Source organism: Isoptericola sp. S6320L, from assembly GCF_023015685.1.
In the GTDB taxonomy this organism is placed as follows: Bacteria; Actinomycetota; Actinomycetes; order Actinomycetales; family Cellulomonadaceae; genus Isoptericola; species Isoptericola halotolerans_A.
Window position 1 is genome coordinate 1 of sequence record NZ_JALKAT010000035.1, and the last position, 42,321, is coordinate 42,321.

At 73.6% G+C, this 42,321-nt stretch carries 33 protein-coding genes, 1 tRNA gene and 1 pseudogene; 21 read left to right on the forward strand and 14 right to left on the reverse strand.

Features of this window, described 5'->3' with window-relative positions; all coding sequences use genetic code 11:
- Positions 1-54: 54 nt before the first annotated feature.
- Positions 55-651, reverse strand: a complete 597-nt coding sequence (locus MWU57_RS15220) for a TetR/AcrR family transcriptional regulator (protein ID WP_106267830.1) — start codon at positions 649-651, stop codon at positions 55-57.
- A gap of 240 nt (positions 652-891) precedes the next feature.
- On the opposite strand from MWU57_RS15220, the gene MWU57_RS15225 reads away from it, so the two are divergent.
- The 8 genes from MWU57_RS15225 to MWU57_RS15260 all read left to right on the forward strand — a co-directional run bounded on the left by MWU57_RS15225 (position 892) and on the right by MWU57_RS15260 (position 9,642).
- Positions 892-963: transfer RNA gene (locus MWU57_RS15225), tRNA-Gln, on the forward strand.
- Positions 964-1,059: 96 nt separating this feature from the next.
- Positions 1,060-2,691 carry a bifunctional UDP-N-acetylglucosamine diphosphorylase/glucosamine-1-phosphate N-acetyltransferase GlmU gene (glmU, locus tag MWU57_RS15230; protein WP_246910343.1) on the forward strand — a complete coding sequence of 544 codons (1,632 nt, stop codon included), beginning with the start codon at positions 1,060-1,062 and terminating at the stop codon, positions 2,689-2,691.
- Between the two features lie 44 nt (positions 2,692-2,735).
- The gene (locus tag MWU57_RS15235) at positions 2,736-3,719 is read left to right on the forward strand and encodes a ribose-phosphate diphosphokinase (protein ID WP_106267550.1); all 984 of its coding nucleotides are present in this window, start codon (positions 2,736-2,738) and stop codon (positions 3,717-3,719) included.
- Positions 3,720-4,048: 329 nt separating this feature from the next.
- A complete protein-coding gene (locus MWU57_RS15240) occupies positions 4,049-4,651 on the forward strand; it encodes a 50S ribosomal protein L25/general stress protein Ctc (RefSeq protein ID WP_106267552.1) in 603 nt (200 codons plus the stop codon).
- Between the two features lie 181 nt (positions 4,652-4,832).
- A complete protein-coding gene (pth, locus tag MWU57_RS15245) occupies positions 4,833-5,435 on the forward strand; it encodes an aminoacyl-tRNA hydrolase (RefSeq protein ID WP_246910284.1) in 603 nt (200 codons plus the stop codon).
- Between the two features lie 115 nt (positions 5,436-5,550).
- Positions 5,551-6,696, forward strand: coding sequence for a glycosyltransferase (locus MWU57_RS15250; protein ID WP_246910286.1), 1,146 nt, complete (start codon positions 5,551-5,553; stop codon positions 6,694-6,696).
- 16 nt (positions 6,697-6,712) lie between these two features.
- Positions 6,713-8,443, forward strand: coding sequence for a CpsD/CapB family tyrosine-protein kinase (locus MWU57_RS15255; RefSeq protein ID WP_106267558.1), 1,731 nt, complete (start codon positions 6,713-6,715; stop codon positions 8,441-8,443).
- Positions 8,440-9,642, forward strand: a complete 1,203-nt coding sequence (locus MWU57_RS15260; RefSeq protein WP_246910288.1) for a glycosyltransferase — start codon at positions 8,440-8,442, stop codon at positions 9,640-9,642. Before MWU57_RS15255 ends, MWU57_RS15260 begins: the two co-directional genes overlap by 4 nt.
- On the opposite strand, the gene MWU57_RS15265 is transcribed toward MWU57_RS15260, so the two are convergent.
- Genes MWU57_RS15265 through MWU57_RS15280 form a run of 4 tightly spaced genes read right to left on the reverse strand, consistent with a single transcriptional unit; the run spans position 9,602 to position 16,315 of the window.
- On the reverse strand, positions 9,602-11,836 hold the full coding sequence (locus MWU57_RS15265; protein WP_246910290.1) for a glycosyltransferase: 2,235 nt from the start codon (positions 11,834-11,836) through the stop codon (positions 9,602-9,604). The two genes, MWU57_RS15260 and MWU57_RS15265, sit on opposite strands and share 41 nt — an antisense overlap.
- Positions 11,836-12,972 carry a glycosyltransferase family 4 protein gene (locus MWU57_RS15270; RefSeq protein WP_246910292.1) on the reverse strand — a complete coding sequence of 379 codons (1,137 nt, stop codon included), beginning with the start codon at positions 12,970-12,972 and terminating at the stop codon, positions 11,836-11,838. Before MWU57_RS15270 ends, MWU57_RS15265 begins: the two co-directional genes overlap by 1 nt.
- Positions 12,969-14,300, reverse strand: a complete 1,332-nt coding sequence (locus tag MWU57_RS18495) for an O-antigen ligase (protein ID WP_246910294.1) — start codon at positions 14,298-14,300, stop codon at positions 12,969-12,971. Before MWU57_RS18495 ends, MWU57_RS15270 begins: the two co-directional genes overlap by 4 nt.
- Positions 14,297-16,315, reverse strand: a complete 2,019-nt coding sequence (locus tag MWU57_RS15280; protein ID WP_246910296.1) for a glycosyltransferase — start codon at positions 16,313-16,315, stop codon at positions 14,297-14,299. Before MWU57_RS15280 ends, MWU57_RS18495 begins: the two co-directional genes overlap by 4 nt.
- A 201-nt stretch (positions 16,316-16,516) precedes the next feature.
- On the opposite strand from MWU57_RS15280, the gene MWU57_RS15285 reads away from it, so the two are divergent.
- The 3 genes from MWU57_RS15285 to MWU57_RS15295 are packed head-to-tail and all read left to right on the forward strand — an operon-like array spanning position 16,517 to position 20,048.
- On the forward strand, positions 16,517-17,545 hold the full coding sequence (locus MWU57_RS15285) for an NAD(P)-dependent oxidoreductase (RefSeq protein ID WP_106267568.1): 1,029 nt from the start codon (positions 16,517-16,519) through the stop codon (positions 17,543-17,545).
- Entirely contained in the window at positions 17,542-18,840 is a 1,299-nt protein-coding gene (locus tag MWU57_RS15290; RefSeq protein ID WP_246910298.1) for a class I SAM-dependent methyltransferase, read from the forward strand. Before MWU57_RS15285 ends, MWU57_RS15290 begins: the two co-directional genes overlap by 4 nt.
- Positions 18,840-20,048 (forward strand): methyltransferase domain-containing protein, encoded by a 1,209-nt coding sequence (locus MWU57_RS15295; RefSeq protein WP_246910300.1) that lies wholly within the window; start codon positions 18,840-18,842, stop codon positions 20,046-20,048. Before MWU57_RS15290 ends, MWU57_RS15295 begins: the two co-directional genes overlap by 1 nt.
- On the opposite strand, the gene MWU57_RS15300 is transcribed toward MWU57_RS15295, so the two are convergent.
- Positions 20,035-20,586, reverse strand: coding sequence for a dTDP-4-dehydrorhamnose 3,5-epimerase family protein (locus tag MWU57_RS15300; protein WP_246910302.1), 552 nt, complete (start codon positions 20,584-20,586; stop codon positions 20,035-20,037). The genes MWU57_RS15295 and MWU57_RS15300 overlap by 14 nt on opposite strands.
- A 149-nt stretch (positions 20,587-20,735) precedes the next feature.
- Between MWU57_RS15300 and MWU57_RS15305 the strand changes: the two genes are divergently transcribed.
- Genes MWU57_RS15305 through MWU57_RS15325 form a run of 5 tightly spaced genes read left to right on the forward strand, consistent with a single transcriptional unit; the run spans position 20,736 to position 25,761 of the window.
- Positions 20,736-22,166, forward strand: coding sequence for a glutamate-1-semialdehyde 2,1-aminomutase (locus MWU57_RS15305; RefSeq protein WP_246910304.1), 1,431 nt, complete (start codon positions 20,736-20,738; stop codon positions 22,164-22,166).
- Positions 22,163-23,014: a sugar phosphate nucleotidyltransferase gene (locus MWU57_RS15310; RefSeq protein ID WP_246910306.1), complete on the forward strand. Its 852-nt coding sequence runs from the start codon at positions 22,163-22,165 to the stop codon at positions 23,012-23,014. The genes MWU57_RS15305 and MWU57_RS15310 overlap by 4 nt, the downstream gene beginning before the upstream one ends.
- Positions 23,001-24,221: a polysaccharide pyruvyl transferase family protein gene (locus tag MWU57_RS15315; RefSeq protein WP_246910308.1), complete on the forward strand. Its 1,221-nt coding sequence runs from the start codon at positions 23,001-23,003 to the stop codon at positions 24,219-24,221. The genes MWU57_RS15310 and MWU57_RS15315 overlap by 14 nt, the downstream gene beginning before the upstream one ends.
- Positions 24,218-24,853 carry a PIG-L deacetylase family protein gene (locus MWU57_RS15320; RefSeq protein WP_246910311.1) on the forward strand — a complete coding sequence of 212 codons (636 nt, stop codon included), beginning with the start codon at positions 24,218-24,220 and terminating at the stop codon, positions 24,851-24,853. The genes MWU57_RS15315 and MWU57_RS15320 overlap by 4 nt, the downstream gene beginning before the upstream one ends.
- Positions 24,850-25,761, forward strand: coding sequence for a glycosyltransferase (locus MWU57_RS15325; protein WP_246910312.1), 912 nt, complete (start codon positions 24,850-24,852; stop codon positions 25,759-25,761). Before MWU57_RS15320 ends, MWU57_RS15325 begins: the two co-directional genes overlap by 4 nt.
- Here the strand turns inward: MWU57_RS15325 and MWU57_RS15330 are convergent.
- Both MWU57_RS15330 and MWU57_RS15335 read right to left on the reverse strand, forming a co-directional pair.
- Positions 25,712-26,647 (reverse strand): glycosyltransferase family A protein, encoded by a 936-nt coding sequence (locus MWU57_RS15330; RefSeq protein WP_246910315.1) that lies wholly within the window; start codon positions 26,645-26,647, stop codon positions 25,712-25,714. The two genes, MWU57_RS15325 and MWU57_RS15330, sit on opposite strands and share 50 nt — an antisense overlap.
- Complete coding sequence (locus MWU57_RS15335) at positions 26,644-27,798, reverse strand: glycosyltransferase family 4 protein (protein WP_246910317.1); 1,155 nt, start codon at positions 27,796-27,798, stop codon at positions 26,644-26,646. Before MWU57_RS15335 ends, MWU57_RS15330 begins: the two co-directional genes overlap by 4 nt.
- 239 nt (positions 27,799-28,037) lie before the next feature.
- Here MWU57_RS15335 and MWU57_RS15340 point away from each other — a divergent pair, with 239 nt between their 5' ends.
- Both MWU57_RS15340 and MWU57_RS15345 read left to right on the forward strand, forming a co-directional pair.
- A complete protein-coding gene (locus MWU57_RS15340; RefSeq protein WP_246910319.1) occupies positions 28,038-29,210 on the forward strand; it encodes a polysaccharide pyruvyl transferase family protein in 1,173 nt (390 codons plus the stop codon).
- A complete protein-coding gene (locus MWU57_RS15345; RefSeq protein WP_246910321.1) occupies positions 29,207-30,640 on the forward strand; it encodes a DUF4038 domain-containing protein in 1,434 nt (477 codons plus the stop codon). Before MWU57_RS15340 ends, MWU57_RS15345 begins: the two co-directional genes overlap by 4 nt.
- A gap of 16 nt (positions 30,641-30,656) precedes the next feature.
- Here MWU57_RS15345 and MWU57_RS15350 read toward each other — a convergent pair whose 3' ends face one another.
- The 5 genes from MWU57_RS15350 to MWU57_RS15370 form a co-directional block, all read right to left on the reverse strand.
- Positions 30,657-31,580: a glycosyltransferase family A protein gene (locus tag MWU57_RS15350; protein ID WP_246910323.1), complete on the reverse strand. Its 924-nt coding sequence runs from the start codon at positions 31,578-31,580 to the stop codon at positions 30,657-30,659.
- Positions 31,580-32,404, reverse strand: a complete 825-nt coding sequence (locus tag MWU57_RS15355) for an ABC transporter permease (RefSeq protein WP_246910325.1) — start codon at positions 32,402-32,404, stop codon at positions 31,580-31,582. The genes MWU57_RS15350 and MWU57_RS15355 overlap by 1 nt, the downstream gene beginning before the upstream one ends.
- 7 nt (positions 32,405-32,411) lie before the next feature.
- On the reverse strand, positions 32,412-33,626 hold the full coding sequence (locus tag MWU57_RS15360; protein WP_246910327.1) for a polysaccharide ABC transporter ATP-binding protein: 1,215 nt from the start codon (positions 33,624-33,626) through the stop codon (positions 32,412-32,414).
- Between the two features lie 115 nt (positions 33,627-33,741).
- Positions 33,742-34,689 carry a glycosyltransferase gene (locus MWU57_RS15365; RefSeq protein WP_246910329.1) on the reverse strand — a complete coding sequence of 316 codons (948 nt, stop codon included), beginning with the start codon at positions 34,687-34,689 and terminating at the stop codon, positions 33,742-33,744.
- Between the two features lies 1 nt (position 34,690).
- Positions 34,691-35,530, reverse strand: a complete 840-nt coding sequence (locus tag MWU57_RS15370; RefSeq protein WP_246910332.1) for a hypothetical protein — start codon at positions 35,528-35,530, stop codon at positions 34,691-34,693.
- Positions 35,531-35,712: 182 nt separating this feature from the next.
- Here MWU57_RS15370 and MWU57_RS15375 point away from each other — a divergent pair, with 182 nt between their 5' ends.
- From MWU57_RS15375 to MWU57_RS15385, 3 genes are all read left to right on the forward strand, one after another.
- Positions 35,713-38,991 carry a hypothetical protein gene (locus MWU57_RS15375; RefSeq protein WP_246910335.1) on the forward strand — a complete coding sequence of 1,093 codons (3,279 nt, stop codon included), beginning with the start codon at positions 35,713-35,715 and terminating at the stop codon, positions 38,989-38,991.
- A gap of 138 nt (positions 38,992-39,129) precedes the next feature.
- Positions 39,130-40,200 (forward strand): glycoside hydrolase family 99-like domain-containing protein, encoded by a 1,071-nt coding sequence (locus tag MWU57_RS15380; protein ID WP_246910338.1) that lies wholly within the window; start codon positions 39,130-39,132, stop codon positions 40,198-40,200.
- Positions 40,197-41,276: a glycosyltransferase family 4 protein gene (locus MWU57_RS15385; protein ID WP_246910341.1), complete on the forward strand. Its 1,080-nt coding sequence runs from the start codon at positions 40,197-40,199 to the stop codon at positions 41,274-41,276. Before MWU57_RS15380 ends, MWU57_RS15385 begins: the two co-directional genes overlap by 4 nt.
- A 2-nt stretch (positions 41,277-41,278) precedes the next feature.
- Here the strand turns inward: MWU57_RS15385 and MWU57_RS15390 are convergent.
- Positions 41,279-42,321: pseudogene (locus tag MWU57_RS15390) on the reverse strand (hypothetical protein); the annotation flags it as partial.

The window sequence follows — 42,321 nt, forward strand, 5'->3', positions numbered from 1 at the left end:
GGGGCGTCGGCCGAGCGGCGTGTCGTCCACCCACAACGGCGAAGAGGGGGCGGGTCAGGGGCCGATGAGGCCGGGCTTGCGCTCCATGCCCGCCAGGCCGTTCCACGCCAGGTTGACCAGATGTGCGGCGACGTCGGCCTTCTTCGGCCGCCGCGCGTCCAACCAGTACTGACCGGTCAGCGCCACCATCCCGACGAGCATCTGGGCGTACAGCGGCGCGATCTTCGGGTCCAGCCCGTTGCCCTTGAACTGGTCCGCGAGGATGTGCTCGACCTGCGCGGCGACGTCACCGATGAGCGACGAGAACGTGCCGGTCGCCTGGGCCACGGGGGAGTCGCGCACCAGGATGCGGAAGCCGTCCTCGGACGCCTCGATGTAGCCGAGCAGGGCCAGGGCGGTCCGTTCCACCATGAGCTTGGGGTGGCCGCCCTCGGCCAGCGCACCGGTGAGGGCCGACGTCAGGCCCTGCACCTCCCGGTCCACGATGACGGCATAGATGCCCTCCTTGCCGCCGAAGTGCTCGTAGACCACCGGCTTGGAGACCTCCGCCGTGGCGGCGATCTCCTCGACGCTGGTGCCGTCGAACCCCTTGGCCGCGAAGAGGCCCCGGCTCACCGCCAGGAGCTGCTCCCGGCGCTGGCTCGCGGTCATCCGGGCACGCGGGGCACGCTTGGACGCGCGGGAGTCGGCAGGCATGGGTCCATCATGCCTGGTCCGTGCCAGCCACCCTGTGGCCCGCACCACGTCGCGCCGGCGTCCGGTTCGCCCGGATGTGCGCGAGCCACCCCCGGCGACCTGGCAGACTGGGGCCCGGACGCGTGACGGCGGTGCGCAGCAGGTGGGCGGTACCGCGTGCTGCGGGGAGGATCCCGGACCGTCGTGGCGCACCGATCCGCCTTGGTGTAATCGGCAGCACACGGGTTTTTGGTGCCCTTGGTCCAGGTTCGAGTCCTGGGGGCGGAGCTCGCGACACCCGACAGAGACGGAGCACCGGTGGTTCCCACGGCCCCCCAGGGCGACCTGCACGCAGCCCACGGTTCGACGCCCGCGACGCACGGCATGCCACGACCGGCCGCCGTCGTCGTCCTCGCGGCGGGGCAGGGGACCCGCATGCGGTCCGCCACCCCCAAGGTGCTCCACGCCCTCGGCGGCCGCTCGATGCTCGGCCACGCGATGACGGCCGCCCGCGAGCTCGACCCGGTCCACGTCGCCGTCGTGGTGCGCCACGAGCGTGAACGCGTCGCCGCCGCGGCGCTCGAGATCGACGAGGCCGCCCTGGTCGTCGACCAGGACGAGATCCCCGGCACCGGCCGGGCCGTGCAGTGCGCGCTGGACGCGCTCGACGCGCGCGCCCACGCCGCCGTGGCCGCGGGCCTGGACACCACCGCGGTCGTGCACGACGGCGGGGAGCACCCGCTCGGCGACGGCCTCGACGGCGCGGTGGTCGTCCTCGCCGGGGACATCCCGCTGCTCGACGGCGCCGCACTGGCCGAGCTGCTCGACGCCCACCACGCCGACGGCAACGCCGTGACCATCCTGACCACCGAGCTCGAGGACGCCACCGGCTACGGCCGCATCGTGCGCGAGCAGGGCACCGGTGACGTCGTCGCGATCGTCGAGCACGCCGACGCCACGGCCGAGCAGCGGGAGATCCGCGAGATCAACTCGTCGGTCTACGTGTTCGACGCCGCGGTGCTGCGCCGCGGGCTCGGCGGGCTGGGCTCCGACAACGCGCAGGGCGAGGTCTACCTCACCGACGTCATCGCCTCCGCCCGGGCCGAGGGCGGGTCCGTGCGCGCGCTGCTCAGCGACGACCCGATGCTCGTCGAGGGCGTCAACGACCGCCTCGCGCTGGCCACGCTCGGTGCCGAGCTCAACCGGCGGATCCTGGCCGACTGGATGCGCGCGGGCGTGACCGTCGTCGATCCGGGCACCACGTGGGTGGACGCGGACGTCGAGCTCGCCCAGGACGTCACCCTGCTGCCCGGTACGCAGCTGCACGGGGCCACGCGGGTCGAGTCCGGCGCCACCATCGGCCCGGACACCACGCTGACCGACGTCGAGGTCGGCCCGGACGCGACCGTCGTGCGGACGCACGGCTCGCTGGCCGTCATCGGCGAGGGCGCGAGCGTGGGGCCCTTCGCCTACCTGCGCCCCGGCACGGTCCTGGGGGCACGGGCCAAGATCGGCACGTTCGTCGAGACGAAGAACGCCGAGATCGGCGCAGGTTCGAAGGTGCCGCACCTGTCGTACATCGGGGACGCGACGATCGGCGAGCAGAGCAACGTCGGTGCGGCCTCCGTGACCGTGAACTACGACGGCGTGCACAAGCACCGCACCGTCATCGGCTCGCACGCGCGGACGGGCGCGGACAACATGTTCGTCGCGCCGGTCGCCGTGGGCGACGGCGCGTACACCGGAGCCGGCAGCATCATCACGCGCGACGTGCCCGCGGGCGCCCTCGGCGTGAGCCGGTCCCAGCAGACGAACGTCGACGGCTGGGTCGAGCGCCGCCGCCCCGGCACGGCTGCTGCCGAGGCGGCCGCGCGGGCGAACGGCGCCGGCGAAGGGTCCGACGTCCTCGGCGCGCAGGCGCAGCGCGAGCTGGCCGAGCACAATGCCCTCACCGGGGCCGTCCCGGTGGTGCCCGACGACGACGCCGGGTCGCCGGAGTCGTCCGAGTCCGCCTGACACCGCCCGCACCTGTGCCCTCGTACGAAGGAAGAGCCCCCCTGATGAACACCTCCATCCCCGGTACCGGAGAGCGCAACCTGGTCCTCGCCGCGGGCCGGGCGCACCCCGAGCTCGCCGACGCCGTCGCCGAGGAGCTGGGCATCGGCCTGCTGCCCCTGTCGGCGTACGACTTCGCGAACAGCGAGACGTACGTGCGCTTCGGCGAGTCGGTCCGTGGCGCGGACATCTTCCTGCTGCAGAGCCACACCGCACCGGTCAACCAGTGGCTGATGGAGCACCTGCTCATGGTGGACGCCGCCAAGCGTGCGTCGGCCCGCACGGTGACCGCCGTGACGCCGTTCTACGGCTACGCGCGCCAGGACAAGAAGTCGCGAGGTCGCGAGCCGATCTCCGCGCGTCTGGTCGCGGACCTGCTGCGGACCGCGGGGGCGGACCGCATCATGAGCGTCGACCTGCACACCGCGCAGATCCAGGGGTTCTTCGACGGTCCGGTCGACCACCTGTGGGCGATGCCGCTGCTCACCGAGTACGTGCGCACCCGCGTCGACACCTCGAACGTGACCGTGGTGTCCCCCGACGCCGGGCGCATCCGGGTCGCGGAGCAGTGGGCGGAGAAGCTGGGCGGCGGGCCGCTGGCGTTCGTCCACAAGACCCGCGACGTCACGCGGCCGAACCAGGCGGTCGCCAACCGCGTCGTCGGCGACGTCGAGGGCCGCGAGTGCGTGCTCGTCGACGACCTCATCGACACCGGTGGCACCATCGCCGAGGCGGTCAAGGTCATCATGGCCGCCGGTGCGAAGTCCGTGGTGGTCGCCGCGACGCACGGCGTGCTCTCCGACCCGGCCGGTCAGCGGCTCAGCGAGTGCGGCGCGTCGGAGGTGGTGGTCACCAACACCCTGCCCATCGCGCCCGAGAAGCGGTTCGACGGCCTGACGGTGCTCTCCATCGCGCCGCTCATCGCCCGGGCGATCCGCGAGGTGTTCGACGACGGATCCGTCACCTCGCTGTTCGACGGCAACAGCTGAGACGAGGACGACAGCGCTGCGGGCGGCAGCCGACTTCCCTCTGTCCCGTCCCTCCGGGTACAGTAGTCAGGTTGCCTCGGCGAGGGACGTCTGACGGGCGCCGGCTTTTCGCAAGAATCGCCCGCAGAGCTGGATCCGTCGGATTTCCGTGATCGACTGGGCGGCTGCCGGTAGGGCGCGCACCGCGCCGACCGTGCGGCGCCCACGATCGCGTCCGTCACGTGTCCCACGCCGACGCAGCCGCCCGTCCGCGCCGGTTCCCCATCGCGGACAGCCGATGGCTCCCTCTGGTCGTCGGCACGCACAGACTCATCGCAGGAGTGATCCACATGGCCGAGATCAAGCTCGCCGCCGAGGCCCGCACCGAGTTCGGCAAGGGGGCCGCCCGTCGCGCCCGCCGTGCCGGCAAGATCCCCGCCGTCCTCTACGGCCACGGCGCCGACCCGGTGCACATCAACCTGCCGGGCCACGAGACGATGCTCGCCGTCCGTCACACGAACGCGCTCATCGGTCTCGACGTCGACGGCGAGAGCTACCTCTCGGTCGTCAAGGACGTCCAGCGGCACCCGGTCCGTCCGGAGATCGAGCACATCGACCTCCTCCTGGTGAACAAGGGCGAGAAGATCGCCGTGGACATCACGGTGCACGTCGTGGGCGAGTCCGCCCCGGGCTCCATCCACCTGGTCGAGGAGCAGACGCTGTCCGTCGAGGCCGACGCCACCAACATCCCGGAGTACGTCGAGGTCTCCATCGAGGGCCGCGAGGCGGGCGACCACATCGTCGCCGGCGACGTCCAGCTGCCCGCGGGCGTCGAGCTCCTCACGGACGCCTCCTACACCGTCGTGACGATCACCGAGCCGCGTGGCGAGGAGTCCGCCGACGAGGAGTCGGCCGCGTCCGCCGCCCCCGAGAGCGGTTCGTCCCCCGAGTGACCCTCGCCTGACGAGGTAGCAGCACCCGAACGCCCGACGGCGGCCACGTGCCGCCGTCGGGCGTTCTGCGTCGTGCCGACTAGGCTCCGACGTTGTGGGCTGAAAATCTGTGCGCCCATAAGTGGATAAAAAGCATGTTTCGGGCCATTTTTCGCGCCCACAACACGAAGGAGCAGGTGGGATGGCCGACAGTCCGTGGCTCGTGATCGGGCTCGGCAACCCCGGGCCGAAGTACGCCGGCAACCGCCACAACGTGGGCCAGATGGTGCTGGACCTGCTCGCCGAGCGCACCGGCAGCCGGTTCGCGAAGCACCCGCGGGCGCAGGCCGCGGTCGCCGAGGCCCGGCTCGGGACGCTGCCCGGCGGCGCCCCCGGACCGCGCGTCGTCCTGGCCAAGCCGACCACCTACATGAACACCTCCGGCGGCCCGGTCTCGGCGCTGGCGCAGTACTACGGGATCGACGCCGACCACGTGCTGGCGGTCCACGACGAGGTGGACATCCCGTTCGACACCCTCAAGCTCAAGGCGAGCGGGGGAGAGGGCGGGCACAACGGCCTGCGCGACATCTCCAAGGCGTTGGGCACGCGCGACTACCTGCGCGTCCGCGTCGGGGTCGGGCGCCCGCCCGGCCGGATGGACACCGCGGACTACGTGCTCCGGGACTTCTCGGCCACGGAGCGCAAGGACCTGCCGATCCTGGTCGACGACGCCGCCGACGCCGTCGAGATGGTCGTCACCGAGGGGCTGCTGGCTGCGCAGGGGAAGTACCACCCGCGGGCCTGACGGATGCCGTAGGCGTCAGTTTCACCCGCTCGTCCTGCCCTGATTCACCCGCCGACGGCGTCCTCGGGCGACCGACACCTGCCTACGCTGGTTGTCGGTCCGCGAGGGAGGGCACATGACGACAGGTGTCGCGCTCGCGCACGACTACGCGACGCAGCGTGGCGGCGCCGAACGGGTCGCGCTGCTGCTCGCGGAGGCGTTCCCCGGTTCGCCCCTGTACACGACGCTGCACGACCCCGACGGGACGTTCCCGGAGTTCGCCCGGCTCGACCTGCGCACCTCCCGCCTCGACCGGTCGGGCGTGCTGCGCCGGAACCACCGTCTCGCCCTGCCCCTGCTCGCCGGCGCCGTCGACGGACAGCGGGTCGACGCCGACGTCCTGGTGGCGTCGTCCACCGGATGGGCGCACGGCTACCGCGGCGCTCGTCGGACGGTCGTGTACTGCCACGCCCCGGCCCGTTGGCTGTACCAGCGGGACCGCTACCTGGGGCCCCCCGGAGGGGGCCTGGCCCGCAGCGCGCGACGCGCCGTCGTCGCGGCCGGCCTCGGAGCCGTCACCCCCGGGCTGCGACGCTGGGACGTCGCGGCCGCGGGCCGGGCGGACGCCTACCTCGTGAACTCCACCGTCACGCAGCGCGCCGTCCGTGAGGCGTACGGCATCGATGCCGAGGTCCTGCCGCCGCCGCCCGCGATGCTGCCCGTCGGGCCCGAGCAGGAGGTGCCGGCCCTCGAGCCCGGATTCCTGCTCTGCGTCGCACGGCTGCTGCCCTACAAGAACGTCGACGTCGTCATCGAGGCGGCACAGGCGGCGGGCCGCGAGCTGGTCGTGGTGGGCGCCGGACCGGACCGCGCTCGCCTCGCCACGCTCGCAGCGCGCAGCGGCGGTACCGGGCGCGTGCACCTGATGGGTCGCGTGGACGACGCGACGCTGCGCTGGCTGTACCGCCACGCCTCCCTGCTCGTGGCGGCCTCGTACGAGGACTACGGGCTGTCTCCGCTCGAGGCCGGGGCGTTCGGCCGTCCGAGCGTCGTCCTGCACGACGGGGGATACCTGGACACGGTCGTCGCCGGGGTCAACGGGGTCTTCTTCGACGCGCCGCGCGCCGACCTCGTCTCCGCCGCGATCGAGCTCGCGGCGTCGTCGCGGTGGGACGAGGCGCGTATCGCCGAGCACGTGGACCGGTTCTCGGCCGCGCGCTTCGAGGACCGGCTCCAGGCCGTCGTCGCTGAACAACGCACGACGGCCGGTGCGGGCCGATGACGGGAAAGGACGCCTCATGACCATCAGAGAGTTCCTGCGCACGGTGTGGACGGCCAAGTACCTGGTGCTGGCCGCCGTCGTGGTGGTCGTGGCCGGCGCGCTGGTCTACCTCGACCGCCAGGAGACGATGTACAGCGCCAGCGCCGAGGTGCAGGTCCTCGGGGTGCAGACGGCTCAGGGCAGCAGCGAGGAGCTCGTCGAGGTCACGGTCGACACCTCTGCCGACGACGCCCTGGCAGCACCGGTCCTGGAAGCGGCGGCCGAGGAGGTGGGGGAGACCTCCGCACCCGATCTCTCGGCGGTCGTGACCGTCGGCGGCGACGACGAGGACGCCTCGGTCGTCACGGTCAGCGCCGAGACGACCGATCCGGCGCGCTCGGTGGCGATCGCGAACGCCGTCGCCGCGGCGTACGTCGCGCACGTGCCGGTCCTCCAGGAGGAGCAGCTCGCCATCCTCGACGAACGCCGCGACGTTCTCTCGGAGCAGCTCGAGGGCGTCACCGAACGGATCGAACGCCGGCCTGAGGACCCGCTCGCCCTCGCCGAGCAGGACACGATCGTGACGGAGTACACGACGCTCACCGAGCGCTTCAACACCCTCGGGTCGATCACCGAGCCGGCCGAGGTGGTCGCGCCGGCCGAGGGAGCGACAGAACTCGGGCCGGCCCCCGCAGTCGTCGTCGCCGTCGCCGCGCTGGTGGGACTGCTCGCGGGCATCGGGCTGGCCTTCGCCCGGCGCGGTCTCGACTTCCGCGTCCGCACGACCAGCGAGGCCGCACGGCTCGCCGACGCGCCGGTGCTCGCCGAGCTCTACTCCGTGCGCGACGCCCGACGCGACTTCGCCGCGTCGCAGATGCTGCCCGTCTCGAGCAAGGTCGCCACGCCGTTCACCGAGTCCATCCGAGAGCTGCGGACCTCCGTGCAGGTCTCGCTGGACTCGTCCGAGCCGATGGTCATCGCCGTCACCGCGGCGGACCCTCATGCGCCACGGTCCTTCATCGCTGCGAACCTCGCGGCGTCCTTCGCGCTGAGCGGCCGGCGGACCATCGCCGTCTCCGCCGACCTGCGCCGCCCACAGCTCGACCGGATGCTGCCGTTCCCGGACGGCTGGCACGGTGGACGGAAGGGCGTGCGGGGCACGAAGGTGCCCAACCTCGGCGTCCTCACGATCACCGAGGACGCGATGGACCCCGCGGACTTCCTCGCGACGGCGCGGGCCACGGCGATGATCGACGGCCTGCGGGAACGGGCGGAGGTCGTGGTCATCGACGCACCGCCGGTGCTCGCCGCCGCGGACGCGACGATCCTCGGGCGGTACGCCGACGGCGTGGTGCTCATCGCGTCCGCGGGCCGGACGGACGCCGCCGTGCTCCGCGAGGCGGCCGAGCGACTCCGGACGACGAACGTCCGGCTCACGGGTGTCGCGCTCGAGGGGGTCAAGAGCGACCGCAGGATGCTCTACGCCTCGACGTACGGCGAGGACGACGGCGCCCCGTCGCGGGTGCGCTCGCTCGTGCGCCGCTCGGACCCCGCGCCGGTACCCGACCAGGAGAGTGCGGCAGCCGAGCCCGCGACGGCGGGGCCGGCGCCGTCGTCGAACCAGGTCCCGGCGTGGGACGCCGTCGTCACGCCGCGTGAAGGGAGCACGAGCAGCAGCGCGGCCGACCGGTCCGCCGACAGCCCGGCCGTCGTCGGGGCAGGCAGCGCTCCCGAGCCGGTGGACGGACCCCGCCCGTCCCGTCGGTGAGCACGGCCCCCGGTCACGGCCCGCCGCCCGCCCCCGTGCGGGTGCTGGTGCTGGACCACACGGCGGCACCCGGCGGTGCGGAGCTCGCGCTGGTGCGGCTCTGCGCGGCGCTCGGCCCGGACGTCAGCGTCCGTGCCGTGCTGTTCGCCGACGGACCCTTGCGCCCCGCTCTGCTGGCCGTCGGTGTGCCGGTCGACGTGCTCGAGCTGGATCCCGAGGTGGCGACGGTCGGCCGTCGCGACGTCCTGCGCGGCGGGCTCGGGGGGCTCCGACGCGTCCGGGGAACGGTGTCGTTCCTGGTCCGGCTGGTCCGCCTCCTGCGGCGCCTGCGCCCTGACGTGGTCCACACGACGTCGCTGAAGGCCGACCTGCTCGGGACGCTCGCTGCGACCCTGGCCGGACGACCGGTCGTCTGGTACGTCCACGACCGGATCGCCCCCGACTACCTGCCGCGCCCGCTGGTCTCCCTCGTCCGTGTCGCCGCGTACCTCCCTCGCGCCGTGATCGCGAACTCCCGGGCCACCGCGCGGACGCTGCCGCGGCACGCGACCATCGCCTACCCGGGCTTCTCTGCCGACCAGATGTCACCGGACGCACCACACGACGGGCCACACGACACACCACGGGACGCGCCCGTGGTGGGGATCGTCGGTCGGGTCAGCCCGACGAAGGGGCAGCTCGAGCTCGTCCGCGCGCTGCCCGCCGTCCTGGCCAGGTACCCGCGGGCGACCGTGAGGGTCGTGGGCGGGGCGCTGTTCGGTGCCGGGGACCACGCCCGCGAGGTCCGGACCGAGGCCGAACGGCTCGGTGTCGACGCCCACGTCGAGTGGGCCGGGCACGTCGAGAGCCCGGCCGAGGAGCTCGACCGGTTCGACGTCTGCGTCCACGCGTCCCCGGTTCCCGAGCCCTTCGGGCAGGTGGTCGTCGAGGCGATGGTGCGCGGGGTACCGGTCGTCGCGACCCGGGCCGGCGGCGTGCCGGAGATCCTGTCCCACCCGGACGGCGATCTCGGGGTGCTGGTCGAGACCGGCGACGTCGACGCTCTCGCGGCCGGGGTCCTGGCGGTCCTGGACGATCCCGTCGCGGCGCGTGAGCGGGCGCGGCGGGCGCGTGAGGTGGCCGTGGAGCGGTTCGCCGTGGGACGGACCGCTGCGGTGGTCACCGCTGTGTGGGGCCGCGCCGCCGCAGGGCGTCGATGACCCCGGCCATCCGAGCCGCCTGGTCGCGCCAGGTCGGGATGTCGTCCGCCCCTCCGCCGTCCGCGGGCCGGCGGCCCTGCAGCACCCCTCGCACCGCGGCGGGGAAACCGGCGGCGTCGCTGCTGGTGACCAGCGGGTCGGTGGCGTCCCGGAAACCGGCGACCGGCGTGGCGACGACGGGTCGGCGCACCGCCCGGTACTCGTAGAGCTTGATCGGGTCGAGACTCGCCGTGAAGTCGTTGACGAGGTGCGGGACCAGCAGCACGTCGGCGTGCTGGAGGTAGGCGGGCACGGCGGTCCAGGGCCTGGGGCCGAGCAGGACGACCCCGGCGTCCCGCACCGTCGCCCGTACGGCGGGTGCGACGTCGACGACGGGTCCGACGACGACGACCGTCGCCTCCCCGGCGACGGCCCGGGCGGTCCGGACCAGGAGCGGGACGTCGAACCGGTCGGGGTGGACGGTGCCGAGGTAGACGGCGACGGGTCCGTCGGGCAGGTCGGACGGCCGGGCGACCGGTGACCGGTACCGTTCGACGTCGACCCCGTTGGTGACGAGGAGCGCGTCGTCGCCACCGAGCTCTCGCCGTCGTCCGCCCTTGGTGCGGAGCAGGTCCGGCGAGCACACGGTCACCGCGACGCACCGGCTCAGCAGCAGGTCCTCGTCGGCGTCGAGCCGTGCGCGTTCGGCAGGCGTGCGCTCGGCGGCGGCCCAGTCGTCCGTGACGTCGTAGAGCGCCGGCCAGCCGCTGGACCGCACCAGGGTGGCCGCGGCCGGGTCGTTCACCCAGAGCACCGGCGCGTCGAACCCGAGGGTGCGGGCGGCCCGCCGGACGCCGCGTGCGAGGCGCTCGTCGGCGCGCGGGTCGATGCGCCGGGGCAGCAGCTTGGTCGGCTGGTACAGCCGCAGCCGATCGGCGCCAGGCTCGCCGGCGGGCGGTCGGTGCAGACCGCGGCCCGCGCGCGGCCGCGACCGCCGGCTGAGCTGGTGCAGGGGGTCGGCGGGCGGTTCGACGAACAGGACCCGCAGGTCGGGGTCCGTCCGCAGCAGCTCGGTGACCAGGTGCTGGTTGCGTCGTCGGACGAGGTCCCAGTCCTCCAGCGAGACGACCACGACGTCGTGCCCGGTGCCCGGCTGCGGTCGTGCCCCCGCACGCCGGGCGGACCCCAGCACCTGGCGGTACACCGCCTCTGTGGCGGACGCCTGCGCCGCGGGCGAGAAGTACCGGTGCTGACGCTGCCTGGCGGCCCGGCCGTAGGCGTCGCGACGCTCCGGGGAGGCGGCCAGCTCCGCCAGGTGCTTGCCCGCCAGGGCGGGGTCCTGTGGCGGGTAGCAGGCCAGCGGATCGAGGCCCTCGAGCAGCTCGACGTGCCCCCCGGCGCCGGCGGCGACGACGGGCAGCCCGTCCGCCATCGCCTCGAGGACGCTCAGCCCCAGCCCTTCGACGGGACAGGGTGCGAGGAACAGCGCCGCCTGCGACATCAGCGCGTCGACGTCCGCGCGCTCCCCGAGGAACGTCACCGACCCGTCGAGCCCGAGCCGGTGCGCCTGCTCCTCGAGAGCGGGTCGTCGTGAGCCGTCGCCCGCCACCAGGAGCTGCCACCCGCCGGCCGCGAGCCCGGAGCTCGCGAACGCCTCGAGCCCGACGTCGGCACGCTTCTCCGGCTCGAGCCGCTGGGCCATCAGCACCACCGGGAGCCGCTGCGCGGCCACGGGGCCGTCGGGGCGCCCGGGGATCCCGGGGGGAACCACGGTGCTGGTGCCGTCGACGTGGGCAGCGACGTACTCGCTGATCGACAGCTGTGCCCGGACCGTCCTGCGCGCCAGCGCGGCGGCCAGGCCCCCCAGCGGTCCCGACCCGCGCGGGCGGGCGAAGTGGCGGGTGGTCACCACCGGGGGGAACCGGCCCGGCAGCGTCGTCCAGGCGGCGAGCGCCGCCGCGACCTCGGCGGCCGTCATGTGCGTGTGGACCACGTCGGCGTCGGTGGCGGCCCGCAACGCCCGGACCACGTCCGCCGTGGTCGCGGCGGGGACCAGGCGGACCGACGGGTCGGCGACCGCCGCGGCCATCCGTTCGGTGGCGCCCCCGACGACGCGCACGTCGTGCCCTGCTGCGGCCTGGGCGGCCGCGAGGCGGGACACGTGCCGCTCGACCCCGGCGAAGCCGTCGGACCGGACGGCGTGCACGATCCGCATCAGCGGGCCGCCGTCCGGTCGGTACCGCGGGCGAGCGAGCGGAACAGGTCCAGGTACTGCCCGGCCACGCGGCCCCACGTGTGCGCCTCGGCCTCCCGGCGCGCGGCGCGCCCGAGCGCCGCCCGTTCGCCGGGGGTCGCCCCGCCGATCGCCGCGACGCCCCGTCGCACGTCCTCGACGGTGCGATCGACGAGATATCCGTCGACGCCGTCACGGACCACCTGGGGTGCGTAGCCGACCGGGGTCGCCACGACCGGGACACCGCACGCGAGGGCCTCGAGCACGACCAGGGCGTTCGCCTCGTAGGCGCTGGGGAGGGCGAGGAGGTCGGCGCCGTGCAGGAACGGTCGGGAGTCCACGACCTGGCCGGCGAGGTGCACGCGGTCGGCGATCCCGAGCCGGCGGACGTCGCGGCGCAGGGCGTCGAGCATCGTGCTGGTGCCTCCCACGACCGTGACGTGGACGCCGGGCAGGTCGACGACGGCCTCGAGGACCAGCGGGAGCCCCTTGCGGGCGAACTCGTGCCCGACGAACACGACGTTCGTCGCGCCGTCGGGAAGGCCGGCCCGTGCGCGCCCGCGCTCCGCGGCCGTGGGCGGGCGGAACCTCTCGACGTCGACGCCGTTGCCGATGACCTGGGTCCGCGCCCGCACCCGGGAGTAGGTGCTGACCAGCGCGTCGCGCTCGGCCGGCGTGAGGTTCACGACGACGCGGTGGGTCCCGCTCCGGTAGCGCCAGGTGTCGCGCACGGACGTGAACAGGTGCAGCGGGTTGCGCAGCATGCGCCACGCGTAGCCTCCGCGCGCGGCCATGGCCACGCGGAGGATCCCGTGGTTGACGTAGACGTCGCCGGCGAGGGCGTCGTTGTGGCACACCCCGACCGTGCCCGGTTCGCGGGCGAGCCTGCGCCGCGCGAGCAGCGACCCGACCGTGGAGAACCACACCACCCGGCCGAGCAGGACCAGCCGGCCGCGCAGGCCGGGGCCGGGCTCGGGGAGCCAGCCACCGCGCGCGTCGTCCAGGGTGAAGCGGTCGACGTCCACGCCGGCCGCACGCCACTCCTGCTCGAGGTGATGGGCCACCGCACCGACACCCGTCCCGGGGCCGATGGTCGGGGCGATCTGGAGGATCTTCATCGGGCCGCCATCTCCTGCACCGACCGCAGCTCGTCCACGGGCAGTGCCTGACCGGTCTGCTCCCGCGCCTCGCGGCGCGCACGGGCGTAGTCCTCGGCGCCGAGGCAGACGCCGATGACGGCGAACGGCACGGACACCACGACCGCGGTCCAGAACAGGTCGAACTGCCCCTGGATCAGCCGCATCAGCAGGATCGAGAACGCGAGCGTGCCGAACCGCGGATCGATCCGCCAGAGCACGATCAGCCCGCCGAGGAACAGCACGAGGAACCCGGCGAGCCCCGCGATCCCGGCGGAGGACAACATCTCCAGCTCGGCGTTGGGGGGCTGGAACACGAACTCCGTGCGGTCGGCCGTCCACCAGCGCAGGCCCACGCCGAACCACGGGCTGCTCTGCCAGACCTCGATGGCGTCCTGGTACCAGGTCAGCCGCTGGTTGGCGGAGTTGAACTCGTTGTCCTGCGAGAGCTGCTCCTGCACCGCGCCCCACACGAAGTAGATCGCGGGGATCGCGGCGAGCAGGATGAGCTTGGAGCGCTTGCGGTCCGGGTCGGCCCGCAGGGTGATGAGGATGACGCCCACGGCCAGGCCGACGAGCGCCTGCCGGGCCTGGGACGCGAGCACCGCCAGGGAGCAGAGCCAGAAGGCCGACTGCGCGAACCACCGTGGCCAGCCGACCCACCACGGCCGGGCGTACGCCACGAGGGCGGCGAAGGCCACCACGGACCCGATGAGGTTCTTGTGCATCGGGTAGGGCCAGTCGAGGTAGACCGGTCCGGTCGCTCCGGCGGCGAGCTGCTGCACCGCGACGAGGCAGGTCAGGGCGGAGATGACGAGGCACACCCCGAGGAACAGCGAGAGGGCGAGCCGTGCCCGCCCGGCACGCCCCACGGCCCAGCCCACGACGAGCGCCCCACCCGCGGACAGCCAGGCGTGGAACCACTCGACGGTGTTGGACTGGTAGGGGTTGACGATGACCGTGAACAGCGTGCCGACCTGGTAGACGGCGGAGAGCCACAGCATCGAGCGCATCGGTCGGGAGTAGGGGCGCGGGGCGAGGAACAGCGCGAACCAGAAGGCGGCGAAGAGCGCGAAGTCAGACATCGACAGGTCGAGAGCGCCGCTGCCGACGCGTTCGACGACGACGAGCGCCGGCATCGCCAGGACCGGCAGCGCGACCGGTTCGTAGAGCGTCAGGCCGACGACGAGCACCAGCGCCGCCGCGGCGACGGCGAACGGTGCGTAGTCCGGGACGAGGGCGCCGACGCCGACGAGCACCACCGTCACCGCGGCGACCCCCGCGAGCCAGGCCATCGAACGCCGGATCACGAGGCCCCGACCGCTCGGGCGGACGTCCGGCGCAGCAGCGCTTCGGTGCGGGCCGGGCCCCGGACGTAGGACCGCAGCCGACGGCGGGCGGCCGCGCCGCGTTCCCCGTCCAGCAGCACCGCGCGGGACACCGCGCCCACGACGGCCCCTGCGCGCGCCACCTGCCAGCCGAGGGCGCCGTGGTGCTTGCGCAGGAAGTGCTCCTGCGAGGCGTGGAAGTGGACGTCGCGCCGGCCCGGGTCGTCGCTGGTCGCTCCGCCGAGGTGCAGCGCGTGCACCTCGGGGACGACGGCGTGCCGCCACCCGGCCCGGTTGGCGCGGTAGGCCCAGTCGGTCTCCTCGGCGTAGAGGAAGAACCGTTCGTCGAAGCCGCCCACCTCGTCCAGCGCCTCTGCCCTCAGCAGCAGCACCGACCCGATGACGAAGGACCGCGTGGCGGGCGTGCGGCGCAGCGCGCCGAACCCGAGCGCCTCGACCCATGTCGCCGTCGGTGAGGGGTAGGGCCACACCACCCGCGCCGGCGAGCCGTCGGCACCGACCTGCGCCGGGCCGACGCTCGCCGTTCGCGGCCGGGCGTGCAGGGCTGCCTGGAGGGCGACGACGTCGTCGGGGCCGACCACGGCGTCCGGGTTGAGCAGCAGGACGTCGGCGCCCGGTTCCTGCCGGTGCGCGAGGGCGTGGTTGACGCCGGCGGCGAAGCCCCCGTTGCGACCGGGGTCGAGGTAGCGACCGCCGAGGCCCTCGGTGATCTCCTGGATCTGCGGCATCGAGGAGTTGTCGACGACGGTCAGCGTGAGCTTGCCGGCCAGCGGCTCGAGCGCCGTGCGCACGAGGTGCGGCGCACCGTAGGCGACGACGACGACCTCCGGCGGGGCCGGTGCGGCGGTCACGACGTCGCTCGGGGTCCGGGCGGAGGTCACCTCGCTGTAGAGGTCGTGGTAGCGCCGGGCGACCTCCTGCCACGAGCACGACGCCGCGCGGTCGGCCCCCGCGGCCCGCAGCCGGCCGGCGAGCCCCGGCTCGTGCCGCACACGCAGCAGCGCGGACCGCAGGGCCGACGGGCCGTCGGGCGGCACGAGCAGTCCGGCGCCGCCGACGACGTCGGGCAGCGCCCCGGTCTCCGTGGCCACCACGGGGACTCCGCACGCCATGGCCTCCACCGCGACCCGGCCGAACTGCTCGGTCCAGCCAGGCGTCTCGCGGGACGGCACCACGAGGACGTCGAGCGAGCGGTAGAACGCCACGAGGGCGTCGCCGTCGAGCGCCCCGTGGAAGCGCACGTCCAGTCCCGCCGTCCGGGCCTGGTCCTCCAGCCTCCGGCGGGCCGGTCCGTCCCCGGCCAGCTCGAGCCGGAGGTCAGGTTCTCCCGCGACGGCCCGCAGCAGGACGTCGACACCCTTGTGGTCGGCGAGGCGCCCGGCGTAGCCCACCCGCCACGGGCGTCCGCCGTCCTGCGACGGGACCGGCGCGGCGGGGGAGAAGTGTGCCGGGTCCACGCCCAGGGGGATCGTCTCGACCCGACCGGTGGCGCCCTTGTCGGTGCAGATGCGCCCCGCCTGCTCGTTGCAGACCGACACGCCCGCGGCGGTCCGCAGCGCGTGGGCCTCGAGCCAGCGGAAGGGCCACGGGTAGCGCTTGCGCAGGTTCTGCGCCGAGTACAGGACCACAGGCGGTGCCGGGCGCCGACCCAGCAGCGCCCGGAGCCGGCGCAGGGCCAGGACCTCCGCCGTCGCCAGGGCGAACGGCTCCTCGTGGACGTCGACGAGGTCCCAGTCGTGGCCCAGCGCGCGCCACAGGGCGAACGGGTCGTAGACGAAGAGCGCAGGGTGCCGACCGGCGGTCCGCACCCCGCGGACGGGTTCGCCCGGCCGGGCGACCAGCCGGACTCGCGAGCCCCCCTCGTCCCACGAGCGCGCCGTCAGCAACCGGACGTCGACGCCGCGGCGGCGCAGCGCGCGCTCGCGTTCGCGCCACGCGTCGACGACAGCGCTGTGCGACACGCGGAGGACCTTCATGACGACGATCGTCCCCTGCGCGCCCGGACCGTGGAACGGAGGTGCCGGTGAATCACCCGGTGCGCGCCCGAACTTCACCCGTGCCACCGTGCCGCGGTTCACCCGGCCGGGGCGCTTTTCCACCCGCTCCACGCCTGTCCTGCCCTCGAGGCTTCTGGTTACTGTCGACGCGATGCCGTTCCGTGACCGGAGGAGACTGCCATGAGGGTTCTTGTCGACGGCGACCGGGGCTATGTCGGTGCCGTCCTGGTACCGCTCCTGCGGGCCCACGGGCACGAGGTCGTCGGCCTCGACGTCGGGTGGTACGACGGCTGCGACTTCGGGACGCCCGCCGCGGACTACGAGCAGCGCACCGGCGACGTCCGGGACGCGCGGCCGGAGGACCTCGAGGGCTTCGACGCGGTGGTCCACCTCGCGGCGATCAGCAACGACCCGATCGGGCACCTCGCACCGGACGCGACCTTCTCGGTGAACGCGGGCGGAGCGGTCCACATGGCCGAGGCGGCGAAGGCCGCGGGCGTGCCGCGCTTCCTGTTCTCGTCGTCGTGCTCCCTGTACGGCGCGGCGGGGGACGCACCGGTGGACGAGCAGAGCCCGTTCCACCCGGTCACGCCGTACGGCGAGTCGAAGGTACGCGCGGAGCAGGGGATCTCCCCGCTCGCGGACGACTCGTTCAGCCCCACGTACCTGCGCAACGCGACGGCGTACGGGTCGTCGCGGCGGCTGCGGGCCGACATCGTCGTCAACAACCTCACGGGCACGGCGTTCACGCGGGGCGAGGTGCGGCTGCAGTCCGACGGCTCGCCGTGGCGGCCGCTGGTGCACGTCCAGGACATCGCGCGGGCCTTCCTGGCCGCGCTCGAGGCGCCGCGTGAGGTGGTGCACGACCAGGCGTTCAACGTGGGCCGCGACGAGGACGTCGTGCAGATCCGCACCGTGGCCGAGCAGGTCGCCGACGTCACCGGGGCGCCCGTGACCTTCGCGCCGGGGGCGGGGGCCGACGCCCGCAACTACCGCGTCGACTTCGGCAAGATCCGCAGCCTGCTGCCGGCGGCCGACCCCCGCTGGACCGTGCGGGACGGCATCGAGGAGCTGTGGCGGGACATGCGCCAGCGGGGCCTGACCACCGAGGACTTCGAGCAGACGTTCGTCCGGCTGCACCGCATCCAGGAGCTGGCGGCCGCCGGCCGCCTGGACCTCGCCTCGCTGCGCATGGTGGTGGCGGCATGACGGCGACGGCGTCCGCGGCGGCCGCTGCCGGGCTCGCGGCGTCGGCGCCGGCGTGCCGCCTGTGCGGCGCGGAGCTGACGCGCACGTTCGTCGACCTCGGCATGTCCCCGCCGTGCGAGGCGATCCTGCGGGCGGACCAGATCGACCAGGGGGAGACCTTCTACCCGCTCAACGTGCGGATCTGCACGCAGTGCCTGCTGGTGCAGCTCCCCGCCTACGTCGCCGAGACGGAGATCTTCGACGACTACGCCTACTTCTCCTCGTTCTCCACGAGCTGGGTCGAGCACGCCCGCCAGTACGTCGAGAAGGCGACCGACCGGCTCGGCCTCGACGCCGGGTCGTCGTTCGTCGTCGAGGTGGCGAGCAACGACGGCTACCTGCTGCAGCACGTGCAGGCGCAGGGCATCCGCTGCCTGGGCATCGAGCCGTCCCGCACGGTCGCCGAGGCGGCCGTGGCGAAGGGGATCCCGACGCTCGTGGAGTTCCTCGGGGAGCAGAGCGGCCGCACGGTCCGCGCCGAGCACGGACCGGCCGACCTCGTCGTGGCGAACAACGTGTTCGCCCACGTGCCCGACATCGTCGACTTCGCGAAGGGGCTGCGGGCCCTCGTGGCCGACGACGGCCGGGTCACGATCGAGATCCCGCACCTGCTGCGCCTCATCGAGGGCAACGAGTACGACACGATCTACCACGAGCACTTCTCCTACCTGTCGCTGCTGACCACGCAGCGGGTGCTCGCGGCGGCCGGGCTGACGGTGGTCGACGTCGAGGAGCTCGCCAGCCACGGCGGGTCGCTGCGCACCTGGTCGGCCCCGACGGAGGCCGTGGAGTCCGGGCGCGTCGTCCCGACGGCGGCGGTCGCCGAGGTGCTCGCCGCCGAGGCCGACTTCGGCCTGCACAGCGTCGAGGGGCACGACGGGTTCGCCGAGCAGGTGGCGCAGGTGCGCGACGACTTCGTGTCGTTCCTGCTGGACGCACGCCGCGCCGGCAAGCGGGTCGTGGCCTACGGGGCGCCGGGCAAGGGCAACACGCTGCTCAACCACTGCGGCGTGCGGGCCGACCTCCTGGAGTTCGCGGTCGACCGGAACCCGTACAAGCACGGCCGGTTCCTGCCCGGCACGCACATCCCCGTGCACGCGCCCGAGGCGCTCGACGCGGCACGACCCGACTACGTCGTCATCATGCCGTGGAACCTCCGGAAGGAGATCTCGGCACAGCTCGCCCCCGTCGCCGACTGGGGCGGGAAGCTGGTCGTCGCGCTCCCGCACCTCGAGGTGTTCGAGCCGGGGACGTGATGGGCGCCCGGCCGGTCACGTCCTGGCGGTGCCGGTGGTGCGGGACGGACGACGGCTCCGTCGTGCTCGACCTGGGCGAGCAGCCCGCGGCCGACGCGTTCCCTCCCGCCGGGGCCACGGGAGCGGACGACGTGTACCCGCTGCGGATGGTCCTGTGCGCCGGGTGCGGCCTGGCACAGCTCGAGGAGGACCCGACCGACGCCGACGAGCCGCGAGGGATCGAGCCGGCAGCCCTCGTCGCGCAGGCCCGTGAGGCGGTCGACGACCTCGCCGCCGCCGGCCTGGCGGCCTCGGGTGCCCGGGTGGCCGAGCAGCCCAGCCCCCACGGGGGTTCCTGGCTGGGCCAGCTCGCCGAGCGCGGCCTGACGATCGTCCCGGACGAGCCGGGTGCCGACGACGAGCAGCGGGTCGACCTCCTCGTCGACTCGCTCGGCATGATGCACGACGCCGACCAGCGGGCCGCCCTCGCGGACCGGGCCGGCCGCCTCGCCCCCGAGGGGGTGCTCGCCCTGCACGTCCACCCGCTCGGCACGATCCTGCGCACGAGCGCCTGGAACGCGCTGCGGCACGGGCACTACGCCTACTACTCGGTGACCTGGCTCGTGCGCGCCGCCCGGGAGGTCGGCCTCGTGCCGGTGGGGCTGTGGCGGTACGCGCTGTACGGCGGCACGGTGGTGCTGGCACTGGTGCCGGCCGGGTCGCGGCGTGCCGCGGAGCATGCCGGGTCCGCGGCGCTCGCGGACCTCGATCAGGTCCTGGACGACGAGCGGGCCGCCGGGGTGACCGACCCCGACGCCGTGGGACGGTTGCAGGCCGAGGTCACCACGACGGCGACGGCGCTGCGGGCGTGGGTGGACGACCACTGCGCGGAGGGGATCGTCGGCTACGGAGCGGCCTCCCGGGCGGTGGCGCTGCTGGCCGCGGCGGGGGTGACAGGTCGCGACGTGCGCGCGGTGGTCGACGCGTCGGCCGCCAAGCACGGCCTGTCGATGCCGGGGACCGCAGGGGCCGACGGTGCACCGCGGATCCCGATCGTCGAGCCGGCCGCGCTGGGCGGGCTCAGGCCCCGATGGGTGGTGCTGTTCGTCCCCGACCTGCTGGACGAGGTGCGCCGGGCCTACCCCGAGGTGGAGGCGTCCGGCGGGAGCTGGGTCGTGGCCGAGCCCGCTCCGGTCGTCGTCGCCCCCGACGGGGTCACGACGCGCTGAGGCGACCGGTGAGCTGCGCCCACGACCCCGCGGCGCGGTCGCGCTCGCTGACCGTCGTGATCTCCGCCGGCCAGGCGATGGCCAGGTCGGGGTCCAGATGGTGCACGGCGACGTCCTCCGTGGGGTCGTGCTCGGCGTCGATGCGGTAGCAGACGTCCGCCGTCGGCGTCAGGGTCTGGTGGCCGTGGAGGAATCCCCGCGGGATGTACAGCGACACGAAGGTGTCGTCGTCGAGCACGACCGACTCCGCCTGGCCGAACGTCGGTGACCCGGGTCGCGCGTCCACCACGACGTCGAGCACGGCGCCGTGGGCCACCCGGACCAGCTTGGCCTCGCCCGACCCCACGCGTCCGTGCATGCCGCGCACGACACCCTGGTGCGAGCGGGACTGCGAGTCCTGGACGAACGCCGCGGGGTCGATGCCCGCCTCGCGCGCGGTGGCGTCGTCGAACGTGCGCGTGAAGAATCCGCGCTCGTCGCGATGCGGGGTGGGCACCAGGCGCAGGAGCCCGGCGAGGCGGGTGGTCTCGACACGCATGGCTCGAGGCTAGGCGGTCGGCCTACGAGCAGCCAGCGGGCACCCGCCCGGACCGCTCCTCACCCGGGTGAATTGGCGTCAGGCCGTTGAGGCTGCTCGGTTCGTGCACGAACAATGGTCTGGGAGAACGGGCGGACTGGAGGCCAACGATGGGTGCGACCCGCACGGCAAGTCCCCAGGAGATCTCCGGGCGTCTCACGCCGGCTCCGCGGCACACCACCTGGACAGGTTCTGCCGCCGCGCAGGAGCGGCTGCACCGCCTCGTCCCCGGTGGCGCGCACACCTACGCGCGCGGCTCCGACCAGTATCCCGAGGGGGTCGCACCGGTCCTGGTGCGCGGTGTCGGCGCGCGGGTGCAGGACGTCGACGGGAACTGGTACGTCGAGTACGGCATGGGCTTGCGCAGCGTCACGCTCGGCCACGGTTACCGGCCGGTGGTCGACGCCGTGACCCGCGCCGCCGTCGACGGTGTGAGCTTCTCGCGTCCCTCTGTCCGGGAGCTGGAGGCTGCGGAACGGTTCCTCGAGACGGTTCCCGGGGCGGACATGGTGAAGTTCGCCAAGAACGGCTCCGACGCGACGACGGCGGCTCTCAGGCTCGCCCGTGCTGCGACCGGCCGTGCGATGGTCGCGATCTGCAGCAGCCAGCCGTTCTTCTCCGTCGACGACTGGTTCATCTCCACCACCGGGATGGACGCCGGCATCCCCGGCGCCGGGCGCGACCTCACCGTCGGGTTCGCCTACAACGACCTCGACTCGCTGCGCCGGGTCCTCGAGGAGCACCGCGGGCAGGTGGCCGCCGTGTTCCTCGAAGCGGCGACCGGGGGCGCCGAGCCCGCCCCGGGCTTCCTCGAGGGCGTGCGCGGTCTCGCCACCGAGCACGGCGCCGTCATGGTCCTCGACGAGATGATCACCGGGATGCGCTGGCACGCCGGTGGCGCCCAGCAGGTGTACGGCGTCATCCCCGACCTGTCGACGTGGGGCAAGGCGCTCGGCAACGGGTTCGCCGTCTCCGCCCTGGCCGGCAAGCGCGACCTGATGGAGCTCGGGGGCCTCGACACCGCGCGCCCCCGCGTGTTCCTGCTGTCGACGACGCACGGCGCGGAGACGACCGGGCTCGCCGCCTACCTCGCCGTCTCGGACGCCTACGCCGAGCACGACGTCGTCGGCATCATGGAACGTCAGGGCGAGCGGCTGCGCCGCGGGGTCGAGGAGGTCGCGGCCGCCGCCGGCGTCGCCGACCACGTGACCGTCGGCGGCCGGGCGTCCTGCCTCGTCTTCGGCACCCGGGACCCGCAGGGCGAACCCAGCCAGGCCTTCCGGGCGTTGTTCCTGCAGGAGCTGCTCCGCCACGGCGTGCTGGGGCAGTCGTTCGTCGTCTCCGCCGCGCACACCGACGACGACGTCGACCTCACGGTCGAGGCCGTGGCACGGGCCTGCGTCGTCTACGCCAAGGCTCTCGACAACGGCACCACCGACGGGTTCCTCCGGGGCCGGCCGGTGGCGCCCGCACTACGCACGCACGCCGCACCACGTCGCCTGCCTGACCTGGGGGCGCCGACCCAGGAGGTCAAGCCATGAAGGTCGTCCTGTTCTGCGGGGGGCTGGGGATGCGCATGCGGTCCGGCCACGACTCGCTCCCCAAGCCGATGATGCCGATCGGTTCGCGCCCGGTGCTGTGGCACATCATGAAGTACTACGCGCACTTCGGGCACACGGAGTTCGTCCTGGCCCTCGGCTACGGCGCGAACGCCGTGAAGGACTACTTCCTCGACTACCAGGAGACGCACTCCAACGACTTCGTCCTGACCAAGGGCGGCGAGCAGATCGAGCTGCTCGGCAGCGACATCAGCGAGTGGCGCATCACGTTCGTCGACACCGGCATGGACACCGCGATCGGTGAACGACTGCGTCGTGTGCGGCGCTACCTCGACGACGACGAGGTGTTCCTGGCCAACTACGGGGACGTGCTCACCGACGCGCCGATGGACACGATCGTCGACGACTTCCTGCAGACCGACGCCGTCGGCTCGTTGATGGCCGTCGCGCCCCAGGACTCGTTCCACGTGGTGCGCTTCGAGCCCGACGGCACCATGCAGGACCTCGAGCCGGTGGCCGGTATGAGCATGTGCATCAACGGTGGCTACTTCGTGCTGCGTCAGGGCATCTTCGACTACCTGAACGAGGGCGAGGACCTCGTGATGGACGCGTGCGTCCGGGCCGCTCGCGACGGACGCTTCCGCGTCCACCCGCACGAGGGCTTCTGGGCCCCGATGGACACGCTCAAGGAGCGGTCCGCGCTGGACGAGATGAACCGTGTCGGCAACCGGCCGTGGGCCGTCTGGGACGCAGGGACGCAGCACCAGGTGCGCAGGGTGCCCGAGGTCGACGTCCCCGACGTCGTGGGGCACGTCCGTGCGAGCGCCTGAGGGGACGACGGCGGGACGCGGCACACCGAGCGCCGACCGACGGCGTCGGGTCGGGCTGCTCGGGCAGTTCGGTATCGGCAACCTCGGGAACGAGGCGTCCCTCGACGCGATGCTCACGGTGCTGGCCGGGTCGGCCGATCTGACGATCCTCACCGAGGAGCCCGACGCCGTCCACGCGGCCCGCGGCCTCCCCGCGGTGTCCCTCACCGATCCGGGGGCGCCCCGCGGGGGCTGGCGCGGCGTCGTCGGCAAGGGGCGAGACCTCCGGTGGGCCCGGCACCAGGTCGGTGAGGTCGACGCGGTGGTGGTTCCCGGCACCGGGCTCCTGGAAGGGTCGGCGGTGCGGGCCACCGCCGTTCCCCTGACCGTGTTCTGGTACGCCCTGTGCGCCCGGCTGCGTCGGCGCCCGTTCCACGTGCTCTCCGTCGGCGTCGACACCGGCGGGTCGTGGCTGACCCGGCAGCTCTTCGCCGCGGTGGTGCGCAGCGCCACCATCGTCACGGTGCGGGACGGGGGATCCGCCGCGTGCGTGCAGGAGCTGACCAGGCGGCGTCCGCCGGTCGTCCCCGACCTGGTGCTGGCCGACGACCCCGCGGCAGCGCCGTCCGCCGGGTCGGGCCCCCCGTGCGTGGCGATCGGAGTGATCGACACGCACGGCACGGGGACCGTCGAGGCCTCCTGGGACCGCGACGCCTACCTCCGGCGCATGGGGGAGCTGATCGGGCGGGTGCTGGCGGCGGGCGCCGAGGTGCGGGTCGTCGGAGGTGCGGGCCTCGACGACGCGATGGCCGCCGAGGTGGTCGCGCAGGCCGCCGACCCCCGTGCGGTGCTGGCCCCGGCGAGGTCGATGCAGGCGCTGGACGGCGTGCTCAGCGCCTGCGACGTCGTGGTGGCGTCCCGGTACCACAACCTCGTCGCGGGGCTCCGGCTCGGTGTGCCGCTGGTCTCGATCGGCTATGCGGAGAAGCAGAGGTGGCTCCTGACCGACCTGGGCGCCGCGGACCGCGCCCACGACGTCGCCGACTTCGATCCTGAGACCGTGGCCGACCAGGTCGTCGACCTCCTGGGACGCAGCACCTCCGGGCGCGGGACCGCAGGTGCCGCCTGGCTCGGACGTGCCCGCGCCGCCCTCGGTCGGCAGGCCGACGGCCTGCGCGCCGACCTCGGGCTGGAGCCCGTCGCCCATCAGGAGGAAGCCCGCCGATGATCGAGCTGCACCCCGGGTCCGGACCGCTGCACGTGGTCGGACTCGCCGCGCACCCGGACGACCTGGAGATCGCCTGCGGGGGAACGTTGATCCGGCTGTCCGGCAGGCCGGGGGCGACGGCGTCCTTCCTGACCATGACCGGCACGCAGGACCGCGAGGCCGAGGCCCGGCGTGCGGCGTCCGAGGTCTGGCCGGGCGCCGACGCACGGTTCGCCCGGCTGCCCGACGGTCGGCTCCCTCAGCACTGGGGCGCGGTCAAGGACGCGCTGCACGCCTTCGCGGACGCGTGTCCGGCGCCGGACCTGGTGCTGGCCCCCCGGAGCGACGACGCCCACCAGGACCACCGCCTGATCGGCGAGCTGGTCACCACCGTCTGGCGGGACGCCGTGGTGCTGCACTACGAGATCCCGAAGTGGGACGGCGATCTCGGCAGGACGTCGGCGTACGTCCCGCTGGACGAGGAGACGGTGCAGCGCAAGCTCGAGATCCTGGACGCCTGCTACCCGTCCCAGGTCCACCACGACTGGTGGGACCACGCGACGTTCGAGGGTCTGATGCGGATGCGGGGCGTGGAGTGCCGCTCCCGGTTCGCGGAGGCCTTCGCTCTGCACAAGGCGGTGCTCGGGCTGTGACGCGGCCGCCGGTGGTGACCGTCGGGGTGCCCGTCTGGAACGGCGCGCGCTACCTGGAAGAGGCGTTGACCGCGCTGCGGGATCAAGACCTGGACGAGATCGAGGTCGTGGTCGCCGACAACGGGTCCACCGACGCGACCCTCGAGATCGCGCAGGAGCTCGCGGCCGCCGACGAGCGCTTCACGGTGGTGACCAGCCCGGTCAATCGTGGGGTCACCTGGAACTTCAACCGGCTGGTCGACCTGGCACGGGCACCGTTGTTCATGTGGAACGCGGCGGACGACGTCGTCCAGCCGGGCCACCTCCGCGCCTGCAAGGAGGCTCTCGAGGCGCACCCCGAGGCCACCATCGCCTTCTCGAGAGTCGTCCTCATCGGCGCCGACGGGGAGCGGCTCGGCGAGCGCGACGACGAGAACCTCGACTTCCTCTCGCTCGCTCCCGCGGATCGCGTGCGACTCTTCTTCCGACGCGAGGTCTACCAGGCGATCGGCTACGGCGGGGTCTTCCGTACCGAGGCGTTGCGGGCGATGGGCAAGCATCCGGACTACTACGGTGGCGACATGGCGCTCGCCGTGCGCATGGCGTTGCGTGCTCCGTGGGTGCAGGTGCCGGAGCAGCTCTTCTGGGCCCGCAACCACGACGAGCAGACCAACAAGCTGCAGGCGTCGGACCCGGTCCGTCAGGTCCAGGCGTATCGCACGCACCGGCGCCCCGTCGCGTTCCCGCAGTGGTACCTCAACCATCGGTTGCTGGCCGAGGCCGTCCGGGCTCCGCTCGACGTCCGGCAACGGTCGCGGGCCGCCGGTGTGGTGCTCCGCGACTGGACGATCAAGAACTGGCGGTTCTTCCCCTACGACGTCAAGCGGAACGTGCAGCGGCTGGCTCGCGGCCGCGGTGGAGCCGCCTGACCAGCCACTGGCCGGGTGCGCCGGGCGCGAACCGCAGCGCCCAGACGAGCTCCCGGACGGCGGTGACAGGCCTGCCCGCCGCTGCCGCCGCCTTCGCCGCCCGCGCCGCCGACCAGGCCGCGTACCGGTCGTTCGCTCTCTGCGACTCGTCGAGGGCGTCCACCAGCTCGTCCTGACCGTGGCGGAGCGCCACCGTGCGCCGGTCGCCCACGACGTCGCGGATCGCCGCGGCGAGCGCACGGTGACGGCCGGTCGCGTTGTCGCCGTGACGGCGGTAGGAGACCAGCGATCCGTCGCCGACCCGGGCGACCGGGCCGCGGGCGGCGAGACGGAGCACCAGGTCCAGGTCCTCGGCCAGGCGCCGGGACTCGTCGAACCCGTCGACGGCGCGGAAGGCGTCGGCCCGGACCACCGAGTTCGGCAGCATCACGCCCGTCCGGCGCCGGAAGACGTCGGCGGTCGTCGTGACCGCCGCCTGGTCGGGCGGGGCGATCTCGCGCCCGTCGGCGTCGATGCTCCGCATGCGGCAGTACGTCAGGACGAGCCCCGGGTCGGCTCGCATCGCCTCCGCGTGCGCGGCGAGCCGCTCGGGTTCCCACACGTCGTCGTCGTCGAGGAATGCCAGGAGCGTGCCCCGCGCCTCCCGTGCGCCGGCGTTGCGTGCCGCGGACGGCCCCGTCCCGGGCGTGCGGAGCAGCCGGGTGCCGGCAGGCGCCCGGGGCAGCAGGCCGGCGTCCAGAGGTCGGGGGCTGCCGTCGTCGACGACGACGAGCTCGACCTCCCGCAGGGTCTGGTGCGCCACCGACCGGAGCGCCGCCTCGAGGAACGGGTTGTCCGGTCCGCGGTTGGTGGCCAGGACGACCGCGACGACGGGCGCGGAGATCATGCGGTCACCTGCCCGTCCAGGCGGGCAGCGAGGAGGGCGTCGAGCTCGGCGGACACGACCGACCAGGGCCGTTCGGCCGCCCGACGGCGCGCACGGTCCTGCTCCGCGGCGAGCCGGTCGGGGCTGTCGGCCAGCACCTGCAGCGCGTCGGCGAGGGCGCGGGGGTCCCCGGGCGGGACCAGCGTGCCGCCGTCGGCGACGGCTTCGGGGATCCCGCCGGTGCGGGAGGCGACGACGGCGGCTCCCGCGGCCATGCCCTCGAGCACGGTGAGGGCGAACGGCTCGGGCCACACGGACGGCACGACGACCACGTCCGTGGTGGCGAGCTGGTCCGCGACAGCTTCCCGGGGGAGGAACGGACGGATGGTGACGCGGTCGCGCAGACCCTCGGCCGCGGCGCGCACGCGTCGTTCGTAGGGCGTCAGGGGATCCGTCGCGGAGAACCCGGAGCTGCCGACGATCGTCACGTGGACGTCGTCGCGATCCATCAGCGCGACGGCCTCGAGCAGGACGTCCGGCCCCTTGGCCGCGATGGTCCGCCCGACGAACGTGACCTCGAGGGGCGCGGAGGCATCGCGGCGTCCGGGCCGGAACACGGTGCCGTCCACCCCGTTGCGGACGACCGCGACGCGGTCGCGCAGGGCGGGGGGCAGGCGGCGCCGCGTGCGCTCTGCCAGGAAGTCGCTCACGCACACGACGGCGGTCACACCGCCCAGGGTCCGTGCCGCCTCGCGTGGCGAGTATGTCCGCAGCAGCTCGTTGTGGGCGTAGAGGACGACCGCGTGACGGGTGGTGTCGACGAGCGGCACGGCCTGCGGCGCGTTGTGCAGGACGACGACGGAAGGGGGCCACTCGTCCTGGTCGTGGAGCGCAGCCGCCCAGGGCCGGGACGAGGCACGCCGCACCCCGAGCGCTCCGCGCAGCGGGTCGAGCCGCCGATCCCAGCGGCCGGGCTCCGTGCCAGGGAGGTACTCGACGACGTCCGCGCTGGTGTAGCGGTCGGGGTAGGTGCCGCGAGCCACGAGCACCGTGGGCTCCGTGCCGGCGGGTGCGTGTGCGCTCAGCCCGTGCACGACCGTCGGGACGGCGCTGCCCGTCCGGGGCGAGTAGTGGTCGCCCGGGGTGATCACATGGATCAGGCGACGTTCCATGTCAGGTCCCGTCAGGAGGGTTCTTGGCGATCGTACCGACGCGCTCCCCGGCCGGACCGCGGGGCGCGGGGTGAAGTTCCGCCGTGCGGGATGGGTGAACTCCCCTCGAACGGCTTCACCCCGTGGCCGGGGCGGCGCAGACTGTGAGCGGACGGACGACGGAGGAGGTCGGGGTGGGGCATCGGAGGACCTCCGGTACGCCGGACGCCGAGGCACGGCGAACGACGACGCGAACCCCGGTGCGGCGGGTCGCGCTCTTCGGCGAGACCGGGATCGGCAACTTCGGCAACGAGGCGTCCCTCGTGGCCGGGATCCACCTGCTCGAGGGCACCGGGGCCCAGCCGGTCGCCGTGGCGCAGCGGTGCGCGGACGTCGTCGCCGAGCACGGCATCGAGGCGGTGGACATCCGGCGTCCCGGACCGTTGCGGCACGGGTTCACCAGCCTGACGGGTCGCTTCGCCGACGTCCTGCACCTGGGCGCCGTCGTGCGGTCGGTCGACGCCGTGATCGTGCCCGGGACGGGGATCTTCGAGGGACGCGGGGTGCGGCCACGAGGCATCCCCTTCTCCCTGTTCTGGTTGGCGGCGTGGTCGCGCTGGTGGCGTCGTCCGCTGCTGCTGCTCAGCGTGGGGGTCGACGACGCGGGGACCCGGGGCGTGAACTGGTTCTTCGCGCGGGTGCTCGCCTGGTCCGACCTGGTGACGGTGCGCGACGAGGAGTCGGCGCGCGCGGTGGCGGCTCTCGGCGTGCGACGCGAGGTGCTGGTCGTGCCGGACCTCGTGCTCGGGCGAGAGCCGGTGAACGCCCCCACGCCTCCAGACGGCGCCCGGACGGACCCGCTCGTGGCGGTCGGGGTCATGGACTGGGGCGGCACCGAACGGGACGCGGACCGTGAGGTGTACACCGGTCGGAGCGTCGCCCTGGTCCGCGCCCTGCTGGACGCAGGGATCCGGGTCCGGGTCGTGATCGGCGAGGACCTGGACGACCGGGTGGCCGCCGAGGTGGTCCGCCGCGTCCGCGCCGCGGACCCGGGCGCCGCCGTCGAGCAGGGTGCGGGACGCACGGTGGAGGAGGTCGCACGCTCCCTCGCAGGCTGCCACGCCGTCGTCGCGGCCCGCTACCACAACCTGGTCGCCGCGGTGAGCGAGGGTGTTCCCGTCGTCGCCACCGGCTACAGCCACAAGCAGTCCTCCCTCGTGGCGTCCTACGGCCCGGCCGACCGGGCGCACGACCGGGACACCTACGACGCGGCGGAGATCGTGACCCAGGTCCGCGAGATCCTCCGGGACCACCCGGCCGAGTCGGCGCGGGTGCGGGACGTGGCGGCCCGGGATCGGCTCGCCGTCCGGGACCAGGACGCCCGGGTCCGGACCTGGCTGGGGCTCCGGGCGCCCGACCAGGTCGTCGCATGAGCCGGCCGGTCAGGGTCCTGGTCGTGGCGCTCGCCGTGGTCCTGGCCGTCGCCGCGGGAGCCGTGGTGTACAGCGCCCTGCGGCCGTCCACCCCCACGCAGGACGGATGGAACGAGCAGCCGCCGGCGGCCGGTGCACCCGTGCGGCCGGTGGCGCCGTCGACGGCAGGCGCCGCCGCGGACGGCACGCCGCGACTGGTCACGGGTGTCGCGGACGGCGGTCGCTACTTCGTCGACCAGGACGGCCGGCCGATCCTCGTCCGCGGTGACGCCCCGTGGTCGATGCTCGTGGACCTGCACCCCGAGGAGGCGGAGACGTATCTGTCCACCCGGTCGGAGCAGGGTTTCAACGCCCTCGTCGTCTCGCTCCTGGGCAACCCCGCGAACGGCGGGGTGACGGGTGACGGCGCGACCGTGGACGGCGTCCTGCCGTTCGTCGACGGCGACGTCACGCGCTGGAACGCGCCCTACTGGGACCGGGCGCACGCGACCGTGGCACGCGCCGCCGAGCTGGGCCTGACGGTGCTGCTCTACCCGGTGGACAGCTGGACCATCGACGAGCCGTTCGGCTCGCCGTCGGCCGACACGTGCCACCGGTACGGCGAGATGGTCGGCGCGTGGGCCGCGGACCTGCCGAACGTGCTGTGGATGGCGGGAGGCGACTACACCCCCGTCCCGGAGACGGACCAGTGCTTCGAGGCGGTCCAGGAGGGCATCCGTTCCACCGGTGACAGCCGCCCCTTCTCGGCCCAGCTGATCTCGGTGCGTTTCGCCGGCCAGGACCCCCACTGGGACCCGCTCGTGGACTGGGACTTCGTGTACACCTATCAGCCCGTCCACGGGGCGGTGCGCGAGGCCTACGACTCGCCACCGGTCCGTCCCGCCCTGCTCGCGGAGTCGAACTACGAGGGGGAGAACAACACCGGTGGCGAGCCCACGACGACGGAGACGCTCCGGCGCCAGGTGCTGTGGGCCATCACGTCGGGGTCGCCGGGGGACGTCTACGGCAGCGACGACTGGGAGTTCCTGCCCGGCTGGCAGGACCGGCTGCGCTCCGAAGGCGCCGACCAGATCGCCAGGATCCGCGACGTCGTGGCCTCGCTGCCGTGGTGGACGCTCGTCCCCGACTCGGGTGAGCTGCTGACCGGTGGCGCCGGTGGCGGCGACGAGGCCTCGGACCAGCTCGAGAGCGACCTCGCGACGGCCGCCGTCAGCCCGGACGGTGATCTCGCGCTCGTCTACGTGCCGACCGCCCGGACCGTCACGCTCGACCTCGGCCGCCTGGTGGACGGCGCGCGGGCCTGGTGGGTGGACCCGACGACCGGCGAGGAGACGCCCGTCGAGCTGGAGGAGTCGATGGCGACCCCGGGCACGAACGCCGCCGGGGAGCAGGACTGGTTGCTCGTGCTGGGCTCCCACGCCGTCGGCTGACCGCCGGCGAGAGGTGTCAGGAGGCGGCAGGGCGACGCAGCCGGTTGCCGACGCGTCGTGTGACCTCGCGGACGGCGACCGGCGCGTCGAGCCGCACCGCGCGCGTGAACATGCGCCCTGCCCCGACGACCTGTCCCCGGCGTAGCCGGTCGAGGCCGACCCCCACCGAGTCCGCGGAGTCCCGGGCGTCCAGCGCATCGAGGTTGGCCCGCACGTCCTCGAGCACGCCGGGGTCCGGGTGGTGCTCGGCGCCCCAGAGCTGCATGCCGATCATCCGCCGTGACGCGTCGTGGAGCTCGGTCGGGAGCACCCGGGTGACGTTCTGCTCGTGACGCCGGTACAGGGTCAGCACCTCGGGGACAGCGACCATCCGCGAGTACTGGAGCATCCGGAAGGTGAGGTCCGTGTCCTCCGCGTAGTGCAGTGCCGGGTTGAACCCGCCGACGCGCAGGAAGTCCGTCCGTCGGTACATGACCGAGACGACGTTGGGGAACGGGTACCGGCCGGCCAGCAGGTCGCGGCGGGTCTCGCCGGCGGCGACGAACAGCGGCTCGCCCCGCTGCCCCCGGGAGTCGATGAAGTCGACCGAGGAGTACGCGGCACCGGCGTCCGGTGCCGCGTCGAGCGCGGTCACGAACCGCTCGAGCCGGTCCGGGAGCCAGACGTCGTCGTCGTCCAGGAACGTGAGGAACTCGCCGCGTGCCAGCGCGGCGCCGTGGTTGAGCGGGATCGAGACGCCGTGACCGGCCTCCGCCACGACCTCGGCCCCGGGCACGGCGGACACGGCGTCCCGCACCCCGTCCGGATCGGGCGAGCCGTTGTCCATGACGATCAGCTCCCAGTCCGGGAAGGACTGGTCCTTCAGGCTCTGCAGAGCCTCGGGCAGGTACGGGGACACGCGGTTGGTCGACATGACCACGGTGACCCGGCGGGCGACCATCAGATCACGTCCGCGAACTCGCGCTCCCGCTGCTGGAACACCAGCAGGCCTCCGGCGAGCGCCAGCGCGGACACCGCGATCAGTCCGGCGATCTGCCACAGGGGCGGTGCCGGCGTCCCGAGCATGGACCACCGGAAGCACTCCATGAGCCAGGTCAGCGGGTTCGCCGCGAACAGCCAGGAGAGGTTCGCCGGCACGGCGTCGAGCGAGTACGCCACCGGCGTGGCGTACATCAGGACCTGGACCAGCCACGGCAGCACGTAGGTGACGTCGCGGTACTTCACCATCACGGCGGACGCGGCCAGGCCCAGCCCGGACCCGAACGTGACGGCGCACACCGTCCACAGCGGGAGACCGAGGAGCGCCCACCCCGGGTTCACGCCGTAGACGACCAGCAGCACACCGAGCATCACGAGGGACACGCAGAAGTCGAGCATCACCGACAAGGACGTCGACAGCGGGACGACCACCCGGGGGAAGAACACCTTGGACACCAGCGCCTGGTTCGCCACCAGCGAGGGGGCGGCGCGCGTCAGGACGCCGGAGAACACTGTCCACGCCGTGGTGCCGGCGAAGGCGAAGAGCAGGTACGGCACACCGCCGGTCGGGAGGCCTGCGACCCGCCCGAAGACGATCGCGAAGATGCCCGCCGTGACGAGCGGCTGCAGCACCACCCAGGCGATGCCGATCGCCGTCTGCCGGTAGCGGAGCACCACGTCGCGGATGCCGAACCGGTAGAAGATCTCGCGGGCCTCCCACACCTCGCGCCAGCGCGGCATGTTGAGCCGCCCGGGCGGGGTGATGACGATCCTCGGTGCACTCATGCCGGTCTCACCAGGCCTCGTAGTCGAAGTCGGCGAAGACCGCGCCCAGCTCGACGCCCTCGTCCATCACCAGGTCGGGGTACGGCAGGTGCGGGAGCACCTCGAACGCTGCTGCCCCGCGCCACCCGTCGAACACCCCGTTCTGGCACACGAACGCGTCGATCGTGTAGGTGCCCGGCTTGAGCCAGAGGTTCTTGATCCGCAGCTCACCGCTGCGGGGCTCGGAGGGGTCGAACCACTGGCTCACCAGTCGGGAGTCGCACTGCGCCACCACGGCGCCCTGGTGGTCGACGATGTGGCAGGAGACGAAGTACTTGCCCACGATCTCGGGGTTCGCGCCGACGGCGAAGGTCACGACCGTGTCGTCGACCGGGTCGCGCACCTCGGTGGTGTCGACTCGCTCCAGCCGGATCTCGCCCGTGCCGGGCCGGTGCTTCGCCTCGACCTGCCGCGCCCGCCAGTCGTCGAAGCTGTCGCGGTACGCCGTCATGACGTCGTCCACCGAACCGGTCTGGACGAGGCGCCCGCGGTCGATGAACATGGCGGAGGTGCACAGCGCGGTGACCGTCTGCATCTGGTGGCTGACGTAGAGCACGGCGCGGCCGTCCTTGGCGACGTCGCGCATCTTGTCCAGGGACTTGCGCTGGAACTCGGCGTCGCCGACGGCGAGCACCTCGTCGATGGCGAGGATCTCCGTCTCGAGGTGTGCCGCCACCGCGAAGGCCAGACGGACGTACATCCCCGACGAGAACCGCTTGACCGGCGTCTCGAGGAACTTCTCGATGCCGGAGAACCGGACGATGTCGTCGAAGCGGCGCCGGATCTCGCTGCGCCCCATACCCAGCAGCGAGCCGTTGAGGAAGATGTTCTCGCGACCGGTGAGCTCCGGGTGGAACCCGGTGCCGACCTCGAGCAGGCTGCCCACGCGACCGCCGAGCTCGACCCGTCCGGTCGTCGGTGCGGTGATGCGGGTGAGGATCTTCAGCAGCGTGCTCTTGCCGGCGCCGTTCCGCCCGACGATCCCCACCGCCTCGCCCCAGGGGATGTCGAACGACATGTCGTGCAGGGCCTCGAACGTCTCGAACTCGCGCCGGTGGAACGGATCCTTGGCGCGCGCCACCAACGCCTCGGTGAGGCGGTCGTGGGAGCGCCCCGAGGTGGCGATGCGGTAGGACTTGCCCACACCGCGCGCCACGATCGCCGAGCCGGCCAGTGGTTGCACAGGTGAACCGTAGACAGGAGTGGGGAAGGTCTGGAACGGCGGGAACGGGTGAATCTGTCGCTGCGGCGCCCGGGTGGGGGTGAAACCTCGACCGGCCGACCGGACGGTCGCCGGTCTAGCCCCGGGACCAGCGCCGTGCTCGCCGCTCGAGGCGCGACGGTGCGCGGCCGTACCGGCGGCGCACCTGCGCCAGGGCGACCGCTACGAGGATCCGTCCGGTGCGCAGGCCGGCCCGCGGTCCCCGCTCTCGGGCGTCCCGGACCGGCGACGGCAGGACCCGCGTCCGGAGCAGCCGCCGGCGTTGCCGGGCCGGCAGCCAGGTCCTGGCGAACAGGAGGAGGTTGCGCAGGTAGTAGTAGGTGCCCAGGTATGCGTAGGCGCCGGTGAAGGACCTCGAGACGCCGTGGCGCACACGGGAGCGCGGGACCACCCGCAGGGCGACGCCGCGGCGCCGGGCCCGCATGCTCCAGTCCGAGTCCTCGAAGTTGAGGAAGTACCGGTCGTCGAACAGCCCGACGTCCCGCCAGGTGGTGGCGGACGCCGTGACGCAGCAGCCGGCCAGGAGGTCGACGGCGTAGGGCTCGCCGTCCACCTCGCGACCCGCCGCGACGGCCTCCGCCGTCGTCATGTGCCGGGGCAGCCCGTCGTCGGGGTCCAGGAGACCGCCCTCGAACCAGGCGCGGTCGGGGTCGTCCTGGTACAGGACACGGGGGCTCACCGCGGTGGCGCCGCCGGCGGCGACGGCCACCAGCTCGTCGAGCGCGCCGGCCTCGACCAGGGTGTCGTTGTTCAGCACCGTGACGACGTCGTACCCGGAGCTCAGCCCGCGGGCGAGCCCGGCGTTCATCCCGCCGGAGTAGCCCAGGTTCGTCCCCGTCTGCATCGTCATGACGTCCGGCCACTCGCCCCGCACCTTGTCGAGGACCCCGTCAAACGACCCGTTGTCGATGACCAGCAGGTCGTGACCCGGGCATCCCTGGACCACGGAGTCGACGCACGCCAGGGTGTCGTCCGCCCCGTGGAACGACAGGACCACGACGAGGCTGCGGACGGTCCGCGGCATGTCAGTCGGCCACCCGTCTCAGGCGTGGCCACAGCTCGCTCACGAGCGGGTGGAAGTTCCGCAGGAGCCGCCAGGTCGCCGGGGTGGGCAGCCACACCGCGACGTAGTAGCGGTAGCGGCGGATGTCGTTCGCGTGGCCCCAGGAGCGGACCTTCGCCAGGATCTCGCGCGGGGACCGCCCCCAGGAGTTGTGCACGATGCTCTCGAACTGGGCCGGCAGCTCCTCGCGGATCTCGCCCGGCTCCGGCGCTCGGGCCGACTGCAGCGAGGTGTCACCGGGAACGATCAGGCGCAGGAACTCGCCGCCGGTCCGGCGGGTGGACGTCAGGGGAACCGACGGTCGCACGAGGACCGGGCCGGGATACTCGAGGTGCGGTGCGCCGTCGGGACGCACCACCTCGAACCGGGCACGCCGGGTGCGCCGGAAGACCACCCGCATCGGAAGCTCGACGGCGTCGACGTCGCGGGCGTCGGCGCGGTCCATCGCGTGGACGAGCGGGCCCGGTGAGGGGAGCAGCTCGTCGCCGTCGAGCTGGACCACCCAGTCCACGTCGGGCATGGCATCGACGGCCGCCTGGCGCTGGCGTGTCTCGGCGCCGAGGGGGTCCTGGGGGTCGATCCAGCTCCCGCGGACGAAGCGTGCGATCCCGCGCGTGTCGACGGTGCGGACGATGTCCACGCACTCGTCGACGGGCAGCGGACGTCCGGTCCAGCCGCGGCCGTCCTGCGGTACGGGGACGACGAGGTCGTCGAGCAGCGGGTAGTAGACCGAGAGCGTGCGTTCGAGCCAGGTGGGGTCCCCGGGCAGGACGTACGCGCCCACACGACGCGAGCTGCTCATCCCCGACCTCCTCTCGTCCGACGTCTGCGCAGGTGGCCGTCACCCTGGTTCATCATGGCCGCTCGCCCCCGTGCGGGAACACAGGAGGTCCCCGTTCCGCCCGGGTGAACTCTCGGGAAGACCTCGCCGGGGCGCGCTCCTCGCGCATAGCGTGGCCGGTGTCGGAGATGGCGGGAGGCGCCGTGAGACGACACGTCGTGGTGGCCCTGGTCCTCCTGGTGGTGTGCGCGGTGGTCGTGACGACCGTCGTCCTGCGTACCCAGGAAGTGGGACCGCGCCCGGTCGGTCCTGCGGCCGCCGGACCGGCCGTCGAGGTGCCCGCCGTCGAGGTGGTCACGGGCGAGACGCCCGTGTGCGGCATCCCGGACCTCGCGCAGGTCGTGGACGGCGGCGTCGACGCCACGACGCTGCCGGGATGGCGGACCGTCGTCGACGACGTGCTCCCGGCCGCCGGGGAGCTCGTCACCCTTCGGGTGCACCGCGGCACGGCCTTCGTGCTGTCGCGGGACGAGGCCACGTACACCGTCGCCCGCTACGACGTCGACGACGGGAGCCCGCAGGGCGAGACCGTCGTCGAGCTGCGGTGGGACCCGGCCCACGAGCTCTTCGGCGTCAGCTCGTTCGAGGTGGACGACGACGGCGCGGTGTACCTCGTGGACCCCCTCATGGGGCGCCGCGACCTGCTCAAGATCGCTCCGGACGGCAGCGAACGGTGGCGGGTCCCGCTGCCCCCCGGGGACCAGAGCACCGGTGCCGTCACCGACCTGGCCGGTGCCACGGTGGCCTGGGACGACCCGGACGACGGGCGGGTCGTCGGGGTGGGGGACGCCGGCGCCGTCCTGCACCGCGTGACGGCAGACGGCGAACGGTTGGACCCCGTGGACGTCGACGGGTCGGTGCTGGGTGCGCTGGACGACGGCGCGGTGGCCTACCGTGCCGACGGCCCGCAGGGCCGCAGCCTCACCGTCGCCTCCCCGGACGGAGAGGTCGAGGCGCGCGTCGGCGCACCCGCACCGGTGGACCGTCCGGTCGGCGTGCCGAGCCTGCCGTGGACGGACGCGACCGGCGTCGCGACCGCGCCGGACGGCGGTCTGCTGCTGGCCGAGCCGGGCACCGGGCTGCACCGGTTCGGCACCGACGGCGTGCGGCACGGATCCTGGCCGGCCACCGGCACCGACGTCGACCACCCGTTCTCGCCGTGGGACCGCACCCCCGTGCTGCACCACGGCGGCGACTACTACCTGCTCACGCACGGGCGAGGAGGAACCGTCTCGCTCACCGCGATCAGTGACGACCGGATGGCCTACGGGCTGCGCGACCCCGTCGAGATCAACGCCGGCACCGAGTCCCGGGTGGCCACGCTCGGTCTCGGCGCCGGCCTGCTCGTCGACCGCCCCTTCGCGGTCTTCGGCGCGGGGGAGACGCCTCGCGTGGTCGCCGCCTTCGATCCCGCGTGGGGTGCGCACGCCGACCGGTACCGGCTGCGCTACCAGGTGCGCGGCGACCCCCGGGTGCCCGACCCCGTCGTCGGGGACGTCCGGGTCACGGACCTGCCGGCCGGCGGTGGTGAGCTGGAGCTGGAGCTGCCGCCCGCGCGTCCCGGCGTGTACGAGGTCGACGCCGCGCTGCTGGACACGGACGACGTGCCCGTGTCGGGGACCTGCCTGCGCTACACGGTGACGCCACCGGGCAGCAGGCTCGACCCGTCGGCGCTCGCCGACGGCGCGGACTGGGGCGGTGCGGCACCCCTGCGCGGGGTGCAGCTCGCGGACCAGCTCGGCGTCGGCTCCCACCGGGTGCAGCTGGACCTCGGCGCGCTCGTGCCGGACCCGACGGCGACCCCCGACCCGGCGGCGATCGTCTGGGACGCCCTGCCCGGTGCCGGGCTGCACGCCCAGGACGGCGAGATCGTCGATCCGTTCGCCGAGCTCGCGACCGCCGCTCGTCTGGCCGAGCGCACGGGGGTCCGGCTCGTCGTCCAGGTGGGGCAGGGCAGCGAGGCGGATCGTGCCGCCGTCGACGCCGGGACGTGGCGCGGCTGGGTGGAGGCCGTCGTCGACGGCGTGCGCGAGGGCGCCCCCGGGATCACCGCCTGGCAGCCGTGGAACGAGCCGAACAACACCGGCTACGAGGATCCCGCCCCCTACGAGCGGGAAGTCGGCGCCCCGTTCGCCGAGGCCGTGCGCGCCGCCGACCCGGAGGCCGTCGTCGTCGGGGGCAACACGCTCGGTCTCGCGCCGGACTGGTGGCGCGGGCTGGTGGACGCGGGCGGGTGCTCGTCGATGGACGCCGTGGGGATCCATCCCTACACCGGGTTCAACCGGTCCTGGGAGGAGGAAGGGTTCTCGCGTCCCGGTGCCGAGCTGGACGAGCTGCGCGAGATCCTCGCCGTCTGCGACGAGCTGCCCTGGTGGGACACGGAGTCCGGCTGGTGGTCGGACGGCGTCGTCAACTTCTGGGCGTCCGGGTGGGACGTGGCTCGCAAGCTGTGGTGGTACGAGATCGAGGACGTCGCCGAGTGGACCTACTTCTTCAGCGAGGGCGGGTTCGGGGAGAACGGCGTCTCGTGGTCCCTGGTGCAGCACGACGCCTACGTCAAGCCCGCCGGGGCGGCGATGGCGGCCACCGCGCCCCTGGTGGAGCGCTACGACGCCGCGACGGCGGTGGAGACCGGCGTGCCCGGCGTGCACGCCGTGCGGGCGGTCGCCGACGACGGCGCCTCGGTGCTGGCGCTGTGGTCGGAGGACCTGAGCACGTCCGTCGTCGTCACGCCCGGTGACGGTTCCGCCGGCGGCGTCGAGGTGGTGCGCCGCGACGTCTACGGGGCCGAGGCGCCGCTGGACGTCCCCGCGGACGGCACGGAGGTACCCGTGAACGGCAGCCCCGTGGCGCTGCTCGTGCCCGTGGGGGAGTCGCTCGCGGTGCGGCCCGCCGAGCCGTTCGGCGACGACGTCCTCGCGGGGGCCGCCGTGACGGCGTCCTCCACCCACCCGGACGCCGGGGACCCGACGACGGTCACCTCGGGCACCTTCGCCGTCCGCGACCCGTGGCGGTCCGGCCGGCTCGACGACGGTTCGGTGGACCCCGCGCCCTCGGTGACCGTCGAGACGGACGCTCCCGTCGAGGTGAACCGCATCGCCGTCGCCACGGCCGGCATCCGGTGCTGCACCGCGGGCCTGCGGCACTACACCGTGGAGGTCCGGACGCCGGACGGCGACTGGCGGGAGATTCCCGCGCCGACGGACCAGCTGTGGGACCGGGTGGCCCTCCTGCGCACCGATCCGGTGGAGATCACCGCCGTGCGGGTGAGCGTCCCGTGGACACGGATCCGCGGCCACCGCGTGCTCGACGTCAACTACACCGGTGTGCTCGGCGGCCCCCCGCAGCCGTTCATGGGCGTGGCCACGGAGAGCGACTGGCTCGTCGCGGTGAGCGCCGTCCAGGCGTGGGCGCCGCCCTGACCCGACCGTCCGGCGGGGTGCCATGGGTGAAGTTCCCGCTCTGGGCCGCCGACCGGGGTGAAAAGCCTCGTGAAGCGTTGAGCGGCCGTGATCGGCGGTCGAGACTGGGGGAGGCCAGGCTGGGGGGAGGAGCAAGTCATGACGGCGACGCGCGCGGTGGCGTTCTACCTGCCGCAGTTCCACCCCGTCCCCGAGAACGACGCATGGTGGGGGCGGGGCTTCACCGAGTGGACCAACGTGGCGCGGGCGCGTCGCCTCTACCCGGGGCACGTGCAGCCGGTCGTGCCGGCCGACCTGGGGTTCTACGACCTGCGGGTGCCGGAGGCGCGCGCCGCGCAGTCCGAGCTCGCCCGCTCCTACGGCGTCGAGGCGTTCGCCTACTGGCACTACTGGTTCGGGAACGGCCGGCGCATCCTGGAACGGCCCTTCGCCGAGGTGCTCGACTCCGGCAGCCCTGACCTGTCGTTCTGCCTCGCCTGGGCCAACCAGACGTGGAGCGGCATCTGGCACGGCGACGCCGACCGTGTCCTGGTGCGTCAGGAGTACCCGGGGGACGAGGACCACGCCGCCCACTTCGAGACCGTCCTGCCGGCCTTCCGCGACCCGCGCTACCTGCGCGTCGGGGGACGGCCCGTCTTCTACGTGTTCCGTCCCGAGGAGCTGCCGGACGCCGCGCGCTTCGTGGACCTGTGGCAGTCGATGGCTCGCCGCGCGGGCCTGGAGGGCCTCTACCTGGTGGCCGAGATGAGCGACCTCTTCGGTACCGGCGTGCGCTACGACCGGGTCAAGGAGGACGGCTTCGACGCCGGCGTGTACATGCGGATGCCGGCCGGCACCTCACGGCTGGACATGCTGCGCATGCGGGCCTTCCGGAAGGTCGCCGGAGGCCCGCAGGTCCACCCGTACTCCACGGCGTGGGCCGAGCAGAACCGGACCGGCGACCTGATCCAGCCGTGCGTCTACCCCAACTGGGACAACACGCCGCGCTCGGGACGCCGCGGCGTCGTGCTCCACGGGGCGACGCCGGAGGGGTTCCGGGCGAACGTGCGCCAGGCCGCCGCGTCGGTGGCGCACCGTCCGGCGGACGAACAGCTGCTCTGGGTCAAGTCGTGGAACGAGTGGGCCGAGGGCAACCACCTCGAACCGGACCTGCGGCACGGGCACGGCTGGCTGGAGGCCCTGCGCGACGGCCTGAGGGACGCGGCGTGACCGCGCCGGCGGGCCGGGTGGCGAGCGAGGAGCACGCGCCGGACCGCCCGCTCCGGATCGCGATGATCTCCTACTACCTGCCCAGCAGCAGCAAGCAGGGCATCGGCTACCAGGTGCACGAGCTCGCCACCGAGCTCGTGCGACGCGGCCATCACGTCGACGTGATCAGCGAGTGCCCTCCGGTGCCGGGCGCCGTCTACGGGCACCGACACGTCGAGCTGAGCGGGTCCCTGCGGACGTTCAGGTTCGCGACGGCGGTGCGGCGCCTCGACCTGTCGGGCTACGACGTCGTGCACGCCCACGGTGACGACTACTGGATGTGGCGCCGCAGGACCGGGCGGCACGTGCGCACGCTGCACGGCTCCTGCTTCGAGGAGGCGCGGCGCATCCGCGGCGCCAAGGAGCGCACCCGCATGGTGCTGCTCGGCCTGTCGGAGGTGCTGGCGAGCGTCGTCGCCGACCGGACCGTCGTCGTCTCGCCCGGCACGCGCCGCTGGTACCCGTGGGTGCGCGACGTCGTGCCGAACGGGGTGGACCTGCAGCGGTTCCGGCCGCAACCGGACGCGCGGGCCGCCCACCCCGTGGTGCTCTTCGTCGGGGCGTGGCACGGACGCAAGAACGGTGACGAGCTCGCGCGCCAGTTCGTCGCGCACGTCCGCAGCCGGCACCCCGACGCCGAGCTGTGGATGGTCTCGCGCGACGTCCCCGAGGACGCCGGTCCGGGTGTCCGGTCGCTGGGTGCGCTCGACGACGCGGCGCTCGCCGACGCCTACCGACGTGCCTGGGTGTTCTGCCTGCCGTCGGACTACGAGGGCTTCGGCATCCCGTACGTCGAGGCCATGGCCAGCGGGCTGCCCGTGGTCGCCACCGCGAACGTCGGTGCCCGCTACGTCAGCGCCGAGGGACGTGCCGCTCTGCTCACGCCCCTCGACGGCGTCGGCGTCGCGCTCGCCGACCTCCTGGCGGACGACGTCCGCCGGGAGGCGCTCGCCGAGGCCGGCGCGGCGCGTGCCCAGGAGTACTCGCTCCGCCGCGTCGTCGACCGCTACGAAGAGCTCTACCGCGGGGCCGTCTGACCTCAGGGGAGCGGCTGCGGCGTGCAGTTCGACAGCGCCACCTGGAACGTGGTCGGCGTGTCGGGCGTCTCGATCAGCACCCCGTCCTCCGGCGCGACCAGGTCGATCGTGTAGGTGTCGCCCGGGCCGAGATAGGTCGATCGCCACACGTCGGTCCCGCGCTCCCACTCGACGACCAGCACGTCGCCGTCCAGGACCAGGATCTCGCAGCCGTCCGCCCAGGACCCCATGTACGGGTAGATCACCTCGCCGTCCAGAGACTTCACGATGCGCTCGTTCGACCCCTCCCGGGCGTTGTCGGGGTAGGCCGCCCAATCGGGCCACGCCACGGCTCCGCCCACCCAGGGCGACCAGCCATCGTCCTCGCAGCCCGGATAGTCCGTGCAGTGCCACAGCGCCAGCGTCGACTCCATGACGACCGCGCCGGCCGGGACGGACGGCGTGGGTTCGGGCTCGGGGGACGGTTCCGGGTCCGGGGTGGGAGCGTCGCCGGGTACGACGGCGAAGGTGAACGACGCACCGTCGTTCTGGAGGGAGACGACCTCGCCGGCTCGCAGCCCGGAGATCGAGTGCTGCTCGCCCGCCGCCAGATCCGCGATCTTGCGGTGGGTCCCGGTGGGCGTGCCGGCGTAGAGCGCGGCCGAACCGCTGGCGACGGTGACGGTGTCGCCGTTGGCCGACTCGGCCGGCAGGTAGATCGCGGCGGACGTCGTGTACCCGTGCCGCGTCGACTGCGCACCCGTGGACTCGGGCCAGGTCGCGGCGTTGCCGGCGAGCTGCTGCCCCCACGGGCACGGGCTGCCCGTGCACGTCCACGTCACCGGCTGGGAGGGCGTGGCCGCAGGGTCCGTCGGGGTCGGCGTCGGCGTGGGGGTCGGCGTCGGGGTGAGTGTCGGCGTCGGGGTGGGCTCGTCGCTGGGCTCGGGTGACGGTGAGGGCGTCGGCGTCGGCGTCGGCGTCGGGGTGGGTTCGCCACCGTCGGTGAGGGTGTAGGCGAAGGTGTTGTTGTCGTTCTGGACGGAGACGACGTGGCTGTCGGGCAGGT

Bases quoted from the DNA above. Each gene is read 5' to 3' on its own strand.
- MWU57_RS15220 (WP_106267830.1), bottom strand. From the start codon at position 651: ATGACCGCGAGCCAGCGCCGGGAGCAGCTCCTGGCGGTGAGCCGGGGC.
- MWU57_RS15285 (WP_106267568.1), top strand. From the start codon at position 16,517: ATGAGGGTTCTTGTCGACGGCGACCGGGGCTATGTCGGTGCCGTCCTG.
- MWU57_RS15280 (WP_246910296.1), bottom strand. From the start codon at position 16,315: ATGAAGGTCCTCCGCGTGTCGCACAGCGCTGTCGTCGACGCGTGGCGC.
- MWU57_RS15265 (WP_246910290.1), bottom strand. From the start codon at position 11,836: ATGCGGATCGTGCACGCCGTCCGGTCCGACGGCTTCGCCGGGGTCGAG.
- MWU57_RS15370 (WP_246910332.1), bottom strand. From the start codon at position 35,530: ATGAGCAGCTCGCGTCGTGTGGGCGCGTACGTCCTGCCCGGGGACCCC.
- MWU57_RS15300 (WP_246910302.1), bottom strand. From the start codon at position 20,586: ATGCGTGTCGAGACCACCCGCCTCGCCGGGCTCCTGCGCCTGGTGCCC.
- MWU57_RS15290 (WP_246910298.1), top strand. From the start codon at position 17,542: ATGACGGCGACGGCGTCCGCGGCGGCCGCTGCCGGGCTCGCGGCGTCG.
- MWU57_RS15295 (WP_246910300.1), top strand. From the start codon at position 18,840: ATGGGCGCCCGGCCGGTCACGTCCTGGCGGTGCCGGTGGTGCGGGACG.
- MWU57_RS15270 (WP_246910292.1), bottom strand. From the start codon at position 12,972: ATGAAGATCCTCCAGATCGCCCCGACCATCGGCCCCGGGACGGGTGTC.
- MWU57_RS15365 (WP_246910329.1), bottom strand. From the start codon at position 34,689: ATGCCGCGGACCGTCCGCAGCCTCGTCGTGGTCCTGTCGTTCCACGGG.
- MWU57_RS15250 (WP_246910286.1), top strand. From the start codon at position 5,551: ATGACGACAGGTGTCGCGCTCGCGCACGACTACGCGACGCAGCGTGGC.
- MWU57_RS15330 (WP_246910315.1), bottom strand. From the start codon at position 26,647: ATGATCTCCGCGCCCGTCGTCGCGGTCGTCCTGGCCACCAACCGCGGA.
- MWU57_RS15335 (WP_246910317.1), bottom strand. From the start codon at position 27,798: ATGGAACGTCGCCTGATCCATGTGATCACCCCGGGCGACCACTACTCG.
- MWU57_RS15255 (WP_106267558.1), top strand. From the start codon at position 6,713: ATGACCATCAGAGAGTTCCTGCGCACGGTGTGGACGGCCAAGTACCTG.
- MWU57_RS15305 (WP_246910304.1), top strand. From the start codon at position 20,736: ATGGGTGCGACCCGCACGGCAAGTCCCCAGGAGATCTCCGGGCGTCTC.
- MWU57_RS15235 (WP_106267550.1), top strand. From the start codon at position 2,736: ATGAACACCTCCATCCCCGGTACCGGAGAGCGCAACCTGGTCCTCGCC.
- pth (WP_246910284.1), top strand. From the start codon at position 4,833: ATGGCCGACAGTCCGTGGCTCGTGATCGGGCTCGGCAACCCCGGGCCG.
- MWU57_RS15355 (WP_246910325.1), bottom strand. From the start codon at position 32,404: ATGAGTGCACCGAGGATCGTCATCACCCCGCCCGGGCGGCTCAACATG.
- MWU57_RS15345 (WP_246910321.1), top strand. From the start codon at position 29,207: ATGAGCCGGCCGGTCAGGGTCCTGGTCGTGGCGCTCGCCGTGGTCCTG.
- MWU57_RS15350 (WP_246910323.1), bottom strand. From the start codon at position 31,580: ATGGTCGCCCGCCGGGTCACCGTGGTCATGTCGACCAACCGCGTGTCC.
- MWU57_RS15380 (WP_246910338.1), top strand. From the start codon at position 39,130: ATGACGGCGACGCGCGCGGTGGCGTTCTACCTGCCGCAGTTCCACCCC.
- glmU (WP_246910343.1), top strand. From the start codon at position 1,060: ATGCCACGACCGGCCGCCGTCGTCGTCCTCGCGGCGGGGCAGGGGACC.
- MWU57_RS15310 (WP_246910306.1), top strand. From the start codon at position 22,163: ATGAAGGTCGTCCTGTTCTGCGGGGGGCTGGGGATGCGCATGCGGTCC.
- MWU57_RS15240 (WP_106267552.1), top strand. From the start codon at position 4,049: ATGGCCGAGATCAAGCTCGCCGCCGAGGCCCGCACCGAGTTCGGCAAG.
- MWU57_RS15320 (WP_246910311.1), top strand. From the start codon at position 24,218: ATGATCGAGCTGCACCCCGGGTCCGGACCGCTGCACGTGGTCGGACTC.